The sequence below is a fragment of the Curtobacterium sp. VKM Ac-1395 genome, from assembly GCF_015350975.1.
Classification (GTDB): Bacteria; Actinomycetota; Actinomycetes; order Actinomycetales; family Microbacteriaceae; genus Curtobacterium.
Window position 1 is genome coordinate 1 of record NZ_JADKRX010000002.1, and the last position, 57,048, is coordinate 57,048.

49 protein-coding genes, 3 tRNA genes, 1 rRNA gene and 1 pseudogene (1 of these 54 only partly in view) are annotated in these 57,048 nt (G+C 71.9%); 39 read left to right on the forward strand and 15 right to left on the reverse strand.

Going from position 1 to position 57,048, the window contains the following annotated elements; translation table 11 throughout:
• The first annotated feature begins 184 nt into the window (after positions 1–184).
• The 10 genes from rrf to ITJ68_RS19495 all read left to right on the forward strand — a co-directional run bounded on the left by rrf (position 185) and on the right by ITJ68_RS19495 (position 14,812).
• Positions 185–301 (forward strand): 5S ribosomal RNA (rrf, locus tag ITJ68_RS04700).
• Positions 302–380: 79 nt separating this feature from the next.
• Positions 381–1,868, forward strand: a complete 1,488-nt coding sequence (gltX, locus tag ITJ68_RS04705) for a glutamate--tRNA ligase (RefSeq protein ID WP_194660201.1) — start codon at positions 381–383, stop codon at positions 1,866–1,868.
• Between the two features lie 15 nt (positions 1,869–1,883).
• The gene (locus tag ITJ68_RS04710; protein WP_194660202.1) at positions 1,884–2,828 is read left to right on the forward strand and encodes an NAD(P)/FAD-dependent oxidoreductase; all 945 of its coding nucleotides are present in this window, start codon (positions 1,884–1,886) and stop codon (positions 2,826–2,828) included.
• Between the two features lie 44 nt (positions 2,829–2,872).
• Positions 2,873–2,947 (forward strand) — tRNA-Gln (locus ITJ68_RS04715).
• 283 nt (positions 2,948–3,230) lie between these two features.
• Positions 3,231–6,083 carry a non-ribosomal peptide synthetase gene (locus tag ITJ68_RS04720; protein ID WP_194660203.1) on the forward strand — a complete coding sequence of 951 codons (2,853 nt, stop codon included), beginning with the start codon at positions 3,231–3,233 and terminating at the stop codon, positions 6,081–6,083.
• Positions 6,084–6,417: 334 nt separating this feature from the next.
• On the forward strand, positions 6,418–7,239 hold the full coding sequence (locus tag ITJ68_RS04725) for a glycosyltransferase family 2 protein (RefSeq protein WP_194660204.1): 822 nt from the start codon (positions 6,418–6,420) through the stop codon (positions 7,237–7,239).
• Complete coding sequence (locus ITJ68_RS04730) at positions 7,236–8,204, forward strand: glycosyltransferase family 2 protein (RefSeq protein ID WP_194660205.1); 969 nt, start codon at positions 7,236–7,238, stop codon at positions 8,202–8,204. Before ITJ68_RS04725 ends, ITJ68_RS04730 begins: the two co-directional genes overlap by 4 nt.
• Entirely contained in the window at positions 8,201–11,779 is a 3,579-nt protein-coding gene (locus tag ITJ68_RS04735) for a glycosyltransferase (protein WP_194660206.1), read from the forward strand. Before ITJ68_RS04730 ends, ITJ68_RS04735 begins: the two co-directional genes overlap by 4 nt.
• Positions 11,766–13,847 (forward strand): PIG-L family deacetylase, encoded by a 2,082-nt coding sequence (locus ITJ68_RS04740; protein WP_194660207.1) that lies wholly within the window; start codon positions 11,766–11,768, stop codon positions 13,845–13,847. The genes ITJ68_RS04735 and ITJ68_RS04740 overlap by 14 nt, the downstream gene beginning before the upstream one ends.
• A complete protein-coding gene (locus ITJ68_RS19495) occupies positions 13,844–14,812 on the forward strand; it encodes a glycoside hydrolase family 16 protein (RefSeq protein ID WP_194660208.1) in 969 nt (322 codons plus the stop codon). The genes ITJ68_RS04740 and ITJ68_RS19495 overlap by 4 nt, the downstream gene beginning before the upstream one ends.
• A gap of 208 nt (positions 14,813–15,020) precedes the next feature.
• Here ITJ68_RS19495 and ITJ68_RS04750 read toward each other — a convergent pair whose 3' ends face one another.
• The 4 genes from ITJ68_RS04750 to ITJ68_RS04765 form a co-directional block, all read right to left on the reverse strand.
• Entirely contained in the window at positions 15,021–16,280 is a 1,260-nt protein-coding gene (locus ITJ68_RS04750) for a glycosyltransferase family 4 protein (protein ID WP_194660209.1), read from the reverse strand.
• Entirely contained in the window at positions 16,277–17,887 is a 1,611-nt protein-coding gene (locus ITJ68_RS04755; protein WP_194660210.1) for a lipopolysaccharide biosynthesis protein, read from the reverse strand. Before ITJ68_RS04755 ends, ITJ68_RS04750 begins: the two co-directional genes overlap by 4 nt.
• Positions 17,884–18,792, reverse strand: coding sequence for a beta-1,6-N-acetylglucosaminyltransferase (locus ITJ68_RS04760; RefSeq protein WP_194660211.1), 909 nt, complete (start codon positions 18,790–18,792; stop codon positions 17,884–17,886). Before ITJ68_RS04760 ends, ITJ68_RS04755 begins: the two co-directional genes overlap by 4 nt.
• Positions 18,793–18,895: 103 nt before the next feature.
• Positions 18,896–19,102 carry a hypothetical protein gene (locus ITJ68_RS04765; protein ID WP_194660212.1) on the reverse strand — a complete coding sequence of 69 codons (207 nt, stop codon included), beginning with the start codon at positions 19,100–19,102 and terminating at the stop codon, positions 18,896–18,898.
• 159 nt (positions 19,103–19,261) lie between these two features.
• On the opposite strand from ITJ68_RS04765, the gene ITJ68_RS04770 reads away from it, so the two are divergent.
• Positions 19,262–20,575 carry a glycosyltransferase family 2 protein gene (locus ITJ68_RS04770; RefSeq protein ID WP_194660213.1) on the forward strand — a complete coding sequence of 438 codons (1,314 nt, stop codon included), beginning with the start codon at positions 19,262–19,264 and terminating at the stop codon, positions 20,573–20,575.
• A gap of 670 nt (positions 20,576–21,245) precedes the next feature.
• Here the strand turns inward: ITJ68_RS04770 and ITJ68_RS04775 are convergent.
• Positions 21,246–22,577: a glycosyltransferase gene (locus tag ITJ68_RS04775; protein ID WP_194660214.1), complete on the reverse strand. Its 1,332-nt coding sequence runs from the start codon at positions 22,575–22,577 to the stop codon at positions 21,246–21,248.
• A gap of 302 nt (positions 22,578–22,879) precedes the next feature.
• Here ITJ68_RS04775 and ITJ68_RS04780 point away from each other — a divergent pair, with 302 nt between their 5' ends.
• The 6 genes from ITJ68_RS04780 to ITJ68_RS04805 all read left to right on the forward strand — a co-directional run bounded on the left by ITJ68_RS04780 (position 22,880) and on the right by ITJ68_RS04805 (position 28,499).
• Complete coding sequence (locus ITJ68_RS04780; protein ID WP_194660781.1) at positions 22,880–24,139, forward strand: ABC transporter substrate-binding protein; 1,260 nt, start codon at positions 22,880–22,882, stop codon at positions 24,137–24,139.
• Positions 24,140–24,296: 157 nt separating this feature from the next.
• Positions 24,297–25,319: a carbohydrate ABC transporter permease gene (locus tag ITJ68_RS04785; RefSeq protein ID WP_416354635.1), complete on the forward strand. Its 1,023-nt coding sequence runs from the start codon at positions 24,297–24,299 to the stop codon at positions 25,317–25,319.
• Positions 25,320–25,384: 65 nt separating this feature from the next.
• Positions 25,385–26,227, forward strand: a complete 843-nt coding sequence (locus ITJ68_RS04790; RefSeq protein ID WP_071273062.1) for a carbohydrate ABC transporter permease — start codon at positions 25,385–25,387, stop codon at positions 26,225–26,227.
• A 5-nt stretch (positions 26,228–26,232) separates the two neighbouring features.
• The gene (locus ITJ68_RS04795) at positions 26,233–26,514 is read left to right on the forward strand and encodes a hypothetical protein (RefSeq protein ID WP_194660215.1); all 282 of its coding nucleotides are present in this window, start codon (positions 26,233–26,235) and stop codon (positions 26,512–26,514) included.
• Positions 26,515–26,538: 24 nt separating this feature from the next.
• Positions 26,539–27,594, forward strand: coding sequence for a LacI family DNA-binding transcriptional regulator (locus ITJ68_RS04800; RefSeq protein WP_194660216.1), 1,056 nt, complete (start codon positions 26,539–26,541; stop codon positions 27,592–27,594).
• 275 nt (positions 27,595–27,869) lie between these two features.
• On the forward strand, positions 27,870–28,499 hold the full coding sequence (locus ITJ68_RS04805; protein WP_194660217.1) for an MBL fold metallo-hydrolase: 630 nt from the start codon (positions 27,870–27,872) through the stop codon (positions 28,497–28,499).
• A 110-nt stretch (positions 28,500–28,609) separates the two neighbouring features.
• Here the strand turns inward: ITJ68_RS04805 and ITJ68_RS04810 are convergent.
• Positions 28,610–29,545: pseudogene (locus ITJ68_RS04810) on the reverse strand (DUF72 domain-containing protein); the annotation flags it as partial.
• Positions 29,546–29,565: 20 nt separating this feature from the next.
• Between ITJ68_RS04810 and ITJ68_RS04815 the strand changes: the two are divergent.
• Both ITJ68_RS04815 and ITJ68_RS04820 read left to right on the forward strand, forming a co-directional pair.
• Positions 29,566–29,641, forward strand: a tRNA-Glu gene (locus ITJ68_RS04815).
• A gap of 61 nt (positions 29,642–29,702) precedes the next feature.
• Positions 29,703–29,778: transfer RNA gene (locus ITJ68_RS04820), tRNA-Glu, on the forward strand.
• A 53-nt stretch (positions 29,779–29,831) separates the two neighbouring features.
• Here ITJ68_RS04820 and ITJ68_RS04825 read toward each other — a convergent pair.
• A complete protein-coding gene (locus ITJ68_RS04825) occupies positions 29,832–31,370 on the reverse strand; it encodes a glycoside hydrolase family 76 protein (protein ID WP_194660218.1) in 1,539 nt (512 codons plus the stop codon).
• Between the two features lie 133 nt (positions 31,371–31,503).
• Between ITJ68_RS04825 and ITJ68_RS04830 the strand changes: the two genes are divergently transcribed.
• The 5 genes from ITJ68_RS04830 to ITJ68_RS04850 all read left to right on the forward strand — a co-directional run bounded on the left by ITJ68_RS04830 (position 31,504) and on the right by ITJ68_RS04850 (position 37,097).
• The gene (locus ITJ68_RS04830; RefSeq protein ID WP_323743220.1) at positions 31,504–32,811 is read left to right on the forward strand and encodes a glycoside hydrolase family 125 protein; all 1,308 of its coding nucleotides are present in this window, start codon (positions 31,504–31,506) and stop codon (positions 32,809–32,811) included.
• Positions 32,808–33,791 carry a carbohydrate ABC transporter permease gene (locus ITJ68_RS04835; RefSeq protein WP_194660219.1) on the forward strand — a complete coding sequence of 328 codons (984 nt, stop codon included), beginning with the start codon at positions 32,808–32,810 and terminating at the stop codon, positions 33,789–33,791. Before ITJ68_RS04830 ends, ITJ68_RS04835 begins: the two co-directional genes overlap by 4 nt.
• Positions 33,788–34,726 carry a carbohydrate ABC transporter permease gene (locus ITJ68_RS04840; protein ID WP_194660220.1) on the forward strand — a complete coding sequence of 313 codons (939 nt, stop codon included), beginning with the start codon at positions 33,788–33,790 and terminating at the stop codon, positions 34,724–34,726. Before ITJ68_RS04835 ends, ITJ68_RS04840 begins: the two co-directional genes overlap by 4 nt.
• A gap of 62 nt (positions 34,727–34,788) precedes the next feature.
• On the forward strand, positions 34,789–36,045 hold the full coding sequence (locus tag ITJ68_RS04845; protein WP_194660221.1) for an ABC transporter substrate-binding protein: 1,257 nt from the start codon (positions 34,789–34,791) through the stop codon (positions 36,043–36,045).
• Positions 36,042–37,097: a glycoside hydrolase family 76 protein gene (locus ITJ68_RS04850; protein ID WP_194660222.1), complete on the forward strand. Its 1,056-nt coding sequence runs from the start codon at positions 36,042–36,044 to the stop codon at positions 37,095–37,097. Before ITJ68_RS04845 ends, ITJ68_RS04850 begins: the two co-directional genes overlap by 4 nt.
• Here the strand turns inward: ITJ68_RS04850 and ITJ68_RS04855 are convergent.
• Genes ITJ68_RS04855 through ITJ68_RS04870 form a run of 4 tightly spaced genes read right to left on the reverse strand, consistent with a single transcriptional unit; the run spans position 37,051 to position 40,672 of the window.
• A complete protein-coding gene (locus ITJ68_RS04855; RefSeq protein ID WP_194660223.1) occupies positions 37,051–38,178 on the reverse strand; it encodes a GntR family transcriptional regulator in 1,128 nt (375 codons plus the stop codon). The two genes, ITJ68_RS04850 and ITJ68_RS04855, sit on opposite strands and share 47 nt — an antisense overlap.
• 54 nt (positions 38,179–38,232) lie before the next feature.
• On the reverse strand, positions 38,233–39,168 hold the full coding sequence (locus ITJ68_RS04860; protein ID WP_194660224.1) for a sucrase ferredoxin: 936 nt from the start codon (positions 39,166–39,168) through the stop codon (positions 38,233–38,235).
• The gene (locus ITJ68_RS04865) at positions 39,165–40,412 is read right to left on the reverse strand and encodes a cupin domain-containing protein (protein WP_323743221.1); all 1,248 of its coding nucleotides are present in this window, start codon (positions 40,410–40,412) and stop codon (positions 39,165–39,167) included. The genes ITJ68_RS04860 and ITJ68_RS04865 overlap by 4 nt, the downstream gene beginning before the upstream one ends.
• On the reverse strand, positions 40,409–40,672 hold the full coding sequence (locus ITJ68_RS04870) for a BatC protein (RefSeq protein ID WP_194660225.1): 264 nt from the start codon (positions 40,670–40,672) through the stop codon (positions 40,409–40,411). Before ITJ68_RS04870 ends, ITJ68_RS04865 begins: the two co-directional genes overlap by 4 nt.
• A gap of 84 nt (positions 40,673–40,756) precedes the next feature.
• Between ITJ68_RS04870 and ITJ68_RS04875 the strand changes: the two genes are divergently transcribed.
• From ITJ68_RS04875 to ITJ68_RS04885, 3 genes are read left to right on the forward strand one after another with little or no spacing between them, the layout of a single operon-like run.
• Positions 40,757–41,185, forward strand: coding sequence for a fluoride efflux transporter FluC (locus ITJ68_RS04875; RefSeq protein ID WP_194660226.1), 429 nt, complete (start codon positions 40,757–40,759; stop codon positions 41,183–41,185).
• On the forward strand, positions 41,182–41,556 hold the full coding sequence (crcB, locus tag ITJ68_RS04880; RefSeq protein ID WP_194660227.1) for a fluoride efflux transporter CrcB: 375 nt from the start codon (positions 41,182–41,184) through the stop codon (positions 41,554–41,556). Before ITJ68_RS04875 ends, crcB begins: the two co-directional genes overlap by 4 nt.
• A complete protein-coding gene (locus tag ITJ68_RS04885; RefSeq protein WP_194660228.1) occupies positions 41,553–42,155 on the forward strand; it encodes a histidine phosphatase family protein in 603 nt (200 codons plus the stop codon). The genes crcB and ITJ68_RS04885 overlap by 4 nt, the downstream gene beginning before the upstream one ends.
• On the opposite strand, the gene ITJ68_RS04890 is transcribed toward ITJ68_RS04885, so the two are convergent.
• Positions 42,152–42,577: a GNAT family N-acetyltransferase gene (locus tag ITJ68_RS04890; protein ID WP_194660229.1), complete on the reverse strand. Its 426-nt coding sequence runs from the start codon at positions 42,575–42,577 to the stop codon at positions 42,152–42,154. The genes ITJ68_RS04885 and ITJ68_RS04890 overlap by 4 nt on opposite strands.
• A gap of 78 nt (positions 42,578–42,655) precedes the next feature.
• Entirely contained in the window at positions 42,656–43,723 is a 1,068-nt protein-coding gene (locus ITJ68_RS04895) for an FUSC family protein (RefSeq protein ID WP_194660230.1), read from the reverse strand.
• Between the two features lie 169 nt (positions 43,724–43,892).
• Between ITJ68_RS04895 and leuC the strand changes: the two genes are divergently transcribed.
• From leuC to ITJ68_RS04925, 6 genes are all read left to right on the forward strand, one after another.
• A complete protein-coding gene (gene leuC, locus ITJ68_RS04900) occupies positions 43,893–45,329 on the forward strand; it encodes a 3-isopropylmalate dehydratase large subunit (RefSeq protein WP_194660231.1) in 1,437 nt (478 codons plus the stop codon).
• Positions 45,329–45,925, forward strand: a complete 597-nt coding sequence (gene leuD, locus ITJ68_RS04905) for a 3-isopropylmalate dehydratase small subunit (RefSeq protein WP_194660232.1) — start codon at positions 45,329–45,331, stop codon at positions 45,923–45,925. Before leuC ends, leuD begins: the two co-directional genes overlap by 1 nt.
• The gene (murA, locus tag ITJ68_RS04910; RefSeq protein ID WP_071273028.1) at positions 45,925–47,292 is read left to right on the forward strand and encodes a UDP-N-acetylglucosamine 1-carboxyvinyltransferase; all 1,368 of its coding nucleotides are present in this window, start codon (positions 45,925–45,927) and stop codon (positions 47,290–47,292) included. Before leuD ends, murA begins: the two co-directional genes overlap by 1 nt.
• A gap of 1 nt (position 47,293) precedes the next feature.
• A complete protein-coding gene (locus tag ITJ68_RS04915) occupies positions 47,294–48,157 on the forward strand; it encodes a lysophospholipid acyltransferase family protein (protein WP_194660233.1) in 864 nt (287 codons plus the stop codon).
• Between the two features lie 106 nt (positions 48,158–48,263).
• Positions 48,264–49,277: an NAD(P)H-dependent glycerol-3-phosphate dehydrogenase gene (locus ITJ68_RS04920; RefSeq protein WP_194660785.1), complete on the forward strand. Its 1,014-nt coding sequence runs from the start codon at positions 48,264–48,266 to the stop codon at positions 49,275–49,277.
• A gap of 32 nt (positions 49,278–49,309) precedes the next feature.
• Positions 49,310–50,395, forward strand: coding sequence for a D-alanine--D-alanine ligase family protein (locus tag ITJ68_RS04925; RefSeq protein WP_194660234.1), 1,086 nt, complete (start codon positions 49,310–49,312; stop codon positions 50,393–50,395).
• Positions 50,396–50,680: 285 nt separating this feature from the next.
• On the opposite strand, the gene ITJ68_RS04930 is transcribed toward ITJ68_RS04925, so the two are convergent.
• Positions 50,681–51,166, reverse strand: coding sequence for a DUF3515 family protein (locus ITJ68_RS04930; RefSeq protein WP_194660235.1), 486 nt, complete (start codon positions 51,164–51,166; stop codon positions 50,681–50,683).
• A 24-nt stretch (positions 51,167–51,190) separates the two neighbouring features.
• On the opposite strand from ITJ68_RS04930, the gene thiL reads away from it, so the two are divergent.
• Entirely contained in the window at positions 51,191–52,228 is a 1,038-nt protein-coding gene (gene thiL / locus ITJ68_RS04935) for a thiamine-phosphate kinase (protein WP_194660236.1), read from the forward strand.
• Positions 52,229–52,368: 140 nt separating this feature from the next.
• On the opposite strand, the gene ITJ68_RS04940 is transcribed toward thiL, so the two are convergent.
• The gene (locus ITJ68_RS04940; protein WP_194660237.1) at positions 52,369–52,932 is read right to left on the reverse strand and encodes an RsmD family RNA methyltransferase; all 564 of its coding nucleotides are present in this window, start codon (positions 52,930–52,932) and stop codon (positions 52,369–52,371) included.
• Positions 52,933–53,143: 211 nt separating this feature from the next.
• On the opposite strand from ITJ68_RS04940, the gene ITJ68_RS04945 reads away from it, so the two are divergent.
• The 5 genes from ITJ68_RS04945 to rnc form a co-directional block, all read left to right on the forward strand.
• Positions 53,144–55,345, forward strand: a complete 2,202-nt coding sequence (locus tag ITJ68_RS04945) for an ATP-dependent DNA helicase RecG (RefSeq protein ID WP_194660786.1) — start codon at positions 53,144–53,146, stop codon at positions 55,343–55,345.
• Positions 55,346–55,423: 78 nt separating this feature from the next.
• On the forward strand, positions 55,424–55,915 hold the full coding sequence (gene coaD / locus ITJ68_RS04950; RefSeq protein WP_194660238.1) for a pantetheine-phosphate adenylyltransferase: 492 nt from the start codon (positions 55,424–55,426) through the stop codon (positions 55,913–55,915).
• Between the two features lie 98 nt (positions 55,916–56,013).
• Positions 56,014–56,601: a YceD family protein gene (locus ITJ68_RS04955; RefSeq protein WP_416354640.1), complete on the forward strand. Its 588-nt coding sequence runs from the start codon at positions 56,014–56,016 to the stop codon at positions 56,599–56,601.
• 46 nt (positions 56,602–56,647) lie between these two features.
• Positions 56,648–56,851: a 50S ribosomal protein L32 gene (rpmF, locus tag ITJ68_RS04960; protein WP_071273047.1), complete on the forward strand. Its 204-nt coding sequence runs from the start codon at positions 56,648–56,650 to the stop codon at positions 56,849–56,851.
• A gap of 14 nt (positions 56,852–56,865) precedes the next feature.
• On the forward strand, positions 56,866–57,048 hold the start of the coding sequence (gene rnc / locus ITJ68_RS04965) for a ribonuclease III (protein WP_194660239.1). The gene runs 591 nt beyond the window's last position; the window shows 183 of its 774 coding nt (coding positions 1–183); its start codon is at positions 56,866–56,868; its stop codon lies beyond the right edge, outside the window.

The following is a 57,048-nucleotide window of genomic DNA, read 5'->3' on the forward strand; positions in this document are numbered from 1 at the left end:
GGAAGCGGGGACTAACGACCCGTGGAGCTGACCGGTACTAATAAGCCGAAGACTTGACACCAACTATTTCCCCACCTCGGTGGGGGCTCGCGTCCACTTTGTGGTTCCCGACAGATGATCGGGAATCAAACTGAATAATTCGCTACGGCGGAGCAGTCTGAGACCAGGATCTGGTCGATGGTGTTCCGGTGGTCATAGCGAGAGGGAAACGCCCGGTCACATTCCGAACCCGGAAGCTAAGCCTCTCAGCGCCGATGGTACTGCAAGGGGGACCTTGTGGGAGAGTAGGACGCCGCCGGACTTACTTTGCAACACCAGGGAACCCCTGACCATTCATGGTCAGGGGTTTTCTGCGTTCGGCGGGTAGGATCGGAAGCGTCATGACTGCGCCTTTCACCACCGCCACCGGCTCCGATGTCCGCGTCCGTTTCTGCCCGTCCCCGACAGGCACCCCGCACGTCGGACTCGTGCGGACGGCCCTGTTCAACTGGGCCTACGCCCGGCACACCGGCGGCAAGCTCGTCTTCCGCATCGAGGACACCGACGCCGCGCGGGACAGCGAAGAGTCCTACGAGCAGCTCATCGACGCGCTGCGGTGGCTCCGGCTGGACTGGGACGAGGGCGTCGAGGTCGGTGGACCCCACGGGCCGTACCGGCAGTCGGAGCGCACGGACGTCTACCAGGACGTCATCGCGAAGCTCCAGGCCTCCGGGCACGTGTACGAGTCGTTCGTCACGCCCGAGGAGATGGAGGCCCGCAACGTCGCTGCCGGGCGTGACCCGAAGCAGGGGTACGACAACCACGAGCGCGACCTCACCGACGAGGAGCGTCAGGCGTTCCGCGACCAGGGCCGTGCGCCGGCGCTGCGACTCCGGGTGCCGGACCGCGACCTGAGCTTCCAGGACCTGGTCCGCGGGGAGATCACGTTCAAGCAGGGGACGTTCCCCGACTTCGTGGTGGTGCGTCCGAACGGCAAGCCGCTCTACACGTTCACGAACCCGCTCGACGACGCACTGATGGGCATCACCCACGTGCTCCGCGGCGAGGACCTGCTGTCGTCGACGCCGCGACAGATCGCCCTGTACGAGGCCCTGTACGAGATCGGCCTGACCGGCTTCATCCCGGTGTTCGGGCACCTGCCGTTCGTGATGGGGGAGGGCAACAAGAAGCTCTCCAAGCGCGACCCCGAGTCGAACCTGTTCCACCACCGCGCCGCCGGCATGATCCCCGAGGGGCTCATGAACTACCTGGCGCTGCTCGGCTGGTCGATCGGTCCCGACCGGGACGTGTTCTCCATCGACGAGATGGTGCAGGCCTTCGACGTCGCCGACGTCAACCCGAACCCGGCACGCTTCGACCACAAGAAGGCCGAGGCCATCAACGGGGACCACATCCGGCTGCTCGACCCGGCCGACTTCCGTGACCGTCTGAAGCCCTACCTGACCGACTTCCTCAGCGAGCCGGCGACGCCCGAGCAGGAGCGTGTCCTCGAGCTGGCGGCGCCGCTCGTGCAGGAGCGCATGCAGCTGTTGGGGGAGGCGCCGGGCATGCTCGGGTTCCTCTTCACCGCCGACGCCGACCTGGTCGTCGAGGACGACGCGCTCGCGAGCCTCAAGGGCGACCCGACCGAGGTCCTGCAGGCGAGCACCGCCGCGCTCGAGGGCGTCGAGGACTGGCGCACCGAGCCGATCGAGGCAGCGCTCCGCACGGCACTCATCGACGGGCTCGGGCTCAAGCCGCGCGTGGCGTTCGGACCGCTGCGCGTTGCGGTCTCCGGTCGCCGGATCAGCCCGCCGCTGTTCGAGTCGATGGAGATCCTCGGCAAGGACTCCACGCTCGCCCGTCTGCGCGCCCTCGCGGCCCGCTGAGACGACGCCCACGGCATGGACGAGGACGGGCAGACGGTCCACGACGTCGCGGTGATCGGTGCCGGTCCGGCCGGGCTCAGCGCCGCGCTGAACCTGGTCCGGGCGAAGCGGACCGTGCTGCTGGTCGACGCCAACCGGCCGCGCAACGCCGCCACGCTCCGGTCGCACGGGTTCCTGACGCGTGACGGCATCTCGCCGCTCGAGCTGCGCAAGCTCGGTCGCACCGAGGTCGAGCAGTACCCCGAGGCGACGGTCGTGCAGGCGATCGTCGACCGGGTGCACCCCGACGACGCGGGATGGCGGTTGCACGGCACGTGGCGTGGCGCCGAGGTCGACGCGGTGGCACGCACGGTGGTCGTCGCCACGGGGCTCCGCGAGGAGTTCCCGGCGCTGCCGTCCCTGCGCGCCTTCTACGGCAGCGCGATGCACAGCTGTGTCGAGTGCGACGGGTACGACAAGGCCGGGCAGCCGCTGGCCTTCATCTGCGAGACGCCCGACCTGGTGGACCGCGCCCTGCTCATCGCCTCGTGGACGGACGACCTCGTGGTGTTCACGAACGGCGTCGCGCCGCTCGACGCCGACGGCCGTGCGCGACTGGCCGCTGCGGGCGTGCGCGTCGAGGAGCGTCCCGTGGCCGACCTCGAGGGGGACCGGTCCGGGATGACGGGTGTCCGGCTCGCAGACGGGCACGTGGAGCCGCGCACGGGGGGTTTCGTGCGGCCCACGTGGCACGTCGACCTCGACTGGGTCGACGCCGCGCTCGACCGGGACGCCGAGGGCCTGGTCGTCGTCGACCGGGCAGGCCGGACCAGCGTGCCCGGGCTCTACGCGGTGGGGGACGTCACGCCGCCCGGACCCGAGCAGCTCATCGTCGCGGCCGGCCACGGCGCGACGACGGCCGCCGCGGTGCACCGCGACCTCGTCGGTGGTCTCACGGACCTCCGGGATCATGTACAGTAGATGACCGTGCCCCGGACAACGGGGCGCGAGGCCGACAGGCCTCTTGGGGTATGGTGTAATTGGCAACACAGCGGTTTCTGGTACCGTCGTTCTTGGTTCGAGTCCAGGTACCCCAGCCAGACTGATGAACAGCCCCCGGGTCTCCCCGGGGGCTGTTCGCGTTTCTGCCGCCAGATCCTCCGAGCGACCGGTCGCCTCCGTCACGGCGCCCGAGTCTGCGCGATCTCGCAGCCCGTTGTGCGCTGTTCTGAAGGCCGTTCTGGCACGACCTCAGCGATGCGCAGAACCGCAGGATGTCCGCACGGGCCTCGGTACCCCTGGAACGAGGGTGACGATCCGACCTAGTGTCCGTTGGAGTGAGCCGGAGCGACCGGTCTCCTGACGATCCCTGAGGGCACCTCCTTGACGACAACAGCACCCGAGACCCGACACCCCTGGGCGTACACCGCTGCCGTCCCCGCCGCCGCGGACCACTCCGTCGTGGACCGCTGGGCGCGGGTCGTGGCAGCACACCCGGACGCACCGGCACTCGCGGGCGAGGGTCGGCAGCTGAGCTTCGTGCAGACGGACGGGCTGGCTCGTTCGCTCGCGCTCCACCTCGGGGAACGCCTGCGCCCGGACGACCACACCGGCACCGGCACGGGCCCGACCCCGGGTGGCGCCCCGGTGCCGATCGGCGTGATGGCGGGTCAGACCACCGAGGCGGTCGTCGGGATCCTCGCGCTCGTCATGGCCGAGCGCCTCGTGGTGGTCCTCGACGACCACCTCCCCGCCGCCCGCCTGCGCCACGTCGTGGAGCTGGCCGGGGTCACCGAGGTGCTCGCCGACGGCGACCGCTCGGCTGCGGCTGCTGCCGTGCTCGGCGCCGACGGCGTGGTCCACGACCTGCACACGCTGCTGGCCGACGCCGAGGCCGGCCGACCGGAGTCCACGGGCGACACGACCGTCGCCCCGATCGCCACGACCTCGGTGAGCGACGACGGGTCCCTCACCACGACCACGACGCCGACCACGACCACCAGCACGACCACGACCACGACCACCAGCACGACCACGGCCACGGGCCGCCCCGGCGCGAGCGACCCCCTCGTGCTCGCATTCACCTCCGGCTCCACCGGGATGCCGAAGGGCGTCGCGATCACCCACCAGCAGCAGCTCGACAACGTCGAGCAGGACGCCGTCGCGATCGGCACCGCACCCGGCGACCGGCTCGCGCTCGTGATGCCGCTGTCGTTCGCCGCCGGCTTCCTGTTCGGCTTCAGCACCCTGCTCAACGGCGGCGCGGTCGTGCTCCTCGACCCCCGCGACCTCGGCACGGACCGGGTCCTCGAGCGGATGTCCGCCGAGGACGTCAACGTCCTCGTCTGCACCCCGCACCTGCTCCGCTCCATCGTGTCGAGCGTGACGCAGGACCGGGTCCTGCAGGGCCCCGGCCAGGAGACCCGCATCGCCGCCACGAAGGCGCTCCGCGTCGTCGTCACGAGCGGCGAGGCCATCAGCGGCTCCGACGTCGTGGCCGCTCGTCCCGTCCTCAGTGACACCACGACGGTGTGGAACGCGCTCGGCGCGAGCGAGATGGGCTGTGTCGCGTTCTTCCCCGTGGCCCCCGGTGACGTCGCCCCGTCCGGTGTCGTCCCCGCCGGCTACGCGCTGCCGAACAAGCACGTGACGATCGTCCGCGAGGACGGCACCCCGGCACCCGTGGGGGAGGCCGGTCAGATGCTCGTCGAGTCCGCGGGCCTGACCGCCGGCTACTGGGGTGCGCCCGAGAAGACCGCGGAGCACGCCGGCGTCAGCGCCGACGGCGTCCCGACCTGGCGGCAGGGCGACCTGGCCCGCATGGAGCCCGACGGCTGCATCGTGCTGCTCGGCCGTGCCGACGACGCCGTCAAGGTGCGCGGGTACCTCGTCGAACCGAGCGAGATCGAGGCCGCCATCCGCGGGCTCGACGACGTCCACGACGTGGCCGTCACCGCGCTCGTCGAACCGCCCGCCGTGACCCGACTGGTCGCCTACGTCGTGGGCCGTCCCGGACGTCGTACCCCGTCGCCCGCCGCGATCCGCCGAGCCCTCCGCGACGTCCTGCCCGAGTACATGGTGCCCGCGACGATCGTCCCGATGCCCGCGCTGCCCAGGACCGAGCGCGGCAAGGTCGACCGGACGGAGCTGCCGAGCGCGCCGGCGATCGAGGTCGAGATGGTGGAGGGCGAGTACGACCAGTGGGAGCTCGTCGTCGGCCAGATCTGGGCCGAGGTCCTCGGCCTCCGCGGCGTGCACCTCGACGAGGACTTCTCCGCGCTCGGCGGTGACTCGCTGTCCGCCGAGGAGATGCTCGCGATCGTGCAGCAGCGCCTCGGCGTCGACCTCCGCGCCTCGGAGCTGCTCGAGCACCCGACGCTGCGCTCGTTCGCCCGGCACGTCCGCTCCGGCGCCAGCGCCCTGCCGAGCCACCCCGACATCGTGAAGGTCGCCGGGGCCAGGAACCCCGGCCACCCGCCGGTGTTCTGCCTGTCCGGTGGCGGGGCCCTCGCGCTCACGTTCCTGCCGCTGTCCCGGTACCTGCCCGACCACGACGTCTACGCCCTGCAGCAGCACGGCATCGAGCGCCGCGGCCTGCCGGACTGGAGCATCGCCCGCGCCGCCCGTCGCTACATCGCCCTGATGCGCATCGTGCAGCCGCACGGCCCGTACCTGCTGGTCGGCCACTCCCTCGGCGGGCTCATCGCGCTCGAGGTCGCGACGATGCTGACGGAGGCGGGGGAGCAGGTCGACCACGTCGCCCTGCTCGACACCTACCTGCCGCGCACCCGCTCCGAGAGCGCTCAGCTGCACTTCGGACGGATCGAGCAGCGGGAGCCCCAGAACACGACGGTGCGGACCGTCAAGCGCGGGCTCGACCGGGTCACCAAGCGCATCATGCCGTCCGGCCTGCCGTGGGGCGGCCTGTTCGGTCGCCGCCTGCGGGCGTACGGTGCGGGCGTGCTGCGCTTCGGCGGGCAGAAGGACTTCGACGCCTTCTTCGACCAGGCGGAGCTCGTCACCCGACGGCACACGGCCACGCCGTACCACGGGCGGTCGACGTTCGTCCTGGCGGACGGCAACCCCGACGTGCAGGGCTGGTCCGCCGTCCTGCGCGGGGACACGCGCACCGTGCGCATCCAGAGCGAGCACAGCTCGCTCCTGCGCGAGCCGCACGTGGCCGAACTGGCGGCGGTGCTCCGCGAGGCGCTCGCGCCGGCTGACGCGCGGTCCTAGGGCCCACACAGCGCGGACTGGAGGCTCGTGGCGGCGCCGCCACGAGCCTCCAGTCCGGTGGTCGCGCCCCGCGCCCCGCGGGCCGTTGCGGGTTTCCGTATCCGCACTCGGTGGTCCGCAAGGGACCGCACATCGCATTGACCCTCACCTCCGCCGCCGCGATGGTGGGAATCACCAGGGAACGGCGTACCCCCGTTCCTGACCACCAGGCGGGGGCACTCGACTCCGCAGGCATCGTCGCCGACGTCTCAGCGTCTCGTCCTCCGTCACCCACGGACGACCGTTCGCTTCCCACGAACTCATCCGTATGCCCCCTGAACCCGACAGGAGCACCATGTCCGCCAGCACCTCCCGACCCCGAGACCCCCGCGTCTCAGTCGTCATCCCCGCTCGGAACGAAGCGAGGAACCTCGAGATCATCCTCCCGAAGCTCCCGCCCGTGTACGAGGTGATCCTCGTCGACGGCAACTCGGTCGACGACACGATCGCCACCGCCCAGCGCCTGATGCCGTCGATCAAGGTCGTGCAGCAGACCCGCAAGGGCAAGGGCAACGCCCTGGTCTGCGGTTTCGAAGCCGTCACCGGCGACGTCGTCGTCATGTTCGACGCCGACTGCTCCGCCGACCCCGACGAGATCCCGCGCTTCGTCGACGCCCTCGTCGCCGGCGCCGACGTCGCGAAGGGCACCCGCTACGCCCTCGGTGGCGGCAGCGACGACATCACGATCGTCCGAAGCCTGGGCAACCGTGGCCTGAACGTCGTCAGCAACGTCCTGCTCGGGGCGCGCTACACGGACCTCTGCTACGGCTACAACGCCTTCTGGGCCGACACGCTGCCGAAGATCGGCCTGCTGTCCTCGACGCTGCCGAAGCCGACCGACGGCTCGATGCTCTGGGGCGACGGCTTCGAGATCGAGACCATCCTCACCTGCCGCTGGTCCGCCGCGGACCTGGTGATCTCCGAGGTCCCGAGCCACGAGAAGCTCCGCGTGCACGGCACCAGCAACCTCAACGCCATCACGGACGGCATCCGCGTCCTGAAGTCGATCATGCACGAGCGTCGTCGGGCCACCGCTGCCCAGACCCGCGCGCGCATGGCTCCCATCACCCGCGCCGTGCCGACCGCCGTGCCGGCGCTCGACGAGGAAGCGGCGTGAGCGCCCCGACCGTCGCGGTCGTCATCTGCGCGTACACCCAGCAGCGCTGGGGCGACCTGCAGGACTCCGTCGAGTCGGCCAAGCGCCAGCCCGAGGCGACCGAGGTCGTCGTCGTGATCGACCACGAGCCCGAGCTGTACCTCCGTGCGAAGGCCCGCTGGCCCGAGCTGCGCGTCGTCGAGAACTCCGAGGACCGCGGCCTGTCCGGGGCCCGCAACACCGGTGTCGCCCTGACGGACGCCGACGTCGTCGCGTTCCTCGACGACGACGCCACGGCGGACGCCGACTGGCTGCAGCACCTCGTCGCAGCGCTCGAGCTCCCCGACGTCGTCGGCGTCGGCGGCCGTGCCACGCCGTCCTGGCCCACCACGACCGGTGCCGGCCCGTACCCCGCCGAGCTGCTCTGGATCGTCGGCTGCAGCTACGCCGGTCTTCCCACCGCGGCCGGCGACGTGCGCAACGTCATCGGGTCGAGCATGGCCTTCCGTCGCGACGTGCTGCTCGCCGCCGGTGGGTTCCGCTCCGGCATCGGCCGCGTCGGCAACCAGCCGCTCGGCTGCGAGGAGACGGAGCTCTGCATCCGCATCGCCCAGGCGAAGCCGTCCTCCCGCATCCGCTACGAACCGCGCTCCAACGTCTCGCACCGTGTGTCCCCGGACCGGGTCGAGATGCGCTACGTCCGTCGCCGCAGCTACTACGAGGGCATCTCCAAGGCCGTCCTCAGCCGTCGTGTCGGCACGGGCGACTCCCTCTCGAGCGAGTCGACGTACCTGACGAAGGTGCTCCCCGGCGCGCTGCTGCGGGAACTCGGTGGGCTCGGACGCGGCGGTGGGACCCGTGCGTTCGCGATCGCCCTGTCCGTGGCGTCGACGATCACCGGCTACGCCGTCGGTCGGGTCCTCGGTGGCGTCGTCGTGTCGCCGGCCGCCCCGGTCACGGCGCCGCAGACCGTCGGTGCACCGTGACCCGTTCCACCCTGGCGATGGTCATCTCGCCGGTCGTCCAAGGGCCGCTGTTCCCGACGTGGGACGGCGCCGTGTGGGTCGGCGAGGTCGACCGTGCCGACGTGCACGCCTCGAGCCACCGGGACGTCATCGCGCTCCGCGGGGCCGAGGGCTACCGGCGCGCACGGCTCCTCGTGCGTGACCACGGCGAGCCGCTCGGCTTCGTCGAGACGGAGGTCACCGAACGCCGACGCATCGGCGCGACGATCGACGTCCGCACGCTCCAGCGCGCGATCCGCCCGATGTCCGCACCCGTGACACGGCCGGCAGCAGACCAGGTGCTGCCGTCCGTCACCGTGGTGCTCTGCACCGATGGCGCCGCCGACCAGACGATGCGCTCGCTGCTCGCGGTGCGCCACGAGGACTTCGACGTGCTCGTCGTCTCCCACGCGGCCGAGGCCGGGGACGCCACGGTCGTCACCATCGACGGTCGCCGCGTCACCACGATCGCCGCGCCGACGGGTGGCCTCGCCGCCGCCCGCAACGCCGGACTCCTCGCCGCGACCGGTGAGGTCGTCGCGTTCCTCGACGAGGGCGCGATCGTGGACGAGGGATGGCTCTCGGCCGTCACCGCCGCCTTCGCCGCCGACGCCGACGTGGCCTGCGTCACCGGGCTCGTCCCGAGCGCCGAGCTGCGCACCCCCGCGCAGCGCTGGCACGACGACCGCACGCCGGCCGCCCGCACCGTCCGCCGCCGGGTCATCCGTCGCGACGACGAGCAGGACGACGGCACGCTCCACCCGTTCGCGGCCTCTGCCTACGGCACCGGCGGCAACCTCGCCGTGCACCGCGCGACCGTCCTCCGGATGGGTGGGTTCGACACCGCCTTCGGTCCGGGGACCCGCGTCGGCGGTGGCGACGACCTCGACCTCTTCACCCGACTGCTGTTCGCGGGCTCCGCGATCGCCGTCGAACCGGCCGCCATCGTCTGGCAGCGCTCAGCGGACGACGTCGCGTCGCTCCGTGCGGCAGCTGCGGCGCACGGCCACGGACTCGGAGCATGGATGACCAAGAACGCCTTCGACCGTGAGACGCTCACCGCGTCGGTCGACGCCGCGCCCGGGGCCGTCAGCGCCTTCGCGCGGCTCGGTCTCGAGCAGGGTGACCACGCCTCCGACCTCGGCGCGCTCGCACGCCGTGCGACGGGTGTCGAGCCGGATGCCGACACCGGTGCCGTGCCGGCGGACGCCGTCGACGCGGAGTTCCGCGCGACGAAGCACCGCCTGCGCGGTGTCGAGCGACGCTCCGTGCTCACCGCACCGTTCCTCGCGCTCCGCGAACGCCTCGGAGGCGCCGGCACGATCGACCGCACCGCCCGCGGTCGTCACGAGCTGGAGCGCGGCCTGAGCACGGCCGGTCCCGCACGGACCACCGAGAACGGTGCCATGGGCCCCGTCGCGCGCCTCGTCGCCGCCGGCATCGTCCTGGCGACGCTGCTCCTCGCCGCGATCGGCACCCTCGCCGGGCTGCCGGTGCTGCGCGCCAGCGCCATCGCCGTCTACCTCTTCGCACTGCTCGGGGTCGCCCCGCTGCTGCTCGTCCGTCCGATGCCGCTGGCCCGGTTCGCGGCGTTCGCCGTCACCGCGTCGCTCGTCGGCACGATCGGCATCGGGTACACGATGGCGACGTTCCACATCTGGGCACCCGTCGTGCCGTTCGTCGGCGTCACGGTGCTGACGGCCCTCGCCCTCGCGATCGCCGTCCCGCGCGACGTCGCCGACCTCCGCCGCAGTCGCCTCGCCACTCCCGAGGGCACCCTCCGCGCCCGGTGGGGCACCACGGCGACGGTCACCACGCTGACGCTCGTCGGCCTGGCGATCGTGGTCGTCTCCGCACTCACGCACGTCGGCGACCCCGTCCCGGCCGGCCTGTTCGGCTCGCTCGGCCCGGGACTGGCCATAGGGCTGCTCGTCATCGTCGCGGCGGCCGTCGTGGCGCTCGTCCGTGGGCGTGGCGTGGCCGTGCCCGTCGTGGTCCTCGGCGGCGTCGTCCAGCTCGCCCAGGCGATCACGTACGGCATGCCGACCGTGACCGCGGCAGCACGCCACATCGGCGTCCTCGAGTACATCCGTCGGTTCGGCGGCACGAACCCGACCGCCGACATCTTCCAGACCTGGTCGGGGCTCTTCGCCGCCGGTGCCTGGGTCGCCGACGTCGGCGGCATCGTCAACACGATGCTCATCGCCGCGTGGTTCCCCGTGCTCCTGGCGTTCACCACCACGATCGCCGTCGGCGTCCTCGCGGCCAGCTGGCTGCCCGGTGCCCGTCGCCCGTGGATCGCCGCGTTCCTGACCGCGATGACCGGTTCGCTGAACACGACGTACTTCTCCCCGCAGTCCACCGGCATCCTGATGTCGGTCGTGATCCTGGTGCTCGCCACCGGCCAGCTCCGCACCGCGGTCCTGACCGGACCCGACGGCGAGCCCGTGGAGACGCTGCGTGCCCGCAAGGTCGGGCTGTCCCGGCTCATCGCGATCGGCGGCATCGCGATCGTCCTCGCCGTGACGCACCAGATCTCGCCGTACCTGACGGTCGCGGCGCTCGTCACCCTGGTCGTCTTCCGCCTGCTCCGTCCGTGGTGGCTGCCGGTCGTGGTCCTCGTCCCCGCCGTGGTGTTCGCGCTGCTCAACGACGACGTCCTCGGCAAGTTCCTGTCGCTCGCCGCCGTCGGTCGGGTGCTCGACAACGTGCAGCCCCCGTCGCACGACATGACGGTCCTCCCGAAGCCGCTCGTCACCCGCCTGGCGTTCGACATCCCGGCCGCCGCGCTCATCGTGCTCGGGCTGATCGCGCTCCTCACCGTCCTGCTCCGTCGGGACCGGCTGCACTGGGGCCTGCTGGCCGCAGCGGCGAGCCCGATCTCCCTGCTCGTCGCCACGAACTACGGCCAGGAGGGCATCTTCCGCGTCGTCCTGTTCGCCACCCCGTGGATCGCGATCCTCGCCGCGGCGCTCCCGGCTCCGGCCGGCCGCCTCGCCTGGTCGGGACGTCTGGTGGAACGCTCGATGCGTCCGACCGCCGTCAAGTACGCGGTGGCGGCCGCCGGGGTCGCGGCGCTCGTCGCGGTCGGGGCGTTCGGCCAGACCGCGCTCGACTGGAACCGCGTCCCGACGCGCAGCCAGTCCGAGGCGACGCAGCTCTACGACCGGACGGCACCGAAGGGCTCCCTGATGCTCCTGACGGGCTCCGCGAACGCCGTGCCGAGCAACACCGGCTCCCGGTACTTCGACGTCAACTACCTGTCGCGTGAGGTCCTCGGGGCGTACCCGGACCCGACCGGCTCGTACGACGCCACCGCGGACGTGTCGAAGATGACCCGGGACCTCGTCAGCACCTGGCCGGCCACGAAGTACTACGCCCTGGTGGCGGAGCCCTTCGGCGCCTACGACGAGCGCTACGGGTACCAGAGCGACGCCGACTACCAGCAGCTCGGCGCGGCGATGGCGAAGTCCCCGTACTGGGAGCGCGTCTGGTCCTCCGGCACCACCGCGATGTACCAGCTGACCCCGGCGGGACTGCGTCATGGCGCCGAGTAGGGCCAGGCACCGACGGGCTCGGCGAGGGATCGCCGCGCCCGTCGCGGCCGTCCTCGTCGCCGCGGTCGCCGTCGTCGGCCTGGTGGTCGGCCCCGTGGCCGCGAACGCGTGGACCGGTGCGACCAGGACGTCGTCAGCGTCGACGACGTCCGGCTCGACCACGTACGGCACGGCAGCGGTCACCCGGGCGACCGGCACCACGGCGAGCGGCGCGGCCGACTGCAGCGCCGGCCGTGTGCTGACCGTCGTGGCCCACGCCGACGACGACCTGCTCTTCGACGGCACCGCGCTCCGCACGGACGTCGACGCCGGGCGCTGCGTGCGCTCCGTCGTCGTGACCGGCGGCGACGCCGGCAAGCCCGCCTGGTACTGGCAGGGTCGCGAGGACGGCCTGATGGCCGCGTACGCGAACCTGGCCGGCGTCGCCCCGCAGTGGGCGTCCGGCACGCTCACCGCCGGCGGCAAGACGCTCCGCACCGCGACGCTCACCACGAACCCGCGTCTGAGCCTGGTCTTCCTGGAGCTGCCCGACGGCAACGTCGACGGCTCCGGCTTCGCCGCCGACGGCAGCGAGAGCCTGCAGAAGCTGTACCAGGGCGGCATCACGACGATGCACACGCTCACCGGAGCGGCCCAGCCCACGACGTACACCCTGCCGCAGCTCAAGGCCACGCTGCTCGGGGTCATGCAGGACTTCGCCCCGACCGACGTCCACACCCTCGACCACGTGGGCGGCTACGGCGACGGGGACCACAGCGACCACCACACGATCGGCTACCTGACCGACCAGGTGCAGAAGCAGTACACCGGCACGCACGCCTTCACCGGGTACATGGGGTACCCGATCGCGAACCGTCCGTCGAACCTCACCCAGGCGCAGACCGACGCCAAGGGCGCCGTGTTCTACACGTACGCCGCCCACGACGGGGAGACCTGCGCCTCGTGGCAGGCCTGCTCCTCGAAGCCGGAGGGCTCGTGGCTGAGCCGCCAGTACACCGCCGGTTCGAGCGTCCCGACGACCCCCGGCAACCCCACGAACCCGGGCGGCACCACGCCGACCGAGCCGACGAGCCCGACCCGCGGCACCGACGTCACCGGCACGGCCACCGTCACGGCCAGCGGCGAGAACGCGGCCGACGGGCAGACGGCGAAGAAGGCCGTCGACGGCGTCTTCAGCGGCTACCCCGACGCCCCGACCGCCGAGTGGGCCGTCCCGTGGGGCGGTGTCGGCACCTGGATCCAGCTCGGCTGGTCCGGCGCGACGACCATCGGCGAGGTCGACCTGGCCGACCGTCCCAACGCCGACGACCAGGTCACCGGCGGCACCCTCACGTTCTCCGACGGCTCGAGCCTGACCGTCCCGACGCTCGACAACGGCGGCGCCGTGACCCGCCTGGCGTTCACGGCCAGGAAGGTCACGTGGGCCCGGTTCACGGTCACGGCCGTCAGCGGCAGCACCCGGAACGTCGGCCTCTCCGAGATCCGCGTCTACGGTCCGGCCACGTCGTCCACGCCGAGCCCGACGCCGACACCGACCGCCACGTCGACCCCGACCTCGACGCCCACCGCGACCCCGACGTCGACCCCCACCGCGACGCCGACGGGGACGCCCACCGCGACACCCACCCCGACGCCCACGCCGACGTCCGCCGACATCACCGGCAGCGCGACCCCGACCGCCGCGTGGGACAACCCCGCCGACGGCCAGACCGTCGCGAAGGGCGTCGACGGCATCGTGTCCGGCTACCCGAAGAACTCGGCCGCCGAGTGGGTCGCACCGTGGGGCCGCACCGGCGTCTGGTTCCAGCTCGACTGGTCGTCGTCGGTCTCCCTGCAGCGCATCGTCCTGAACGACCGGCCGAACCTGTCCGACCGGATCACGAGCGGCACCCTGACGTTCTCGGACGGCAGCCAGGTGCAGGTCGGTTCCCTGCCGGACGACGGCTCGGCCCTGACGGTCGACTTCAGCGCACGGAACGTGAAGTGGGTCCGCTTCACCACGACCGGGGTGTCGAACAGCACCACGAACGTCGGGCTCTCGGAGATCCGCGCGTGGGGAGTCCGGTGACGGACACGTCACTCGACGACCCACCGGTCGACGACGACGCCGCGGCGGCGCACGGAGCCGCACCGGCCCACGGTGAGGGGCTCGCACGCCACCGCCCGACGCACCGCCCGACACACGGTCGCGGTGCCCGGCGCCTGGCGCTCGGCGTCGGCGCCCTGGTGCTGGTCGCCGGTGTCGTCGCCGCGTCGGTGACGAGCACCGCCGACCAGGACAGCCACGACCCGAGCGGAGTGACGATGCCGACCACCGACGGTGACGGGTGGAACCGCGTGTTCTCCGAGGACTTCGCCGACACCACGCCCACGGGCGCCTTCGAGGGCACGTACGCCGACCGGTTCTCCGTGTACCACGGCTTCGCGGACACCGCGGGGACCGGCCGCTACCAGGCCGACGTGCTCACGGCCCACGACGGCATGCTCGACATGCGGCTCCGCACCACGAAGGCCGGCACACCGCTCGCCGGCGGCGTCGTCCCGCTCATCGACGGCCAGTGGGGCGGCCAGACCTCCGGCCGCTACACCGTGCGCATGCGGAGCGACGAGGTCGCCGGGTACGGCGTCGCGATGCTCCTCTGGAGCGACCAGAACGTCTGGTCGGACGGCGAGATCGACTTCCCCGAGGGTGCGCTCGGCGCGCCGGCCTGGCTGAACGTGCACTGCCTCGCCGACCCTGCCGAGAAGTGCGTCCACCTCGAGACCGGGGCGTCCCTGGCCGACTGGCACACCTACACGATCGAGTGGACCCCGACGCGGATGTCGTTCCTCATCGACGACGAGGTCGTCGGCTCCACCACGGAGAACATCCCGACGGCGCGGATGCACCTCGTCATCCAGGCGGGCTCCAACGACGGCAACCCGCCGGCCGACGCCGACGGGTCCCTGCTCATCGACTGGATGACGATCGACGTCCCGGCCGACGGTGCGGCGCCGGAGGCGACCCTGCCGACGCAGCCGGCGGCCGGCTGAGCGGTCACCGCGTCACGGACGGGAGGCTCGGTGCCAGCTGGCACCGAGCCTCCCGTCCGTCGTGTGGTGGCGACACGACGAGGTGGCCGGCCCCGACGGGACCGGCCACCTGACTGTGTCGTGCCACGAGCTCGTGTCGTGCCGCGAGCTCGCGTCGTGCGACGAGCTCGCGTCGTGCGACGAGCTCGGGTCCTGCGACGGGCTCGCGTCAGCGGCGTCCGTGGGCCCGCAGCGCGCGGAGCAGCCCGGTCAGGTGCGGCTCGGGGCCGTAGTGCTCGCGGACCCACTCGCGGCACCGTGCGCCGAGGGAGGGGTCGTGCACGGCCTCGTCGAGGACGTCGAGGACCTTCTTCGCGAGCGCCGCGGTGTCCTCGGGGTCGACGGTGAACCGTGCCCACTCGCCCGCGAGGATCTCGCCGGTCCCACCGGAGGCGGCCGCGACGACGGGGCGTCCGGCGGACATCGCCTCGACGACGACGCGGCCGAAGCCCTCCGGCTCGATCGAGGGCACGACGACCAGGTCGGCCGCGTGCAGGAGCGGGACGACGTCGTCCCGCTCGGGCAGCACGAGGACCGAGCCGTCGGGGAGCGCGTCGATCGCCCGCTGCACCGCGGGGGCGTCGGCGGGGTAGAGCGCGCCGGCGAGCACCAGGAGGGGCTCACGGCGCGGGGCGCTGGAACTGCTCGAGCTGCCCGAGCCGCTCGTGACGATCGTCACGGGCAGGCGGTCGGAGGCCGCGGCGAGGACGCGGCCCCACGCCTCGAGCAGGGCGAGCACGCCCTTGGACGGGGTGAGCCGTCCGTAGTACAGGACCGTGGGCGTGGCGTCGTCGATGCCGAGCGCCACGCGGGCGGCGTGCACCTGCGTCGGCGTCGACGCGGGGAAGGCGTCGGTGTCGACCCCGTTCGGGACGACCGTGATGCGCTGCGGCGGCACACCGGCTGCGGCCCAGGCACGCGCCATCGCGTGCGAGACCGCGAGGTACTCGGTGCGTCCGCCGGCCAGCAGCCCGAGGCGTGCGTAGTTCGGTGCGTGGTGCAGGTGGACCACGAGCGGGACGCGGGCGACCGTCGAGACCAGCCGACCCCACGGCAGGAACTCCGGCCGGTTCAGCCAGAGCACGTCGAGGCGGGCCCGGCGCAGTGCGAGGCCCTGGCGGACGAAGCGGACGGCGTCACCGAACGCGGACCGCAGCGTGAAGCGGTAGTCGCTCGCACGGTGCAGGCGGACGCCGAGCCGGTCGTAGGGTGCACGGCCGGCGTCCGCGGGGCCGGTGAGCGCGGGGCGGTGCCAGACCTCGACGTCGAGGCCGGCGGCGACGAGGTCGCGGGTGTCCTCGAGGACGCAGCGTTCCACGCCGCCCGTGATCGCGAGGCCGTTCGTCACGACGCCGACCCGTGGGGGACGCGTCGCGGTGGTCTGGTGCCGACGGCGCGGACGCCGACGGTCGATGCCGCGGTGGCTCATGCGACACCGCCGCGAGCCGCGCGCAGGCGGCGGAAGAACCAGGGCATGCAGGCGAGGACACCGGCGACCCGGACGCAGTTCCAGAACAGGTCCTGCGGCACGAACACCGAGATGCCGGCGACGAGGAGGGACCCGAGGACGACGAGGACCACGCGGAGCTGCGGGCCGCGCCACTCACGGCGGTCGGACAGCGCCCACTGCTGCATGGCGGCGAGCCCGGCGTACGCCACGACGGTGGCGACGCCTGCCCCGGCGATGCCGAGGACCGGCACCAGGAGCAGGTTGGCGCCGATGTTCACGGCGCCGGCGATGGCACCGATCACCCCGACGGCGACACCGCGGCGCTCGACCAGCAGGAGCCTGCCGGTGGCACCGCTCGCGACGACCGGGAAGGCGGTGATCGCCACGACGAACACCACGACGGTGAGGTCCTGCACGCGGTAGGAGGCCGGCGCCAGGATCGGCAACGCCACCGGTGACACCAGGGTCACGGCGAGGAGCACGGGGGCGAGGAGCTTGTACAGCTCGTCGCGGGAGTGCATCGCGAGCTGCCGACGGGCGACGCCGTCCCGGAGGGCGGCGAAGTGCGGCGCCCAGGCCTGGTTCGTGAAGGTCAGCAGGAGGATGACGGCCGACCCGACGACGTAGGCGATCTGGTAGCGGGCGACCTCGTCCGGGCCGAGCAGCCGCTGCACGACGAGGCGGTCCCCGGCGTTCAGCACGAAGTAGGACAGGCTGCCGAGGGCGATCGGGATGCCGAGGCGGAACGCCCTGGCGGTCGTCTTCCGGTCCAGGAGCCCGGCCAGGCGCGGCTTCGTCGCCGCGATGCCGATGACCATCGCCGCGCCCTGCGCGACGACACCGCCCCACGCGTACGTGGTGGCGTCGGCGCGCACGAAGGTGAGCAGCCCGAGCCCGATGATCGAGCCGCCGATGGAGGAGAGGAGGCTCGTCACGGCGAAGACCTTGATGCGGTCCTGCGCGACGAGGAGCGCGAGGGAGATCTGCACGATCGCCGCGGGGCCGGTCCACAGCACGGCGACGAGGAGCAGCGGGTGGTTGCCGATGAACCCGGCGGCGTCGCCCCAGAGCGGGATGGTCGTCAGGGCGATGACCGTGACGATGCTCGCCGTGATCATGCCGACGGCGAGCAGCCCACGGGCACGGGTGTCGGCACCGTCCTCGGCGCGCTGGAGCACCGACGCCTGGTCGATGCCCATCACCGCGAGGACGACGAGCGCCTGGTACAGGGCGATCGCGGACGCCAGCACGCCGAACTCCGCGGGCGGCATGAGGTGCGCCAGCACGGGGGAGATGAGCGAGGAGACGACGAGCTGCATCGACCAGACGACGACGTACAGCAGGCCACGGCCGAACAGGACCGACGCGCCCTTGCGGACGGCGACGCTGCCCGTGTCGAGGGACGCCGTCGCGTCCTCGGTGGGAGCGAGGTCCGGGACGGTGATGGTGCCGGTCGCGGTGGCGCCGGGGGCAGGAGCAGCGGCGGCACCGGGTGCCGGGGCAGCGGTCGGCGCAGCAGCGGTGGGGGTGCCGGCGGCGGCGTCGCGGGCGGCGCGGGCTTCGCGGCGGGTCTGGGGGGCGCTCACGGTGCGACCACCTCGCGGGCGGCCGCGGTGCGCAGGTCGAACGCGGCGTCGATGACGTCGAGCAGGTCGGAGCTGACCGCGGTGGAGAACTTCCGCGCGAACACGTGCTGGGGCTGTTCGCCCGGCTCCGTCCGACGCTCGAGCAGGCGCCCGGCGTCGGCGGTGGTCAGCCACGGCGGGCTCTTCTGCGCGGTGCCGTCCCACCCGATCCACCAGAGGGCGTGCGGGACGTGCTCGTCGGCGAAGTCCGGCACGAGGGCGGGGGAGCGCAGCACCGACGGCACGAAGGTCTCGTCCGCGATCCACACGCGCTTCCAGAACCGGACCAGGTCCGGACGGCTGTCGACGACCTCGACGACGGCCTCGGCGTGGTGCCTGGCGAGGACCTTGAGCTGCGAACCACCGGCGAAGACCACGTCACGCGGGACCCGGCGCGGCAGCGGCACGCGGAGCATGCGCTTGCGCCACGCCCAGTGCGGGAAGCGGATCCGCGAGGTCCCGCCGTCCCGACCCCACGCGGGGTGCGGCAGCGGGCGGGCGTCGACGAACGACTCCTCGGGGTGCGCAGCGAGCAGGTCCTGGATCTCCGACGCGTTCGCCAGCGGGTAGTCGCTCCCGGTCAGGAGCGCGACGTGCGAGGCGTCCGTCTCGGCGAGTGCCGCGCGGTACCCGGCGACCTCGGCGGCGACGTTCTCCCACTTCGCCCACCCGGTGCGGATCCGGGGCAGCACCCGGACACGGTCGGGCAGGCCGTCCGTCATCTCCCGGAAGACGGACTCCGGGGTGCGCGCGTCGCAGTGCAGGAACACCGGGAACGGATCGAGCGCCTCGACGAGTCGGCGCACGTGCCGTGGGTCCTCATGGGCGAGGACGATGCACGCGAGAGCGGCTGGGGAGATGGCCATGGACGCGACGCTAACGGCGGCGTTCCCGCGCCGACAAGGCGATCAGGGGCCGACTGCGGGGAAGCGGCGGTTTCCCGCACCCACCCGCCGATCCGGGGTGTGATCAGCGTTTCTTGCGGAACCGGGGGCAGTCGCACAGCGCGCAGTCACTCCCGCGTCGGTAGTGCTCGTGCGCCGCCTGCTGGTGGCCGCAGACGCAGGTCGCGGTGTCGGCCGCCAGGTCCAGCACGACGGGGGCGTCGTCGGGCGCGCGGTCGGTGCCGTCGGTCGTGCTGATGACGCCGAGCTCGGTCGTTGGGCCCAGCGGCATGCGTCCTCCTCGTGCCCGACGTGCTGCCGTCGGGTCGTACGCTGATTCTAGGGGGAACACGCCGCTCACGTAGCGGCAAACCGCAAGAGCCGCGACCGTCGCCGCAACCGCCCGCCAGCGGCGTTGACCCCGCCCCCCGGCCACCGGAGCATCGACGACATGACCGACCCCCAGGCGACCACGACCCGTGTGCTCACGATCACGCCCGCCATGCCCTCGCCCGACGCCCCGGCGTGGGCCGGTGCGGCCTGGGTCGGCGCCGTCGACCGGCAGGAGGCGCTCGCGGCGTCCGCCGTCGAGCTCGCCGGTGCCGCCGGCTTCCGCCGCGCCCGCCTGCTCGTCCGTGACGGCCGCGAGGTCGCCGGCTTCGTCGACGTGGCCGTCGACGCCAGCGGCGACGTGGACCTGGCCGAGCTGGGACCGGCCCTCGACGCGCTCCGCACCACGAGCCTCCCGTCCGGCCCCGCCGGCACGCCGGTCGGCCGCGTCTCCGTCGTCATCGGCACCCGCGACCGTCCCGACGACGTCCGCACCTGCGTGCAGTCCGTCCTGGCGTCGGCGTACGACGACTTCGAGGTCTTCGTCGTCGACAACGCCCCGTCCACCACCGCGACCCGCGACGTGGTCGCGTCGTTCGCGGACCCGCGCGTCCACTACGTCCTGGAGGCCCGACCCGGCGTCTCCCGCGCACGGAACGCCGGTCTCGCCCTCGCCTCCGGCAGCGTGGTCGCCTTCGTCGACGACGACGTCGTCGTCGACCGGTCCTGGCTCGCCGGCGTCGCCGACGCCTTCGCCCGCGACGCGGACGTCGTCTGCGTGACCGGACTCGTGCCGAGCGGCGAGCTGCGGACCCCCACGCAGCGGTACTTCGACGAGCGGGTGACCTGGGCGCGGAACCTCGAGCGCCGGGTGTTCCGCACCGCGACGCCGCCCGCCGACCTGCCGCTGTTCCCGTTCTCCGTCGGTGCGTTCGGCACCGGCGCGAACATGTCGCTCCGACGCGAGCCCGCACTCGCCCTCGGCGGGTTCGACGTCGCCCTCGGCCCGGGGACCCCGTCCCGCGCGGGCGAGGACCCCGACCTGTTCACCCGCGTGCTGCTCTCGGGCGGGGCGCTCGCCGTGGAGCCCTCCGCCTTCGTGTGGCACCGGCACCGTTCCGACCGGGCGGCCCTGCGGTCGCAGGCGCTCGGGTACGGCACCGGGCTCGGCGCCTGGGTCACGAAGCTGATGTTCCGCCCCGCGACGGCCCTCGCCGTGTTCCGCCGGGCGACCGGTGCGCTGAAGCAGCTCGGGGCGCTCGGCCAGGGTGCCGGGACCGACCAGGTGTCGGCCGCCGTTGACGCCGTGGGCGGGTGGCCCGTGGACGAGGAGTTCCGCGCTGCCACCGCCGGGCTCAAGCGCGTCGAGCTCGTCGCGGCGCTCGGCGGGCCGTGGCGGTACCTGCTCGGCCGGCTGCGGTCGCGGCGGGGCTGAGGCGCGGGGCGGTCCGTCCGCCCGTCCGTCCGTCCGCTGACGGTCTGACTCGCTGATCGGCTCCGCTGGTCCGCTTCGCTCCGCTCCGCTCCGCTCCGCTGATCGGACTCGGAACGACATCGTGGTCGTCGTACGACAGCGATGGTGTCGTCTGATGCGGGCGCATGTGGTGCGTGTGCATGGTCCGACAGCTCATGCGTCGTTCGACTCGTGCGATGTCGTCTGATGCGGGCGCATGTCGTGCGTGTGCATCGTCCGACACCGCACGCGTCGTTCGACTCGCGCGACGTCGGAGCATGCGCCCGGATCGACTCCACGCGACATCGTGGACGTCGTACGACAGCGGTGGTGTCGCTGGCGGCTGGGGCCGCAGCGTGATCCCGCGCCGAGCGACATCGTGGTCGTCGTACGACAGCGGTGGTGTCGCTGGCGGCTGGGGCCGCAGCGCGATCCCGCGCCGCGCGACATCGTCGACGTCGCACGACAGCGATGATGTCGCACGCGCGCGGCGCCCGCCGTCACGCCCGTGCCGGTCTCGACTCGGACCGACAGCGTCGTCGTCGAACGACAGCGCAGCGCCACCGCCCGCCCCACGCACGACGACGCCGGGGTCACGAGGACCCCGGCGTCGGCCGGTCTACGCAGGGGCAGCAGCAGCGCTGCACGCGCCCTACGCGCGGAAGCGCCCGGCCTCCACGTCACGCCAGCGGCGACGGCTGCGGTACCAGGCGGCGGGACCGGCCGGGAAGCCGCGGAGCTCGTGGTACGCCAGGGACCGCGGGATGCGCGTGGTCGAGGCCTCGTTCGTGGTCTCGGCGGCCGCGTCACGACGACCGGCGAGCCGCGACGCCATCTGCTTCGCCTTGACCTTCGCGGCGAGCGGCATCAGGCGCGCGAGCACCGTCAGGTGGCGCTTGTCCTTCGCGGCGAGCGCGCACATGAGCGCGGTGAACCCGACGCCGTTGCCGTGGAGCTGCTTGTGCAGGTCCTCGACGGTCTGGCGGTGCCGGTGGTGCACGACGGCCTTCGGCTCGAAGCCGATGCGGCCACCGCGCCAGAGCGTCTCGATGAACATCGCCAGGTCCTCGCCGCCGCGGGCGGGGGAGCCGGCGCCGAGCGTGGTGTCGAACCCGCCGACGGTGTCGATGAGGGAGCGGCGGTACGCCATGTTCGCGCCGGCACCGTACGCACCGATGCCGTACACGGCGAAGGTCTTCCGGACGGTCCCGTCGGGACGCACGGCGGAGACACGGGCGTGCCGCATCGCGCCCTTGACGTCGTCGGGGACGATCGTGACGGGGGCGAAGGTGCGCTCGGCGCTGAAGCCGCCGTAGTACGCCTCGTACCAGATCTGCGCCGGGGTGGTCAGCTCGACGGGCAGGATGACACCGGTGACCGCGTCGAGGCCGGGCTCGCGGACGAACCGGGTGCCGATCGCGCGGAGCCACTGCGGGTCGACGCGGACGTCGTCGTCGGTGAACGCGATGACCTCACCGGTCGCGGCGGCCACACCGGCGTTGCGCCCGGCGGAGAGCCCCGGGCGTCGCTCGGTGACCAGCCGGACGTTGCGGCCCTCGAGCATGCCGGGCAGCGCGTCGATGTCGGGGAGCTTCACGCGGTTGTCGACGAGGACGACCTCGTGGCGCGGGTAGTCGAGGTGCTCGAGCACGTCGAGCAGCTTCCCGAGGTCCTCGACGCGGTCGACGACGGTGGAGACCACGACGGAGATCGTCGGCAGGTCGTCGTCGGACACGGGGGCGTGGTCGTCGAAGGCGCCCTCCTCGACCATGGAGGAGACCAGCGGCGCGAGCGCACGGGAGGCGTCGGCCGGGTCGGCGGTGAGCAGGAGGTCGAGGGTGGTGACCGGGTACCCGTCGCGGTAGCCGATGACCAGCGCGGAGGCACCGGTCTCGTCCGCGACGAGCTCGGGCAGGGGAGCGTCGAGGTTGATGCCGATGACACGGCGCGGGCCGGGCACGTTGACGGCTGGGAGGGAGACCATGAGGGGGACGCTACGGTTCCCCCATCCTGCGGACAACGGAAGGCGGAGTCCGTGGCGGGGTTCATGCGGGGTTCCGCAGGCCCCTCGTGGAGTGAGCGCTCACCGGCGAACTCCCCGCCGATCCGAAGGTCACACTCAGGTCACGGACCCGGTGCAACCGGTTGCGCAGGCTGTGGACCGGGCGTAGCGTCACCGCCCAGCAGGCAGCGTCGCCTGCTCCAGGCCGGTGCCGTCGCGACTCGACGGGCGCTGCCTGGTGATCTCGATGAGGAGACAACGCCGTGAAGAACACACGCGAGAAGATGCGTCTTGCATCGGTGGCCGGGATCGCCGTGATCGGCCTGGCACTGGCCGGCTGCTCGAGCGGGAGCTCGGCCTCGGACGACGCGAAGAGCGGTCAGGACAGCCGCGGTCCGATCACCTACGTGCAGGGCAAGGACAACTCGAACGTGGTCCGTCCGCTGATCGCCAAGTGGAACAAGGCCCACCCCGACGAGAAGGTCACCTTCAAGGAGCAGTCCGACCAGGCCGACCAGCAGCACGACGACCTCGTGCAGCACTTCCAGGCGAAGGACGACGGCTACGACGTGGTGGACGTCGACGTGGTGTGGACGGCGGAGTTCGCCGCGAAGAGCTGGCTCACGCCGCTCACCGGCGACATGGCGATCGACACGTCGAAGCTGCTGCCGTCGACCGTGAAGACGGCGACGTACAACGACACCCTCTACGCGGCCCCGCAGACCTCCGACGGTGCGCTGCTCTACTACCGCAAGGACCTCGTCAAGACCCCGCCCACCACCTGGGCGGAGATGATGAAGGACTGCTCGATCGCGAAGGACGCCGGCATCGGCTGCTACGCCGGCCAGTTCGCCAAGTACGAGGGCCTGACGGTGAACGCCTCGGAGGCCGTGAACGGCTCCGGCGGCTCGATCCTGAACGCGAAGGGCGCCCCGGACGTCGACACGTCGAAGGCCAAGGCCGGCCTGCAGAACCTGGTCGACGCGTTCAAGGACGGCAACATCCCGGCCGAGGCGATCACGTACCAGGAGGAGCAGGGCCGCACCGCGTTCGAGGACGGCAAGCTCCTGTTCCTGCGCAACTGGCCCTACGTCTACAACCTCGCCAAGACCGACGGCTCCTCGAAGGTCAAGGACACCTTCGGCATCGCCCCGATCCCGGGTGCGGACGGCGTCGGTGCGTCGACCCTCGGCGGGCACAACGCGGCGATCAGCGTCTACTCGAAGCACAAGGCGACGGCGCACGACTTCCTCGAGTTCCTGATCTCGAACGACACGCAGAAGTTCTTCGCGACGCAGGGCTCGCTCGCCCCGGTCGTCGGTGACCTCTACACGGACTCCGAGCTGACGGCGAAGCTGCCGTACCTGCCCACGCTGCTGGAGTCGATCAAGAGCGCCGAGCCCCGCCCGGTGACGCCCTTCTACCCGGCGGTGACCAAGGCGATCCAGGACAACACGTACGCCGCGCTCAAGGGCTCGAAGAGCGTGGACGAGGCCACGAAGGACATGGACGCCGCCCTGAAGTCGGCGACCAGCAGCAACTAGCGGCTCACGCCGCATCGGACTGGAGGCTCGTGGCGACGCCGCCACGAGCCTCCCCCCACCGGCACGGCCCGGCCGTCGCTGGCGCGACGGCCGGGAACCGGCGGCGTGGGCCCAGTCCGTTCCTCAAGGAGTTCCGACACCGGCAAGGAGGCCGTCAGTGTCAGCAGCAACCGAGATCCCCGCAGCCATCCCGAACCCCCAGGGGATGGAGCCGCGGAAGCGGCGGAAGGGCGGGCTCAACGCGGAGCACGGCCGATGGGCCGTGTACCTCATCGGCCCGACGATCCTGCTCCTCGCCATCGTCATCGGCTACCCCGTCGTCAGCGCGGTCATCCAGTCGTTCCAGCTCGACGCCGGCCTCGACAAGGCGACCGGCCTGTTCGTCGCCGGCGGCTTCGCGGGCGTCACCAACTACGTGCACTGGCTCGGACAGCGGTGCGGCGACGTCACCTGCCCACCCGGCAGCCTCGGCTCGCAGTTCTGGGTGGCGTTCGGCAACACGTTCTTCTTCACCGTCGTCACGGTCGTGCTCGAGACCGTGATCGGGCTGTGGATGGCCATCATCATGAACCGGAACTTCAAGGGCCGAGCACTCGTCCGTGCCGCGATCCTGGTGCCGTGGGCCATCCCGACCGCCGTCACCGCGAAGCTCTGGTACTTCATCTTCGACGCGAACGGCGTGCTCAACCACGTCATCGGACACCAGGTGCTCTGGTTCTCCGACGAGTGGGCGTCCCGGTTCGCGATCGTCATCGCGGACACCTGGAAGACGACGCCGTTCATGGCGCTGCTCATCCTGGCCGGGCTGCAGCTCATCCCGGACGAGGTCTACGAGGCGAGCAAGATGGACGGCGCCTCGACGATGCAGCGCTTCCTGCTCATCACGCTCCCGCTCGTCCGACCCGCGCTCATGGTGGCCGTGCTGTTCCGCGTGCTCGACGCACTCCGCATCTACGACCTCATCGCCATCATGACCGGCGGCGGCGGTGGTTCCGGCAACGCCACGGTCTCCCTCTCGGTGCTCGTCGTGGACCAAATCCGGCAGGGCTTCAACGCCGCGTCGGCACTGTCCACGATCACCTTCGTCATCGTCTTCCTCGTCGCGTTCGTGTTCGTCCGGTTCCTCGGGGCGAACGTCGTGCAGACCCAGGCAGCCCAGCAGAAGGGTGAACTCAAGTGACCCTCGCAGCAGACCGACCCCGCGCCTCCGCCCGGTCCCGCGACCGCGCCGTCGACACCAGTGACGTGCGCGTCAAGCGGCACACCGGCCCCCGGGTCCGCACGGCGATCCAGGCGCTCGTCATCGCCGTGTGGTGCCTCCTGCCCTTCTACTGGATGATCGTCACGAGCTTCCGGGACGTCGGGTACACGTTCGACCCGACGCCGTGGTTCACGCACGTGACGCTCGACAACTACGCGACGGCGTTCTCGACGGCCCTCGGCAACCACCTGGGCCGCGCGCTGCTCAACAGCGTGTTCATCGGCGCGGTCGTGACGGTCATCGCGCTGCTCGTCGGCACCACGGCCGCCTACGCCCTGGCCCGGCTCGAGTTCCGCGGCAAGTCCCTCATCGCCGGCGCGATCCTGGCCGCGTCGATGTTCCCGGGCGTCGCGCTGATCTCGCCGCTGTTCCAGCTCTTCACCGACATCGGGTGGATGGGCTCGTACCAGGCGCTGATCCTGCCGAGCATCTCGTTCGTGCTGCCGCTGACGGTCTACACGCTGGCGTCGTTCTTCCGCGAGATGCCGTGGGACCTCGAGGAGGCCGCCCGGATCGACGGCTGCACCCGCGTGCAGGCGTTCCGCCGGATCATCCTGCCGCTGGCCGCCCCCGCGGTGTTCACGACGGCGATCCTGGCGTTCATCTCGTCCTGGAACGAGTACCTCATCTCGTCCCAGCTCTCGAGCGACGCCACCCAGCCGGTCACCGTCGCGATCGCGTCCTTCGCCGGGTCCCAGCCGCACCAGGAGCCGTACACCGCGGTGATGGCCGCGGGGACGATCGTCACGATCCCGCTCGTCATCCTCGTGCTCGTGTTCCAGCGGCGCATCGTGGCGGGGCTCACCGCCGGCGGCGTGAAGGGCTGACGGCCGTGGCGCTGAAGGCACCCCGTCGCCCGACGGCAGCGATCGAGGAGGCCATGGGCTTCGTCGGCTTCTTCGGAGTCGTGTTCCTCGTCGTCACCGTCGCCTGCGAGCTGACCGGTCGGCCGGCGCTCGGTTGGGCGCTGACGCTCCTCGTGCTGGTCCTCGTCGTCGTCGTGCTCGACCGCTGGCGGGTCCGGGTGCTCCGGCGGACGGTGGTGACGTCGGACCCGTCGCCGGCGGCCGTGAGCCGGGTCGCCGCGGGCGCGACGCGCGCGTCGGACGGCTGACGAGCCTCCCGGTCGGGGCACCGCGTGGGGATCCAGGAGATCGCGACCGTCACCGGACTGTCGAAGGCGACGGTGTCCCGCGCACTGCGCGGGCTGCCGTCGGTGGCGGACACGACCGTCGACCACGTGCGGCGGGTCGCCGACGAGCTCGGGTACGTGCCGAGCTCCGCGGCGGCCGGCCTGGCCACCGGACGGCAGCGCGCGGTCGGCGTCGTCGTGCCGGTCATCGACCGGTGGTTCTACGCCAAGGCCATCGGCGGCGTCGACGCGGAGCTGCGCCGGGCCGGGTACGACCTGGTGCTCTACAACCTCGGCGGCCCGGGCGGTGACCGGGACCGGGCGTTCCGACGGTCCATGCTGCGGCACCGGGTCGACGCGCTCGTGCTGCTGTCGCTCGTGCTCGACGAGACGGAGCGTTCCGAACTGGAGCTCACCCGGCACCCGATGATCGTGATCGGGGGACCAACTCCCGGACTCCGGAACGTCGGGGTCGACGACGTCGCGGTCGCGGCCACCGCGGTCGGGCACCTGCTCGGGCTCGGACACCGGCGCATCGCGTACGTCGGCGGGCAGGACGAGGCCGGCATGAACGTCGCCGTGCCGTTCCGACGGCGGGACGGGTTCCTCGACGCCATGGCCGGCGCCGGCGTGCACGTGCCGCCGTCGTGGCTGGTGGACGGACGGTTCTCGTTCGCCGGGGGAGCGGCAGCCGGCGGGCTGCTGCTCGCCGGGTCCGGGTCCGGGTCCGGGGCCAGGGCCGGGGCCGGGGCCGGGTCCGCGTCCGCGTCGGAGCGTCCCACCGCGGTGTTCTGCGCCTCGGACGAGATGGCGCTCGGGGTGCTGCTCGCGGCGCGGCGGCTCGGGATCGCGGTGCCCGGTGAGCTGTCCGTGATCGGCATCGACGGACACGAGTACGGCGCTGCCGTGGGTCTGACGACCATCGCGCAGGACCCCGAGGCGCAGGGGCGGACGGCTGCGTGCGCGGTGCTCGCCGAGGTCGACGGGGCTCGGCCCGGAGTCGTGCCGCCCGCGCTCGCGACGCTGGTGGTGCGGGGGACGACCGGGCCGCCGCCGCGGTAGGGCGTGGGCGTGGGGTGCCGGGGCCGTGGCGGGGGTTCCAGGGTCGGGGCCGTGGCCGTGGCCGTGGCGCGGGACGGCGTCGCACAACCGAGGTCGGCTCGCGCCACCGAAGACCGTGGTTCGAGCCGACGCTCGTGGTGCGGGGCCAGCCAGCGCCACGGAGGCCGCAGGCAGCCCCGCGGCCGCCCGCCGCGCGCACGCTCGCCAGCCGCAGGCCGTCCCGCGGCCGCCCGCCGCGCGTCCGCCCCGCGTCCGCCCCGCGTACGCTCGCCCGCATGGAGGTCACCAAGCTCGAGCACGCCTGCCAGGTCGTCACCATCGGCGACGCCCGCCTGGTGATCGACCCCGGCGGCTTCACCCGCCCGGTCGAGGCCACCGGAGTCGTCGCCGTCGTCGTCACCCACGAGCACCCCGACCACGTCACGCCCGAACAGGTCGCCGGGATCCTCGGGCGCAACCCCGGCGCCGTCGTCCTCGGCCCGGCCGGGGTCGCCCGGGTGCTGCCCGACGTCGCCGTCGAGGTCGTCACCGACGGCGACCACCGCACGGTCGGCCCGTTCGAGCTCACCTTCCACGGCACCCGCCACAACGTCATCCACAGCTCGGTCCCCGTCGTCGACAACACCGGGGTGCTGGTCAACGAGCGCCTCTTCCACCCCGGCGACGCCTACACGGTCCCCGACGTACCCGTGGAGGTCCTCGCCGCACCCGTCGGCGCCCCGTGGCTCAAGGTCGCCGAGATGATGGACTTCGTCGCCGCCGTCGCACCCCGCCGCGCGTACCCGGTGCACGAGGCCACCCTCTCCGACGTCGGCTTCGCCATGCACCTCGGCCGGCTCCGCGAGGCGGTGGCCCCGACCGGCTCGGTCGTCGTGCTCGCGCCCGGCGAGTCGCTCACGATCTGACGCTGGTCACCACCAGGACAGCCGGGAGGCGCGGCCCAGCACCGCCAGTCGGCCCGGCTCCGTCGGTCGGCCCGGCTCCGCAGGCGCTCGCCGACGATCCGGTCGAGGGCGAGCGCGTCCCAGGGGGCGTGGCGCTCGGCGTCGTTGTCGAAGAAGACGTAGGTGTCCCGTCCGGCGTCGAGGTGCTCGAGGACCGTCGTCGCCCACGTGCCGAGCGCCTGCGCGAAGTAGCCGTCGTGGTACGTCCTGGGCGCTCCGTGCAGCCGGAGGTACGCGATCGGTGCACCGGTGTCGTGCCGGTGCCGCGGGAAGTCGCCGGCGTGTGAGTCCACGAGTGCGACGCGGTGACGACGGAGGACCTCGAGGTGCTCGTCGGTGACGGCGTCCGCCGCGGCTGACCGGATCTCGAGCGCGTGCTGGATGGTCGTCTGCGGGGCGACGACCGGGTCCACCGAGGCCGTCGGCACCTTGTCGTCGTGCTGTGCGGCGAGCGCCGCGGCGGCAGCGTGGGTCGTCGGGAGCTCCGCGAGGAAGGTGTCGAGGAGCTCGGGGCTCGGCGCCAGACGCTCGGGCAGCTGCCAGAGCACGGGGCCGAGCGTGTCGCCGAGCTCGAGCGGCCCCGAGGCGAAGAAGTTCGCCAGCGCCGTGTGCACGTGCCGGAGCCGGAGCATGTGGGTCACGTACCGTCCGCCCTTGACCGCGAACCGGAAGGGCTGGGCGCCCGTCACCGTCCGCCAGGCGCGGTACCGCTCCGGCCGTTGCAGGGAGTAGAAGGAGCCGTTCAGCTCGACCGTCGGGAAGCGCTCCGCGACGTGCTCCAGCCACCGGCGCTTCGCGAGGCGCTCCGGGTAGAAGTCGCCGCGCCAGCCGTCGTACTGCCAGCCGGACAGCCCGATGCGGAGCATGGCCGGACGGACGCCGTCGACGCGGACCGCGTGTGCGCGGGCGTCCCGGTCCACCGTCATCGATCCACCGTAGGCGCTCGCCGCACCGTGGCGCACCCGGGCGACACACCGCGTTTTGGCAGGCTGCGCCGCTTGTGCCATACTTGTCGAGTTGTCGGAACGGCCCCATCGTATAGCGGCCTAGTACGCTGCCCTCTCACGGCGGTAACGCGGGTTCGAATCCCGCTGGGGTCACCACAGGTGACTTGCTCCGAGTCCGACAACAGGCATGGGAACACTGTTCCTCCGTGCCAGCCGCGGCCCCATCGTATAGCGGCCTAGTACGCTGCCCTCTCACGGCGGTAACGCGGGTTCGAATCCCGCTGGGGTCACCAGCACGAAGGCCCCCGCCGGATCCGGCGGGGGCCTTCGTCTTCTGCTCCTGCGGTCAGAGCGAGACCGTGATGCGGTCCAGGTTGAGGTAGTTCCCGCTGTCGGTGGTGTTGCTGATCGCCACCGGGTTCGAGCCGGTGCCGAGCTGCACGGGCACCGTGACCGTGGCCCATGTCGACCACGAGCCGGTCGCCGGGAAGGTGACGGTGACCGGTGTACCACCGCCGACGCTCACGGTCCGGGTCGCAGTCCCGGCCGCCGCCGCGTACCGGAGCGTGAGCGTGTGCGTCCCGGCTGCGGCGACGTTCACGTGGGCGGTCGCCGTCGTGCCTGTGGCGTTCCACCCCGCGAGGTAGCCGCGACCGGTGAACCCGGCGTTCGACGACTCGCTCCCGATGCCCGGGTGGTCGACGTTCTCGGCCTGGTACACACCGTCGCCCTGCACCACGGCGGTGGAGCCGTCGGGCGTGGCCTGCTGCAGCACCGCGACGGTCGCCGACGCCGCGAGGGACTGTTGCGGTGACGCGGCGATCGACGGCGTCGGCGCTGTCCAGTCGGGTCCCCCGATCCGCTCGGGCGAGACGTGCGCGGCCGCCTGGGACGCGTTCGCGGTCAGCACTGCTTCGTACTGCGTCTGTCCGGCGTCGTCGATCAGGTCTCGGATGTCCCGCGTGAGGATGGCTTTGAAGCCCTGCGTGTCGCTCGAGCCCTCGTTGACGAAGGTGCCGGCGACGGTCAGGTTCGCGATCGCCCAGTCCACCGACCGGGTGGCGGCGGTGAGGTACTGCTGGTCGTTCGTGAGCAGGTACATCTGCAGGGCGGCCCCGGCGTACTGCCCCTGGTTGTAGGTCCAGTCGTAGTCGGTGAACTGCCCGGTGCCGCTGACGTGGTCCCGGATGTGCCCGTTCCGGTCGAAGTCGGTCTGCAGCCATGCGAAGAGGCGTTCGGCCGTGTCCCGGTAGGTCGTGTCGCCGGTCGCCGCGTAGAGCCGGAGCGCGGTCTGCACGGCGGTGCCGTTCGTCGCGACGTTCTTCTCGTTCTTGCTCCCGTCGCCGACGTCGACGTTCTTCCACCAGATGCCGCCACCGTACGTGGAGTCCTCGTACTGAGCGATGAACCCGAAGATGTCCTCCGACTCGTCGAGGAACCGCTGCTCGCCGGTGAGCTCGTACGCGCGGACTGCGCCTCGTGCCCACCAGCCCATGTCGTCGTTCCAGTCGTTCTGCCGGAAGTCCGGGTACGCCGCCTGCCAGCCGTCGAACACGTCGTCGATCATCTGCCGGCTCGCCGCGTCGTGGGTGCGTTCGTAGCGGTCCATCACCGCCTCCCAGTTCTGGGCCTCCCACCAGTAGTCGGTGTACAGCCCGCCCTGCGGGCCGACCGCGTGCTCCTGGTGGACCTGCCGGTCGCTGTAGGTGGTGAAGTACTTCGCGTCCGCGTCCCAGTAGGTGGCGACGAACGCGTCGTACGCGTCCGTCGCCTGCGTGGTCGTCAGGGCGGAGGCTCGGCCAGGGTCGGTCGCGATGCCCACGCCGGTGAGCGTGGCCGTCGCGACGGCGCCGGTCACGAGCAGGCTGACGAGTCTGTGCTGCATGGGATCTCCTTCGATCCGAGGTCCGATCCACCCTGCCGCGTGCAGGCGCAAAAAGTATACTTGAACTACTTCTTGCGTGGATTCGACGAATCCCTATAGTTGGAGCAGTACCAGTGAAAGTCAAGGGAGCAACGTGGCTCAGATACATGCAGACCTCGTGGGCAGGGTCGCCCAGCAGGTCGAGGACCGGATGGGGGCCGACGTCGGCGCGGTGTTTGCGAACTGCTTCGCGAACACCCTGTCGACGACGATGACGGCCATGCCGGACGGAACGACCTTCATGGTCACCGGCGACATCCCGGCGATGTGGCTGCGCGACTCGACCGCTCAGCTCACGCCGTACCTGCACTTCGTCGCCGATGACGAGGCGCTCGCCGACACCGTGGCGTCGGTGTCACGGCGGCAGCTCGAGTACGTCCTCGTCGACCCCTACGCCAACGCCTTCAACCGCACGCCCGATGGTGCCGGTCATGCCGACGACGACACGGCGATGGACCCGTGGGTCTGGGAGCGCAAGTACGAGATCGACTCGCTCTGCTACCCGATCCGCCTTGCGTACGACCTCTGGGCGCGCACCGGGCGGACCGACCACCTCGACCGGTTCGCCGAGGTCGCTGCTGCGGTGATCGCGCTCTGGACCGTCGAGCAGGACCACGAGGCAGGCTCGCCGTACCGGTTCGAACGACCAGACCCACTGCTGCCGAGTGACACGCTCGTCCGCCAGGGACGCGGCCCGCGCACCGTGCGGACCGGTCTGACCTGGAGTGCGTTCCGGCCGAGCGACGACGCGACGACCCTGGGCTTCAACGTCCCGGGGAACGCGTTCGCCGTCACCGAGCTGCGACACGTCGCCGAACTCGGCGCGGCGGTGCTCGACGACGAGGACCTGGCACGGCGGGCGACAGCCCTCGCCGACGAGATCGACCACGCCATCCGGACACACGGCGTGGTCCACCACCCCGACCACGGCGCGGTCCTGGCCTACGAGGTCGACGGCACCGGGGACGCCCTGCTCATGGACGACGCGAACGTCCCGAGCCTGCTGTCCCTGCCGGTCCTCGGGTGGTGCGACCGCGACGACCCGCTGTACCGGCGCACCCGTGCCGCCGTGCTCTCGCCCACGAACCCGTACTGGTTCAGCGGGGCGGCCGGCAGCGGCATCGGCAGCCCGCACACACCCGGCCGCAACGTCTGGCCGATCGCCCTCGCCGTCCAGGGGCTCACCGCCACCGACGCCGACGAACGGGACCACGTCCTGCGGCAGCTGTGTGCGACCCACGCCGGGACACAGCTCATGCACGAGTCCTTCGACGTCGACGACCCTGCCACCTACACCCGTCCCTGGTTCTCCTGGGCCAACGCGATGTTCTGCGAGTTCGTGCTCGACCTCGCCGGCCTGCGCACCACCGCGGCACCGGTGCCCGATCGGAGCGCCCGATGAGCGTCGTCACGACCCCCGAGGAGCAGGCCGTCGTCGCGGGCGAAGCCGATGATGCCCTCGACGTCGCGTCCCCGAAGCGGCGGCGGGTAGAACGGGGGAGCGGCGTCAGCGCGACGCGCAAGCAGCAGACCCGTGCGGCCTGGGTGTTCCTCGCGCTGCCGGGTCTCCTGTTCCTGCTGTTCACGGCGTGCCCGGTCGTCATCGCCGCCGTCGTGAGCCTGAGCGACTACGCCGTCATCGGGCCGCTCACCTGGACCGGGTTCGACAACTACGTCCGCATCGCCTCCGACCCGTTCTTCTGGATCGCGCTCCGCAACACCGTGCTCTACACGGTGCTGTACGTGCCGCTCGGCCTCGTCATCGCGATGGCCACCGCGCTGCTGCTCAACCGCAGCGCCCGCAGCGCGCGCGTCTTCCGCACGCTGTTCTACATCCCGGTCGTCTCGTCCACCGTGGCGACCGCGACGATCTGGTACTGGGTGCTCAACCCGCAGCACGGCTTGCTGAACGAGGCGCTGAGCTGGTTCGGCATCAACGGACCGGCCTGGCTCTACGACTCCCACTGGGCCATGTCCGCGATCGTCATGATGAGCGTGTGGGCCGGCTTCGGCGGCAACATGATGATCTTCCTCGGCGGGCTGCAGGGCGTGTCGCCGGACCTCCGCGAAGCAGCACGCCTCGACGGCGCGAACGCCTGGCAGGTCTTCCGGTACGTCGTCGTGCCGAGCATCCGACGAACCACGTTCCTCGTCTCGACACTGCTCATCATCAACGCGTTCCAGGTCTTCGACCAGGCGTACGTGCTCACCAAGGGCGGTCCGGGCAACTCCACCGTCACGATCGTCTACTACATCTACGACCGCGGGTTCGGGTCGCTGCAGATGGGCTACGCGTCCGCGCTCTCGTTCATCCTGTTCGTGGTCATCCTCGCGTTCTCCCTCGTCAACGCCCGCCTCACGAACCGGGACACCGAACGATGACCGCGACCGCCACCCGTTCCACGCCCGGCGTGCTCACCGACCGCGACCGACAGCACCTGCGGCGCCGAGCGGCCGTCGTCCGTCGCACGAAGACGATCGCCTGGTGGGTGGGCGTCTGTCTCGTGAGCATCGTCACGGTCGCGCCGCTCGTCTGGACCCTGGCGACCTCGCTCAAGCCCGCGGGGGAGATCCTCGCGAGTTCGCTGTCGTTGATCCCGCAGAACCCGACCATCGACAACTACGTGCAGGCGGTGACGACCGTCCCGTACGGTCGCTACTTCGTCAACTCGCTCGTCCTCGGGGTCGGTGGCGCCGTGGCGAACCTGTTCTTCGGGTCCCTCGCCGGGTACGCGCTCGCCAAGCTCCGGTTCGCGGGGCGTCAGGCCGTGTTCGTCACGTTCCTGTCGTCGCTCATGGTGCCGAGCATCGTGACGATGATCCCCACCTTCCTCATCCTCCGACACTTCCCGTTGCTCGGTGGGAACGGCGTCGGCGGCAACGGCGGCCTCGGGCTCATCAACACCTACTGGGCCGTCATCGTCCCCGGGGCGGCCGGCGCGTTCGCGGTCTTCTTCATGAAGCAGTTCTTCGAGTCGCTGCCCGACGAGCTCGGCGAAGCGGCCCGCATCGACGGCGCTGGGGAGTTCCGTGTCTTCGCGGTCATCTACTTCCCGCTCACGAAAGCCGGGCTCGCCGTGCTCGGCCTGCTCAGCTTCCAGGCCGGCTGGAACAACTTCCTCTGGCCGCTCATCGTCCTCAACGACCCGAAGATGATGACTGTCCAGGTCGGGCTCGCGGGGTTCGTCAACAACTACACGACGAACTACGGCCCGCTGATGGCCGGGACGGTGATCACGATGCTCCCCGTCCTGGTCGTGTTCATCCTCGCGCAGCGCTGGATCATCGAGGGCATCGCGCACGCCGGCACCAAGTAGCTCATCCCGTCCACCTCGGGGTGCCGGTCTGTCGGCCCCCACACAGCAGAAAGCACACGACAATGACGTCACGTCGTCTCCTCGGCGCAGCCGCCGCGCTCGCCGCAGCCGCGCTCGTCCTCACGGGCTGTTACTCCGGGTCGTCCGGCGCCACCGGCGCTGACGGCCGCCAGGAGGTCACCATGTGGGGCTCCTGGTCCGGTGACCAGGTCGACCAGATCAACACCATGACCAGCGCCTTCAACAAGGCGCAGACGAAGTACACGGTCAAGTACGTCCCGCAGGAGCTCGTCGAGCAGAAGCTGCTCACGGCGATCGCTGGCGGGAAGGTGCCGGACCTCGTGCTCTGGGACCGGTACCAGACCTCGCTCTACGCACCGAAGGGGGCGCTGCAGTCCATCGACGACCGTGTCGAGGAGGACGACGTCGACACGAAGGACTTCTACCCGCAGGCCCTGTCCGAGATGCGGTACGACGGCAAGCTCTACGGTCTGCCGCTGCTCGTCGACAACCGGTCGCTCGTCTACAACGAGGACCTGTTCGCGAAGGCCGGGTTGCAGCCGCCGACGACGTGGGACGAGCTGAAGACCGACGCGAAGCAGCTGACCGTCAGCAGAGGCGGTAAGCTGCAGCAGTCCGGGTTCATGCTGAACGACCCGGGTCTGTTCTCGATGTGGCTCCAGCAGGCCGGTGGGCAGCTCCTGACGAAGGACGGCACGGCGACGGCCTTCGACAGTCCCGAGGGCATCGAGGTGCTCGACTTCTGGAAGAGCCTGATGGACGACGGCGTCTACACGAACGGCTTCGGCGACACCAACGACGTCTTCGCGGCCGGCGAGGCGGCGATGAAGTACGACGGACCGTGGGACGTGCCGAACCTCGACAAGGCGGACGGCCTGAAGTGGGGCGTGACGGAATCGGTCGCCGGACCCGGCGGGGCCCAGGGTGCCGTGATGGGCGGCTTCGGACTCGCGATCCCGACCGGCGCGCAGCAGGCGGACGGCGCCTGGGCCTTCGAGAAGTGGTGGGCAACCAAGGCCGAGAACGGCGTGGACTTCGCGAAGGTCTCCGGGTGGATCCCGGCCAACCGCTCCTCGGCCAACGACCCGTTCTTCACCGACGAGCCGCGGTACGCCGGCTTCGTGAAGACGCTCGACTACGCGTCCGTCCGTCCGGACGTCCCCGGGTACAGCGACGTCGAGGGCAAGGCCCTCACCCCCGCGCTCGAGAAGTTCATGTCCGGCCAGCTGACCGCGAAGCAGGCACTCGCCCAGGCAGCGAAGCAGGGCGACCGGATCCTCCAGGAGAACCGCACATGACCGACATCCTCACCGGCGTCTGGGCAGACCGCGCTGACCGCATGCAGGACAGCATCGAACAGCTCTACGGGGCCCCGTGGCCGCAGTACCTCCACAACGCCTGGCCGGTGGAGGACGCCGACGACGGCACGTTCAACTACTGGTGGTTGGCCCACCTCCTCGACGTCCGACTCGACGCCCACGAGCGCAGTGCCGACCCGGTCCGGCTCGAACAGGCCAGGACGGTGCACCGGAACATCGTCGAGCGGAACGGTGGCTCGTTGTTCAACGACTACTTCGACGACATGCTCTGGTTCGCCCTCGCGACCCTGCGGCTGCACGGTGCGACCGGGGAGCCGAGGTACCTCGAGGACGCCGTCGCGCTGTTCGACCACGTCGTCGAGCACGGGTGGAACGACCACGGCGGGACGAGTCTGGCCTGGCGGAAGCAGCAGCTCGCGTACAAGAACACCCCGGCGAACGGACCCCTCGTGATCTTGGGCACACGGCTGCACCGCGTGACCGGGGACGACCGGTTCCTGCGGTTCGCGGAGACGGCGTTCGACTGGCTCACCGAACACCTGGTCGACGATGCCGACGGGTTCGTCGAGGACGGCGTCAACCGCGAGGGGGACGGCCGGGTCGACACGCAGTGGCGGTTCACGTACAACCAGGGGCTCTACGTCGGTGCCGCCGTCGAGCTCGCCGACCGCCGACCGGACAACGACCTCCTCGCGGTCGCGGTCCGGACCGCCCGCACCGCCGTCACCGAGCTGTCCGACGGGGTCGTCTTCCGTCAGGAGGGCGACGGTGGCGACGAAGGGCTGTTCAAGGGCGTGTACTACCGGTACCTCGGGCTCCTCCTGGAGCGGCTGCCGGACGGGGACGCCGACGGCGTCGCCCTGACGGCGTTCGTCCGTGCCAGCACCGACGCGCTCTGGGGGGCGTTCCCGGAGGAGCTCGACCGGCCGGCCGCGAACGACTGGAGCGAGCCTCCCGTCGGTGCAGTGCCGTACTCGACCCAGCTCAGCGCCGTGATGGCGACCGAGCTGCGCGCGCGGCTCGACCGGTAGGCGGGGGCGCGGTCGACAGGCCGTCCACCAGCTGCGCAGGCACGAGGATCTTCCGGGAGCCGCTCTCGCCTCGTGCCTGTCGCAGCACCTGGGCCACGGCCTGCCGTCCGACTCCCGGCTGGTCCTGGGCGATGTGCGTGAAGCGGAAGAGTCGACGGTCGAACGTGGCGTCCGGGTGGTCGAAGCAGACGATCGAGACGTCGTCCGGCACCCGCTTGCCGACCCGTTCCAGTGCGTCCCGCAGGAGCAGTGCGATGTTGTACTCACCGGCGACGAACGCCGTCGCCTCCGGATGCGCCTCGACGAACGCGGCCAGGCGGGCGACGTCGTCCTCGGGACGGTCGGTGGCACCGGGGAGGGTCGACTCGACGTCGTGGAACGCGAGCCGGTCGTCGAGCGCCTTGTCCTTGCGGGCGTGCGCGCCGACCCAGCCGCGCCGCCGGTCGTCGTTCGACGTCACGCGGCTGTCCGAGGTCACGAGTGCGACCGTGCGGTGTCCGAGGTCGAACAGGTACTCGGTCGCCGCTGCGCCTGCCGCGATGTTGTCCGTCGAGATGTCCGTCACCGGGATGCCCTCGTAGCGACGGTCGAGGATCACCACGGGGAACCCCGTCGGCAGGAGTTCGAGCACGGCCGGTGGGATGAACTCGGAGCTGCTCGGCAGGACGACCAGGCCGTGCACGCGGCGCGCGAGCGCACGGATGGCGGCGTCCTCGGTGTCGTGGTCGCCGTGCGTGCGCTTGACGATGACGTCGGTCTCGGCGCCGGCCTCGTCGAGCATGCCCTCGAGCACCCGAGTCCCGAACGTGTCGTCGAAGTTGGTCAGGACGACGCCGATCTCCGTGTGCGCGGTCGGCTGCTGCCGCGCGGTCGGCTCGGCGCTGACGACCGTCGTGCCGACACGGGGACGGCGCGCGACGTACCCGGCTTCGCGGAGCATGTCGAGGGCACGGCGGAGGGTGATCGCGCTGACGTCGTAGTGCGCGAGCAGCTCGGCCTCCGACGGCAGTCGCTGGCCGACGGGGAACTCGCCGGCGCTGATGCGGGACCGGAGGTCCTCGAACGTGGTCTGGTACAGCATCGCCCACTCCTCAATCCGTACATTGAGAATACGGCAAGAGCAGAAGTGCGTCGATCAGGCGCCGACGGTGACGCTCCGCACGACGAAGCGCGGGACCTCCACGGCGAGCGTCGCACGGCAGGTTGTGTACGTCGCAGCGGTCCGCACCCGCTCGAGGTCGACGCGGACCGTGTGCCCGTCGGTGTCGAGGTCGACGGACCAGTCGGTGCCGTCCATCGTCGGTTCGGACACCGACACCGGTCGGAAGGCGTCGATCCGGTCGTCCCCGGTCTCGGCGACGGCCGCCGCGATCGCCGCCTGTTCGACGTGCGTGTGCGTCGACCGACCACGGAACCCGAGGGGCGCGATGCGTCCGTGGAGGTACTGGTCGGCGATGACGACGGGGTCGTGCTCGTCGACGCGGCCGTGGTTCAGCCCGTGCGGGAAGACCATGGTCGTCGCCGCGAACCGGTCCCCGCCGAGGTGGGAGCACTCCCACGTCTCGTCGGGGTACGCGGCAGCGAGCCGTTCCACCACCGAGCGCCCGCGGACCGCGCAGCACTCGTCGTGGCGGCCGTGGGCGCACACGGCGAACACCGGGCGCTCGGACAGCTCGCCCGTGCTGCCGTCGAGCGGGAGCGTCAGGAGGTCCCCGGGCCCGTCGACCTCACCCCAGCGCACCGTGGGCCGTGGTGCGTCAGAGTCGACCACGGCCCACCGCCAGCGTCCTGCACCGCGGAGGCGGCCGGTCCGACGGATTGCGAGGATGCGCATGCCGGCCCGCTGGGCACGGCGCGCCAACGCCGTCCCGATCTCGGGCGGGAGCGCCGGCGACTGGGTCCAGACGTCCCAGCCCCAGGCGCTCGCGACCTCGACGAGGAGCCACCGCCTCCCGGGGGAGGCGGTGGCGACCAGGTCCTCGTCGCTCGCACGGGAGCGCGCGCTGCACGCCGGACCGCCCTGCGACCGGGGTGGTCCGAGCGCAGGGCCCGTTCGGCGCCACTCGGTCACGGGACGGGTACCAGGACGCCTTCCCGGAGGAGCCGGCGGACCACGACGACGGCGTCGTCCTCGTCGAGCGCGGGGAGCGACCCGACCGCGAGCGTCTCGCCGCCGTGCAGCGCCTGGACGGCTGAGAGTGCCACGACGGGCAGTCGGACCGTCTTCGACGGCAGCACGATGGCGACCTGTCCGGCGTCCTCGCGGACCACGGCGTGGAGTTCGTCGCGCCAGCGGACCCGGTCGGAGCCCGCCAGCCCTGCTGCGACCTCGACCGTGTGGAGCGGACGGACCGGCTCAGCACGGGTCGACCGGCGGAACCGGGACCCGACGCGCACCGCGACCTCGTCCACCGAGGACCCGTCGGCTGCACCCTGGAGGGACGCGATGAGGTCCTCCGCGGCTGCCCGGACGTCGTCGGCGATCTGGGCCGGGTCGGCGAGGTCGATGCCGAGGGGCAACGACGCACGCAGTCGGTCCGACCGGAGCGCTCGGCCGATGAGGTCCCGCGCCAGGTCGGCCCGGGTGACGGCGGGCATGCCGATCGTCAGGTGGATCGTGGTGCCGACGAGCGCCGTCGCCGAGTGCAGCCACCCGCGCGGCAGGTACAGGGCGTCGCCGGGGGAGAGCACGGTGTCGATCGCGGGTTCGCCGGCGGCCTGTGCGGCCACCGCGTCCCGTCGGTCGCCCCACGGCTCGTCGGCGAAGGGCAGCTCGTGGACCGGCTCGTGGATGACCCAGCGCTTCTGGCCCGCGATCTGCAGCACGAACACGTCGTGCACGTCGTAGTGGGGGTCGAAGCCGCGGGACGACGCCGGGGTGATGTAGGCGTTGACCTGCGCGGGGTGCCCGAGCTCGGCGACGAGCCGTCGGGTGAACTCCTGCAGCGGCGGCCACGTTCGGTGCAGCCCCTGGAGGACGATCGTCGACCCGGCGGCGAACTCCGCGAGCACCTTCTCGGAGCTGACCTGGTCACCGACCTCGGCGCCGTAGCCGCCCGGAGCGGTGAAGGCACTCGGTGCCAGCACCGAACCCTCCTTGGCCATCCGGATGAACGGCGTGCGCAGGCCCCGGACCGAGAGCAGCTCGTCGGCGGCCTCGGTCGAGAAGAGGTCGTCGAACGTCGTCCCGAGGTCCGCGGCACTGCTCAGCAGCGCGCGCTTGCCCCAGTGGTCCGCGGCGAACTCCGCGACGGAGACGGCGATGCACCGGTCGAGGGCGCTCACCGTCTCCGTCGAGTCGGACTCTCGGCTCACGCCGAGCCGTCCGCGCCGCCGTCGTGGCCGTTCGGGTTGGCGCCGCCGTCGGCCGGGCCTTCGCCGGCGTCGGCGTCGGCCGAGCCGTCGGCGCCGCCGTCGTGGCCGTTCGGGTTGGCGCCGCCGTCCGCGGGGCCTTCGCCGGCGTCGGCCGAGCCGTCGGCGCCGCCGTCGTGCCCGTTCGGGTTGGCGCCGCCGTCAGCCGGGCCTTCGCCGGCGCTCTGGGTGTCCGTCGTGATGTCGTCGTCGTTGATGCTCATGGAGGTCCCTCTCGTCAGTCGGCCGGAGTGCCGTCTGCGCCCGAGAGTAGGACGTCCGCCTGGCCACGGTCCAGGATTGGTCGGGTGAACGACGAGCGACCACCACACCACCGCCTGGGGCGCATCGGGCTGGTCGCGCTCGGGGGCGCGCTCGGCACGGGCCTCCGTGCCGTGCTCACGGACCTGGTGCCGGCCGTCGACGGCGTGAGCTGGGCCGTCCTCGGCATCAACGTCGTCGGGGCGTTCTGCCTCGGGCTGCTCCTCGACGTCCTGGCGCGCCGTGGGCCGGACGTCGGACATCGGCGCACCGTCCGGCTGTTCGTCGGCACGGGGGTCCTCGGCGGCTTCACGACGTACAGCGCGCTCGCCGACGACACGGCGCGGCTGCTCGACGCGGGCCGGTGGGCCGCGGGGAGCGGGTACGCGCTGCTCTCCGTGCTGCTCGGGCTCGCGGCGGTCGTCGCGGGACGCTGGACGGCCGGGCGCCTGCGTGGACAGGAGCGCGCACGATGAACGCCGTCGAGCTGCTGCTCGTCGCCGTCGGGGGCGGTGTCGGTGCCGCGCTGCGCTTCGTGCTGGACGGCACGGTGAAGGCGCGCGTCGCCGGCTTCCCGCTCGGCACGATGGTCATCAACGCCTCCGGGTCGTTCGTCCTCGGCCTGCTGACCGGGCTCGGCGAGGCGGGGACGCTGCCGATCCCGGCAGTCGCCGTGCTCGGCACGGGCATGATGGGTGGGTACACGACGTTCTCGACGGCGAGCGTCGAGACCGTGCAGCTCCTCCGATCCGGCAAGACCCGGCTCGCCGTCCTGAACGGCCTCGGCATGCTCGTCGTCTCGGTCGGCGCAGCTGCGCTCGGCCTCTGGATCGGAAGGAACCCATGACCTCGGAACGCCCCGGCGAACTCGTCCTCGTCCGCCACGGCGAGACGGAGTGGTCCAAGAGCGGCCAGCACACCGGCCGCACGGACATCCCGCTCACCGACAACGGCATCGAACAGGCCGAACGGGCCGGTCGGTACCTCGCCGACCGCGAGTTCGCGCTCGCGCTGTCCAGCCCGCTGCAGCGCGCCCGGGCCACGGCGACGCTGATCGGCGTCGACCCCGAGCTCGACGACGACCTGTACGAGTGGGACTACGGCGCCTACGAGGGCCTGACCACGCCGCAGATCAAGGTGCAGCGCCACGGGCCGTGGGACCTCTGGACCGACGGGGTCCCGGCCGGGGCCACACCGGGGGAGAGCGCCGCGGAGGTCCGGGTCCGGGCGGAACGCGTGCTGAACCGAGCCCGGCCGTTCCTCGCCGAGGGGCACGACGCCGTCTTCATCGCGCACGGACACGTCCTGCGCGCGATCGGTGCCGCCTGGATCCGCCTCGCCCCGCAGGACGGTGCCGTGTTGAAGCTCGGCACGGCCTCGGTCAGCATCCTCGGCTACGAGCACGGCCGCCCGGTCATCGACGCCTGGAACCTGCAGCCGCGCTAGTCGTCCGCCCCGAGCACCATCGCCATCCCGAGGCTCGGGGCGACGTCGTCGAACCCGAGCGTGCGGTACAGCCGCTGCCCGGGGGGATCGCCGACGAGCGACAGGTACGCCCCCTCCGGCGCCCGGGTGCGCACGTCGGCGATCAGCCACTCGACGACCCGGCGCCCGAGTCCCTGCCGCTGGTGGCCGGGGTCGGTGGCGACGTCCACGAGGTGGAAATACCACCCGCCGTCGCCGATGACCCGTCCCATGGCGACCGGCACGCCGTCGGCGTCGACCACGTGGCACGCCGACCAGCTGCCGGTGACCGCGGCGGCACCCTGGTCGGCGCGCACCGGCGTCAGCCCGGAGTCGCGGCGGAGCCGGAGGTAGTGCTCGAGCGGCGGCGGCCCCTCGACGAGGCGCAGGGCGTTCGTGTCCATGGACCCGATCCTGCCCGAGACCACCGGTCGGGCGGTACCGCCGGTCAGGCGGTACCGCCGGTCAGGCGGTCCCTCCGCTCAGACGGTGCGGATCGCGCTGGTGGCCCCGAGCGCCCGACCACGCCGCCGCTCGATGCCCCGCCCGACGACGAGCAGCGCGACGCTGACCAGGGCGCCGAGGGTCGTCTGCGCGATCCGGTCGAGCGCCAGGAGCTCCGGCGCCTCGGGCAGGCTCAGCCACGACACGGCGAGCGCGAGCGGCGTCAGGAACAGCAGGCTCACGGCGTAGTGCCGCGCCACGAAGACCTCGGCGAAGAACTGCCCGACCACCGCGATCACGACGATCCACCACAGGCCCGGCTCGAGCAGCAGGATGCCCACCGCGATGACCGTGCCGCCGGCCGTCCCGACCAGGCGTTGGACCGCGCGGACGACCGTGTGGCGCTGTCGCAGGGCCGGCAGGATCGACACCACCGCGATGACCGCCCAGTACGGGTGCCCGAGCCCGGGGATCGTCTCGGCGACCGCGCCGGCGACGAGGGCGCCGACGACGTTGAGCGCGACGGTCTCCCAGAGCGCAGCGGTCCGGAGCACCGACAGGTCACGGTGCTTCCGGTCGCCGAGCGGACGGAAGGCATGCGGGGCGCGCGGGTGACCGACCCGCCGCACCACGGCGCCGGACATCGCGACGAGCCACGCCCACGCGACGGACCCGAGGATGACCACGGTCACGAGGGGCAGGTCGGACGGCCGGAGCGGCACGAGGGCCGAGACCACGAACGCGAACACCGGGAAGATCGGCTGCGCCGGGATCGCCCGCAGTGCGCTGAGCGTGCCGATCGCGACGACGAGCACGACGACGAGCCCGACCGCCTGCAGCCACAGCGGCGACCCGACGAGCGCGACCCCGATGCCTGCGAACATGCACAGCATCTGCAGTGCCCCGGCGACCCCGGTGGTGACGGCGCGCTGCCGGTAGGGCTCGGTCTGCCCGAAGACCGCCGTGAACCCGGCGAACATCGCGAAGGCCGCGTAGCCCGGCATGCCCAGGGCGATGAGCAGCGCGAGCGGTGCCCCGCCGGCGATCGCGGCGCGCGTCGCGCCCTCGAGGTTGACGGTGCGGGACGAGTGTGGCGGCTTCTGCATGACCCGGCCATCCTCTCACCGCGACACGTGTCGGCGAACGGCAGGTGAGCCTCCCGGCCGTGCGGAGCCGGCCACGGGGCGGGGTGGGCCCGTTGGTATACCAGTGGTAGCATCGCTGCACCGCACCGCGACAGCGGGGTGGACGGACACGAACCGAAGGGTCGAGAGCATGGGCAGGACGCTCGCCGAGAAGGTGTGGGACGACCACGTCGTCGTCAAGGGCGAGGACGGCAACCCCGACCTCCTCTACATCGACCTCCACCTCGTGCACGAAGTGACGAGCCCGCAGGCCTTCGACGGGCTGCGGCAGGCCGGTCGTCCGGTGCGCCGCCTCGACCTGACGATCGCGACCGAGGACCACAACACCCCGACGCTCGCCATCGACCGCCCCATCGCGGACCCGACGAGCCGCATCCAGATCGAGACGCTCCGCCGCAACTGCGAGGAGTTCGGCGTCCGCCTGCACTCGCTGGGCGACAAGGAGCAGGGCATCGTCCACGTGGTCGGCCCGCAGCTCGGGCTGACCATGCCGGGCATCACCGTCGTCTGCGGCGACTCGCACACCTCGACGCACGGGGCATTCGGCGCCATGGCGTTCGGCATCGGCACGAGCGAGGTCGAGCACGTCCTGGCGACGCAGACCCTGCCGTTGAAGCCGTTCAGGACGATGGCCGTCACGGTCGAGGGCACGCTCCGGACCGGCGTCACCGCGAAGGACATCATCCTCGCCGTGATCGCACAGATCGGGACCGGCGGCGGGCAGGGCTACGTGCTCGAGTACCGCGGCTCGGCCATCCGGGCGCTCTCGATGGAGGGCCGCATGACGATCTGCAACATGTCGATCGAAGCCGGTGCCCGGGCCGGCATGGTCGCCCCCGACCAGACCACGTACGACTACGTCCAGGGCCGCGACCACGCCCCGACCGGCGCCGACTGGGACGAGGCCGTCGCGTACTGGGACACCCTCGCCACCGACGACGACGCGGTCTTCGACGCCGAGGTGTTCATCGACGCGGACACCCTGGAGCCCTTCGTCACCTGGGGCACGAACCCCGGCCAGGGCGTCTCGCTGTCGCAGTCCGTACCGGACCCGGCCAGCTACGCGGACCCGAACGACCGCGCTGCGGCCTCCCGGGCGCTGGAGTACATGGACATCGCCGCCGGCACCCCGATGAAGGAGATCGCCGTCGACGCGGTCTTCATGGGGTCCTGCACGAACTCCCGGATCGAGGACCTCCGGGCCTTCGCGTCCGTGATCAAGGGCCGCGAGAAGGCGCCGGGCGTCCGCGTCATGGTCGTGCCCGGGTCCGCCCGTGTCCGGCTCGAGGCCGAGGCCGAGGGGCTCGACAAGGTCTTCACCGACTTCGGTGCCGAGTGGCGCTTCGCCGGGTGCTCGATGTGCCTCGGCATGAACCCGGACCAACTGGCGCCGGGGGAGCGGTGCGCGAGCACGTCGAACCGCAACTTCGAGGGACGCCAGGGCAAGGGCGGTCGCACGCACCTCGTGTCGCCGCTCGTCGCCGCGGCGACCGCGGTGCGCGGGACGCTCTCGAGCCCCTGGGACCTGACGAACGAGCACGAGGCCGCACTCGAAGGAGCCGTCTGATGGACGCCATCACCACCGTCACCGGGATCGCCGCACCGCTGAAGCGGTCGAACGTCGACACCGACCAGATCATCCCCGCCGTGTACCTGAAGCGGGTCACGAAGACGGGCTTCGAGGACGCGCTGTTCTCCGGCTGGCGGCAGGACCCCGAGTTCGTCCTGAACCAGGAGCGGTACCAGGGTGCGAAGGTGCTGGTCGCCGGACCGGACTTCGGCACCGGGTCGTCCCGCGAGCACGCCGTGTGGGCGCTCCGCGACTTCGGGTTCTCAGTCGTGGTCTCACCCCGTTTCGCGGACATCTTCAAGGGCAACGCGGGCAAGCAGGGCCTGGTCACCGCGATGGTCACCGAGCCCGACGTGGAGCGGCTCTGGGCGGAGATCGAGGCGAAGCCGGGGATCGAGGCCACGGTGGACCTCGTGACCCAGCGCGTGTCGCTGGGCGATGTGGACGTGGCTTTCGAGATCGACGCTTACACTCGTTGGCGGTTGATGGAAGGGCTCGACGACATCGGGCTCACCCTCCGTGACGAGACCTCGATCACGGAGTTCGAATCCCGCCGGGCAACTTGGCGGCCGAAAACATTGCCGGTGAAGTAGTGAACTCTCTCGTACAGGACGCAGCAGCAGCAGGAGCGCGCGTGGGACTCAAGTCGGACGAGATCGTCATCCGCGGCGGCAAGCCGCTGGTCGGACGCATCGAAGTCCGTGGGGCCAAGAACCTCGCGACCAAGGCCATGGTGGCCTCCCTGCTCGGCGACACCCCCTCGATCCTCAAGGACGTCCCGGACATCTCCGACGTCAAGGTCGTCCGGGCGCTGCTCGAGGTGCACGGTGTGCGCATCACGGACCCTGCACGAGGCGAGCTCATCCTCGACCCGTCGAACGTCGAGTCGGCCCACTTCGCCGAGATCGACGCCCACGCCGGCTCGAGCCGCATCCCGATCCTGTTCTGCGGCCCGCTGCTGCACAAGCTCGGCGAGGCGTTCATCCCCGACCTCGGCGGCTGCCGCATCGGTGACCGTCCGATCGACTTCCACCTCGACGCCCTGCGGGCCATGGGCGCGGTCGTCGACAAGCAGATCTCCGGCATCCACATCACGGCGCCGAACGGCCTCAAGGGCGCGGACATCGAGCTGCCCTACCCGAGCGTCGGCGCGACCGAGCAGGTCCTGCTCTCCGCCACGCTCGCCGACGGCACCACCGAGCTCCGCAACGCCGCGATCGAGCCCGAGATCATGGACCTCATCGCGATCCTGCAGAAGATGGGCGCGATCATCACGGTCGAGCCGAACCGCACGATCTTCATCGAGGGCGTGAAGTCGCTCCGCGGCTACACCCACCGCGCGATCAACGACCGCAACGAGGCCGCCAGCTGGGCCTCCGCCGCACTCGCGACGAACGGCGACATCTTCGTCGAGGGCGCGAAGCAGCAGGAGCTCATGACGTTCCTCAACGTCTTCCGCAAGGTCGGCGGCGGGTTCGACATCCAGGAGGACGGCATCCGGTTCTACCGGGAGCTCGAGGTCCTGAAGCCCGTCGTCATCGAGACCGACGTGCACCCCGGCTTCATGACCGACTGGCAGCAGCCGCTCGTCGTGGCGCTGACGCAGGCCGAGGGCCGCAGCGTCGTGCACGAGACCGTCTACGAGAACCGCTTCGGCTTCACCGACGCCCTCAACGAGATGGGTGCCGACATCGTCGTGCACAAGGAGGGGCTGCCCGGCCACGACCGCCGCGTCGCCCGCCGTCCGTTCGAGCAGGCCGCGGTCATCACCGGCCCGACGAAGCTGCACGGCGCGAACGTCCGCGTCCCCGACCTCCGCGGCGGCTTCAGCCACCTCATCGCGGCGCTGACCGCCGAGGGCGAGTCCCACATCACGAACGTCGGCATCATCAGCCGCGGGTACGAGCACTTCATCCCGAAGCTGCGCAAGCTCGGGGCGGACTTCGACTTCGCCGGCTGAGATGGCTGCACGATCGCACGGGGACGGTTCCGACCGCTCCGACGACGGCCGAGCGCTCAACAGCTCCGACCGCCCCGGCGGCGGCGCTCTCGACACCGTGACCACTGGCCTGCCCAACCCGGGCCGGCGGTGGAAGCGGGGCGAGCGCAACATCGCCTTCCGCATCACCTCGGTCTTCGTCATCCCGCTGTTCCGCTGGGTGTCGGCCTACCGCTGGCACGGGCCGAACCGCCTGCCCGAGCACGGGGCGTTCGTCCTCGCGCCGAACCACTACACGAACATCGACCCCCTGGTGGTCGGCACCGCGGTCTGGGTGTCCCGACGCCTGCCGCGGTTCCTCGCCAAGGCGTCGATCTTCCGCGTGCCGGTCGTCGGGCGCCTGATGACGGGCATGGGCCAGATCCCCGTCGAGCGGTCGGGGCGCACGCGCCTCAACGACCCGCTCGGCGGCGGCCGCAGCCTGGTCGAGCAGGGCGGCGCGGTGATCGTCTACCCCGAGGGCACGCTCACCCGTGACCCCGCCCTGTGGCCGATGCGCGGCAAGACCGGCGCCGCACGGATCGCGCTCGAGAACGACGTCCCGCTCATCCCGATGGCCCACTGGGGCACGCAGCGGATCATGCCGCGGTACTCCAAGAAGCTGCACCTGTTCCGGCAGGCGCACGTGGACGTCATCGTCGGTGAGCCCATGGACCTGTCGGCGTACCGCGGCAAGCCCCTCGACCAGCAGCTGCTGGCCGAGGTGACGGCGGAGCTGATGGCGCAGATCACCGCGCTCGTCGAACAGCTGCGCGGCGAACGGGCACCCGAGCAGCGCTGGGACCCGAGTGCGAACAACCAGAAGGAGACCGGCAAGTTTGAGTGACGCAGCCGACCGGACCACCGCGCCCGGCCTCCGCCCGCACGACGACCACCCGGACCCCTCCGTCGCCGCGCGCGGCGCCGTCGACACCGCGGCCATCCGCGTCGTCATGCAGTCCACCGACAAGCCGCGCGTCGCCGTCATCGGTGCCGGCAGCTGGGGCACCACGTTCGCGAAGGTCCTCGCCGAGGGCGGCGCGGAGACGGTCCTCTGGGCCCGCCGTCCGGAGATCGCCCGCGAGATCACCGAGACCAAGCGCAACTCCGAGTACCTCCCCGGCATCAACCTGCCCCGCACCCTGACCGCCAACACCTCGCTGGCCCGGGTGCTCGAGGGCGCCGAGCAGGTCTACGTCTCGGTGCCGTCGCAGACCCTCCGCTCCAACCTCGACGCGATCCGCGAGCTGCTGCCAGCCGGCGTCCCCGTCGTCAGCCTGATGAAGGGCGTCGAGAAGGGCACGGGCCTCCGGATGAGCGAGGTCCTGCTCCAGGGCCTCGGCATCGACCAGGACCGCATCGCCGTCGCGAGCGGGCCGAACCTGGCGCTCGAGATCGCCCGCCGCCAGCCGACCGCCGCCGTCATCTCGTCGTCGAGCGTGGACACCGCGACCGCCGTCGCCGCGGTCGCCACGAACCCGTACTTCCGGTCGTTCATCAACACGGACGTCATCGGCACCGAGTTCGGCGGTGTGCTGAAGAACCTGATCGCCGTGGCGATCGGCATCGTGGACGGCGTCGGCTACGGCGAGAACACCAAGGCGTCGATCATCACGCGCGGCCTCGCCGAGATGACCGAGTTCGCGGTGTCGCTCGGTGCGCAGCCCTCGACGCTGTCCGGGCTCGCGGGCCTCGGCGACCTCATCGCCACGTGCCAGTCCCCGCTCTCGCGCAACAACACCGCCGGTCGGCTGCTCGGCCAGGGGTACCGCTTCGACGAGGTCGTCCGGCAGATGAACCAGACCGCCGAGGGGCTGGCGTCCGTCGCGCCGATCCTCGAGCTCGCCGCGGCGAACGGGGTCGACATGCCCATCGTGGGCCAGGTCGCCGAGGTCCTCGCCGGTAGGCTCGATCCGCGCAACATCGCACCGCACCTCACCGAGACCGACGAGCCCCAGGGCGAGTGACCGGTCCGGCCACTCTGCAACCAGGAGCGTCCATGACCAGCACCACCACCGTCGTCGTCCTGTTCGGCGGCCGCTCCAGCGAGCACGAGATCAGCTGCGTCACCGCCGGCGGCATCATGGACGCCGTCGACCGGACCGCGTACGACGTCGTCCCCGTCGGCATCACCAAGGACGGCGACTTCACCCTCCAGCCGGACGACCCGTCGGCGTGGGCCCTCGACGGCCAGCACCTGCCGGTGGTGCCGGACAACGGCACCCGCGTGCGGTTCCCGAGCGCGGCCGAGCCCCCCGAGCTGACGGTCGAACACCCCGACGGCTCCGTCACCACCGTCGCCGTCGACATCGTCTTCCCGATCCTGCACGGACCCTTCGGCGAGGACGGCACCATCCAGGGCATGCTCGAGATCGCCGGGCTGCCGTACGTCGGGGACGGCGTGCTCGCCAGCGCCCTCGCCATGGACAAGCACGTCGCCAAGGCGGTCCTCGAACACGCGGGCCTCCGGGTCGCCCCGTGGTCGACGGTGCTCCGCCGCGAGTGGGACGCTGACCGCCTCGGCATCGCGGAGAGCATCGCGATCCACGGCTGGCCGCTGTTCGTCAAGCCCGCCCGCGCCGGGTCGAGCATGGGCGTCTCGCGCGTCGACGAGCCGTCCGAGCTCGGTGCCGCGATGGACCTGGCCTTCGAGCACGACAGCAAGGTCATCGTCGAGCCCCGGGTCCTCGGTCGCGAGGTCGAGGTCGCCGTGCTCGAGGGCCGTGACGGCGTCCCGCGCACCAGCCTGCCCGGCGAGATCGTCGTCGCCGAGGACGGCTTCTACGACTTCGCCGCCAAGTACCTCGGCGGCGACGAGCAGCTCCTCTGCCCGGCGCCCCTGACCGAGGACGAGACCGACGCGATCCGCTCCTTCGGGGCCCGCGCGTTCGAGGCCATCGGCGGCTCGGGCCTGGCCCGCGTCGACTGCTTCCTCACCGATGACGGCTTCGTCGTGAACGAGGTCAACACGATGCCCGGCTTCACGCCGTTCTCGATGTACCCGCGGTGCTGGGCGGCGACCGGGATGTCCTACCCGGAGCTCGTGGCCGAGCTCATCGAGCTGGGGCGCGCCGCCATCCGCTGACGCGCCGGTGGTCCTTCCGCGCGGAGTGAGTCCTTCCGCGCGTAGGGGGTCGGAAGTTCTGACCTGCAACGCGCGTTCCGACTCGCCGACGCCGCGTCAGCAGGTGGGAACGCGCGTTCCACCGGACTGGAGGCTCGGTGCCGGACGTCCGCCGAGCCTCCAGTCCGGCGACTGGTCGCCACGCACCGCGCGCTGTCCGCCGGGCGGTCACCCGTCGTCGCCTGCGACGCCGTCAGGCGACGGGACCTGACCGCTCAGCAGACGTGAGCGGGGTGTCCCGACCGCTCAGCCCTGCACCTGGGACGGGTCGAGGCACTCGTGGCCGTCCTTCGGCAGGGAGTCGACCGCGTTGCCGACGTCCTGCAGCACGGACGCGGTCGCCTTCGACGTGTCGATGACGACCTGCACGGCCGGGTCCCGCCCGAACGTCGTGTAGACGACCTGCTTGCCGCGGTCGTCGCGGATCCAGTCGACGGACCCCTGCGAGAAGCACGGCAGGTCGGAAACCGTCGGGACGGCCACGCCGCAGTGGTAGACCGCGGCCGAGGGGTCACCCCACGCGGCGGTCGACTGCGCGTCCGTGTTGCGGAGCGCGTACTTCGTGTCGACCGTCTCGGGGAGCCGGACCTGCGCGTTCGCGCACGCCGCGGCGTTCGCCGACGGGGCGGCCGTCATCGGGACCGCGTTCGTGCACCCGGTGAGCACACCGGCCACGGCGACGAGCAGCGCGAGTCCGGCGGTGATCCGGGTGGTGCGGCGCGCGGTGTCCATCGTCGACCAGGTTACCGTTCTCGTGTGGACGAGACGGACGAGTCGAGCGGACCCGTGGACCCCTGGACCGGACCGACCGTGGGGGAGCTGGGCGAACTCGTCGTGCTCGATCGGGTGGTCTCCCGGCTGCCGACGGGCTCGCCGCTGGTGGGCCCCGGGGACGACTGCGCGGTGGTGGCCGCGCCGGACGGACGCTTCGTCGTCACGACGGACCTCATGGTGCACGGGCCGGACTTCCGGTGGGCGTGGTCCTCGCCCGAGGACGTCGGCTGGAAGGCCGCCGCCACGAACCTCTCCGACGTCGCCGCGATGGGCGCCGTGCCGTCCGGGCTCGTCGTCGCGCTGGCTGCGCCGCAGGACACCCCCGTGGCGGTGCTCGAGGGCATCGCGGACGGCTTCCGGCTGGCGGTCGCGGCACTCGCGCCCGGCTGTGGTGTCGTGGGCGGGGACCTGTCGACCTCGTCGGCGTTCACGGTCGCGGTGACGGCGTTCGGCGACCTCGAGGGCCGGGCTCCGGTGCTCCGGTCGGGCGCCCGGGTCGGGGACGTCGTGGCGGTGTCCGGGGAGCTCGGCGCCGCGGCCCGGGGACTCGGGCGGCTGTTCCGCGACGGCGTCGACGTGCACGGGGAACCCTCGGCCGCAGCGGTACGGGCGTCGGGACTGGACACCGACCCGGACGTCGGACGGCAGCGTCGCCCGGTGCCGCCGATCGCTGACGGTCCCGCCGCCGGTGTCGCCGGAGCCACGGCGATGCTCGACCTGTCGGACGGGCTCGCGATCGACGCCGGGCGGCTCGCGCGGGCGAGTCGGGTGACGCTCGAGCTCGACGCCGGTGCCGGTGCCGCTGCTGGTGTCGATGTCGTCTCGGACGAGATCGCACTGCACGGGGGCGAGGACCACGGCCTGCTCGCGACCTTCCCCGCGGACGTCGCACTGCCCGGGGGCTTCCGGCGCATCGGCGTGGTGGTCCCGCGTGGCGAGGCAGATCTGCTGCGCGCGGGCGAGCCGGTGCCGACCACGGGGTGGGACCCCTACGCGGACTGGGACGGCGTCGCGGGCTGAGGTGGTGCGGCGTCGTGCGGCGTGGTGTCGTTCCGGGTCGGGCGCCGCGGGCACGGGCGTGCGCTGGGGCGGTGCGCGACAACGTCGAGGTCGTACGACAGCGATGGTGTCGTTCCGGGTCGGTCGCAGCCCGTCGCGGATCAGGCCGCTGCGACCACTGCCTCCCACGCGACGGTCTCGCCGTAGCTGCGCTTGCTGAAGGGTTCGAGCCCCGCGGGCCAGCTCGGCTCGGGGGAGCGCTTGCTCCGCTCCACGACGACCACGGCGTCCGCGGTCAGCCGCGGCACCAGGGCCTCGAGCACCTCGGCGATCTCGTGCTCGGTGACCTCGTACGGCGGGTCGATGAAGACCAGGTCGAACGTCCGGACGGTCCCGCGCAGGAACCCGAGCGCGGGCTGCGCGTGCACGTCGATGCGGACACCGGGCACCCGCTGCTTCACGATCCGCGCGTTCTCGCGACAGGCCGTGGCCGCGGCGGCCGCGCGGTCGACCAGGACGACCTCCACCGCGCCGCGCGACGCGGCTTCGAGCCCCAGGGCGCCGGTGCCCGCGTACAGGTCGGCCACCGCGGTGTCGTCGACGAGCCCGCGGGACTCCAGCGAGGAGAACAGCGCCTCGCGCACGCGGTCGCTCGTCGGGCGGGTACCCGACTTCGGCACCCGGAGCGTCGTGGAGCCGGCGGCGCCGGCGATGATGCGGGTCATGCAGCAACCGTAGCGGCCGCCCGCGGGCCCGCAGCGGTTGTCCACAGGCCGGATCGGAGGCTCGGTGCACGTCGGCCGTCCCGGGTACCGTTGCCGTGTGGTCACCTCACGAGCCGCTGCACGCACGAGCGCGTCGTCCGCCGCCGCCCCCGGTGCGGCGGATGCGTCCGCAGCTGACGGGTCCGCAGCCGACGCCTCCGCGGCGACGGACCTGCCCGCGGGCACCGCATGGGCGCCGGCGCCGCTTGACACCCGCCTGGCGAACGTGCTCGGCGGCCGCACCGCCAAGGCCGTCGAGAAGGCGTTCGGGCACCGCACGGTGGGCGACTTCCTCGAGCACGCGCCGCGTCGGTACGCCGAGCGCGGGGCCCTCACGGCGCTGGACTCGCTCGCGATCGGGGAGGCCGTCACCATCGTCGCCGAGGTCGTCGACGTCCGGGAACGCACGATGCGCCAGCGTCGTGGCTCCATCCTCGAAGCCAAGATCGGCGACGGCAAGGGCCTGCTCACGCTGACGTTCTTCAACCAGGGCTGGCGGACCAAGGACCTCGTGGTCGGTGCCCGCGGGATCTTCGCGGGCAAGGTCGGTGACTACCGCGGCGCTCGACAGCTGGCCCACCCGGACTACGAGCTGTTCGACGCCGACGACCCCCGCGCCTCGGCGGACCCCGAGTCCGACGAGGCGATCCGCTTCTCCCGCCAGCCGATCCCGATCTACCCGGCCACCGCGTCCCTGTCGTCATGGCAGATCGCCAAGGCCATGGCCGTGGTGCTCGACACGCTGCCGGAGATCGCCGACCCGGTGCCCGCATCGGTGCGGGCTCGACTCGACCTGGTGCCGTTCCGCCGTGCCCTCGAGCTGCTGCACCGCCCCGAGAAGGTCGCCGACTTCAAGCGGGCCCAGGACGCCCTCCGGTACCGCGAGGCCTTCGTGCTGCAGACCGCCCTGGTCCAGCGCCGCATCGCCGCCCGCGCGACCGCCTCGACCCCGCGCACGGCGGCCCCGGGCGGGGTCCTCGAGCGCTTCGACGCCACGCTCCCCTTCACCCTGACCGAGGACCAGCGCTCCGTGGGCGACGAGATCGCGCACGACCTTGCCGGGGACTGGCCGATGCACCGGCTCGTGCAGGGGGAAGTCGGCTCCGGCAAGACCCTCGTGGCGATCCGCGCGATGCTCACCGTCGCGGAGTCCGGCGGGCAGTCCGCGCTCATCGCCCCGACGGAGGTGCTCGCCGCCCAGCACCTGCGGTCCATCGTCAAGTTCCTCGGCCCCGACCTCGCCGCGGAGCTGCGCCCGGTGATCCTGACCGGGTCGCAGTCGACGGACGAACGCCGCCGCTCGCTCCTCGCAGCGGCCTCGGGCGGGTCGCGGTTGGTCGTCGGCACGCACGCGCTCCTCGGCGACCGTGTGGACTTCGCCGAGCTCGGCCTCGTCGTCGTCGACGAGCAGCACCGGTTCGGCGTCGAGCAGCGCGAGGCACTCCGGACGAAGGGCCAGGCCCCGCCGCACGTGCTCGTGCTCACGGCGACGCCGATCCCGCGCACCGTGGCGATGACGGTGTTCGGCGACCTCGACGTCTCCACCATCGCGGGCATGCCGTCCGGCCGTGCCGGCGTCGAGACATTCACGGTGGGCCTCGCCGAGCACCCGGGCTGGGAGTCGCGCATCTGGACCCGGATGGCCGAGGAGCTCGCATCCGGCCGCCAGGCCTTCGTGGTGTGCCCGGCGATCGACGACGCCCACGCCGAGGACGACGGCGAGCCCGACCCGGAGACGGACGAGGACACCCCGAAGCGCACGCCGGCGACGGTGCTGGCGACGGCGGAGCGCATGCGCACGATGCCGGTCCTGCAGGGCCGGCGGATCGAGGTCCTGCACGGCCGGATGTCCGGCGACGAGAAGGACCGCGTGATGACCGCGTTCGCCGCCGGGGACGTCGACGTCCTCGTCGCGACGACCGTGATCGAGGTCGGGGTGGACGTGCCGAACGCCTCGATGATGGCGATCCTCGACGCCGACCGCTTCGGGGTGTCGCAGCTGCACCAGCTCCGCGGACGCATCGGCCGTGGCCAGTACCCGGGCGTGTGTCTGCTCGTGACCGCCGCCGAGGACGAGACGACCTCCCGCGAACGCGTCGACGCCGTGGCGGCCACGGACGACGGCTTCGAGCTGGCCCGGGTCGACCTCGAGCTCCGGCGCGAGGGCGACGTGCTCGGCGAACGACAGTCCGGCGGGCGCTCGTCGCTCAACCTCCTGCGGGTGGTGCGGGACGCCGACGTCATCGTCGATGCGCGAGAAGAGGCCGAGCGCCTGCTCGAGCGCGACCCCGACCTCGCCGACCAGCCCGAGCTGCGCGACGCCCTGGCCCGGCGGCTGGACGAGTCCGACGCGGCGTTCCTCGGCAAGAACTGACCCGGGCTCCACGACCCGAACGCGCCCCGAACGCGCCCGGAACGCGCCCCGACGGGCACCGCCGGTATCGTCGACGACATGACGCAGATCGCGGTGGTCCCCGGCTCCTTCGACCCCGTGACCCTCGGGCACCTCGACGTGATCGGGCGTGCGGCGGGGCTGTTCGAAGAGGTCCACGTCCTCGTGGTCCACAACTTGGCGAAGTCGACGGCGATGTTCGACGCCGTCGACCGGGTCCGGCTCATCGAGGAGTCCCTCGCCGAGGTCGGTGCGCCGAGCAACATCCGGGTCGGGGAGTGGACCGCCGGGCTGCTCGTCGACTACTGCCGCCAGGTCGGAGCGACGGTCCTGGTGAAGGGCGTGCGTTCCGGGGAGGACGTCGCCTACGAGACCCCGATGGCGATCATGAACCGGCACCTCGCGGACGTCGAGACGGTGTTCCTGCTGCCGGAGGCCTCGCGGGCACACGTCTCCAGCTCGCTCATCCGTCAGGTCGCCACGCTCGGCGGTGACGTGACGCCGTACGTGCCCACCGTGGTGGAGCGTGCGCTGCACGACCGCCTGCGCTGATCCCCGCGACGCCAGCAACACGCCACGCCCCGACACGGCACGCCGCTCCTCGACGTGGGAGCGGTCCCGCGCTAGGATGGTCGATCGTGTCTTCCCCCGTGAACAGCCCCTACGCCCTGCGCGTGCGTGACCTCGCGCACCGACCGGGCGAGATGCGCGAGCACACGCTCGACCTCGTCGTTCCGGAAGGCCTCGGAGCCGGCGTCGTCGCCGTCCGTCAGGGCGACGAGATGCACATCGAGCTCCGCCTCGAAGGCCTCCACGAGGGCGTGCTCGTATCCGGGCACGCGTCAGCCGAGGCCACCGGACAGTGCTCGCGCTGCCTCATCGACATCTCCGAACCCGTCGAGGTCGATTTCGCCGAGCTGTTCGCGTATGATCCCTCGGAGGATTTCGACTTCCATGTTCACGAAGACCACGTGGATTGTGAACCGGTCGTTCGAGACGCAGTGGTGCTGTCACTGCCGTTCCAGCCGGTCTGCCGACCGGACTGCCCAGGCCTCGACCCGGTGACGGGCGAACGTCTGGCAGACCTCGGTGACCGTCCCGCTTCCGGGCCCACGGATCCCCGTTGGGCCGCGCTGGACGGGCTCCGGTTCGACGACAGCAGCACGACGCACAGCACCACCACCGCCCCCGATGCCACCGATGGCGCGGCGCGGACCGAAGCCGACTCGGCTGAGTGACCGCACCCCCACCGACTGACCACCGACCAACCGAAAGAGAACCACCATGGCCGTTCCGAAGCGCAAGCAGTCACGTTCCAACACGCACGCCCGTCGTTCGCAGTGGAAGGCCGCACCGGTCCAGCTCGTGAAGACGATCGAGAACGGTCAGGTCACCTACAGCCTCCCGCACCGCGCGAAGGTCGTCGAGGACTCGGCCGGCACGCCCCTGTACATGGAGTACAAGGGCCGCAAGGTCGCCGACGTCTGATCCGGACTGAACGCATGACAGCGACGTCCGGCTCCGCGGGGTCCAACCCGGTGGGGTCGGACGTCGTTCGTCTGCGTGCACTCCTCGGGGTGGACGTCGACCTCGACCTGCTCGAGCTCGCCCTCACCCACCGCTCGTACGCGTACGAGCACGGCGGCATCCGACACAACGAGCGCCTCGAGTTCCTCGGCGACTCG

Excerpts from the sequence above, each read along its gene's own strand:
- gltX (WP_194660201.1), top strand. The coding sequence starts at position 381 with ATGACTGCGCCTTTCACCACCGCCACCGGCTCCGATGTCCGCGTCCGT.
- ITJ68_RS04710 (WP_194660202.1), top strand. The coding sequence starts at position 1,884 with ATGGACGAGGACGGGCAGACGGTCCACGACGTCGCGGTGATCGGTGCC.
- ITJ68_RS04725 (WP_194660204.1), top strand. The coding sequence starts at position 6,418 with ATGTCCGCCAGCACCTCCCGACCCCGAGACCCCCGCGTCTCAGTCGTC.
- ITJ68_RS04740 (WP_194660207.1), top strand. The coding sequence starts at position 11,766 with ATGGCGCCGAGTAGGGCCAGGCACCGACGGGCTCGGCGAGGGATCGCC.
- ITJ68_RS04750 (WP_194660209.1), bottom strand. The coding sequence starts at position 16,280 with ATGAGCCACCGCGGCATCGACCGTCGGCGTCCGCGCCGTCGGCACCAG.
- ITJ68_RS04760 (WP_194660211.1), bottom strand. The coding sequence starts at position 18,792 with ATGGCCATCTCCCCAGCCGCTCTCGCGTGCATCGTCCTCGCCCATGAG.
- ITJ68_RS04765 (WP_194660212.1), bottom strand. The coding sequence starts at position 19,102 with ATGCCGCTGGGCCCAACGACCGAGCTCGGCGTCATCAGCACGACCGAC.
- ITJ68_RS04770 (WP_194660213.1), top strand. The coding sequence starts at position 19,262 with ATGACCGACCCCCAGGCGACCACGACCCGTGTGCTCACGATCACGCCC.
- ITJ68_RS04775 (WP_194660214.1), bottom strand. The coding sequence starts at position 22,577 with ATGGTCTCCCTCCCAGCCGTCAACGTGCCCGGCCCGCGCCGTGTCATC.
- ITJ68_RS04780 (WP_194660781.1), top strand. The coding sequence starts at position 22,880 with ATGCGTCTTGCATCGGTGGCCGGGATCGCCGTGATCGGCCTGGCACTG.
- ITJ68_RS04805 (WP_194660217.1), top strand. The coding sequence starts at position 27,870 with ATGGAGGTCACCAAGCTCGAGCACGCCTGCCAGGTCGTCACCATCGGC.
- ITJ68_RS04825 (WP_194660218.1), bottom strand. The coding sequence starts at position 31,370 with ATGCAGCACAGACTCGTCAGCCTGCTCGTGACCGGCGCCGTCGCGACG.
- ITJ68_RS04835 (WP_194660219.1), top strand. The coding sequence starts at position 32,808 with ATGAGCGTCGTCACGACCCCCGAGGAGCAGGCCGTCGTCGCGGGCGAA.
- ITJ68_RS04840 (WP_194660220.1), top strand. The coding sequence starts at position 33,788 with ATGACCGCGACCGCCACCCGTTCCACGCCCGGCGTGCTCACCGACCGC.
- ITJ68_RS04845 (WP_194660221.1), top strand. The coding sequence starts at position 34,789 with ATGACGTCACGTCGTCTCCTCGGCGCAGCCGCCGCGCTCGCCGCAGCC.
- ITJ68_RS04850 (WP_194660222.1), top strand. The coding sequence starts at position 36,042 with ATGACCGACATCCTCACCGGCGTCTGGGCAGACCGCGCTGACCGCATG.
- ITJ68_RS04855 (WP_194660223.1), bottom strand. The coding sequence starts at position 38,178 with ATGCTGTACCAGACCACGTTCGAGGACCTCCGGTCCCGCATCAGCGCC.
- ITJ68_RS04870 (WP_194660225.1), bottom strand. The coding sequence starts at position 40,672 with ATGAGCATCAACGACGACGACATCACGACGGACACCCAGAGCGCCGGC.
- crcB (WP_194660227.1), top strand. The coding sequence starts at position 41,182 with ATGAACGCCGTCGAGCTGCTGCTCGTCGCCGTCGGGGGCGGTGTCGGT.
- ITJ68_RS04885 (WP_194660228.1), top strand. The coding sequence starts at position 41,553 with ATGACCTCGGAACGCCCCGGCGAACTCGTCCTCGTCCGCCACGGCGAG.
- ITJ68_RS04890 (WP_194660229.1), bottom strand. The coding sequence starts at position 42,577 with ATGGACACGAACGCCCTGCGCCTCGTCGAGGGGCCGCCGCCGCTCGAG.
- ITJ68_RS04895 (WP_194660230.1), bottom strand. The coding sequence starts at position 43,723 with ATGCAGAAGCCGCCACACTCGTCCCGCACCGTCAACCTCGAGGGCGCG.
- leuC (WP_194660231.1), top strand. The coding sequence starts at position 43,893 with ATGGGCAGGACGCTCGCCGAGAAGGTGTGGGACGACCACGTCGTCGTC.
- leuD (WP_194660232.1), top strand. The coding sequence starts at position 45,329 with ATGGACGCCATCACCACCGTCACCGGGATCGCCGCACCGCTGAAGCGG.
- ITJ68_RS04915 (WP_194660233.1), top strand. The coding sequence starts at position 47,294 with ATGGCTGCACGATCGCACGGGGACGGTTCCGACCGCTCCGACGACGGC.
- ITJ68_RS04920 (WP_194660785.1), top strand. The coding sequence starts at position 48,264 with ATGCAGTCCACCGACAAGCCGCGCGTCGCCGTCATCGGTGCCGGCAGC.
- ITJ68_RS04925 (WP_194660234.1), top strand. The coding sequence starts at position 49,310 with ATGACCAGCACCACCACCGTCGTCGTCCTGTTCGGCGGCCGCTCCAGC.
- ITJ68_RS04930 (WP_194660235.1), bottom strand. The coding sequence starts at position 51,166 with ATGGACACCGCGCGCCGCACCACCCGGATCACCGCCGGACTCGCGCTG.
- ITJ68_RS04940 (WP_194660237.1), bottom strand. The coding sequence starts at position 52,932 with ATGACCCGCATCATCGCCGGCGCCGCCGGCTCCACGACGCTCCGGGTG.
- coaD (WP_194660238.1), top strand. The coding sequence starts at position 55,424 with ATGACGCAGATCGCGGTGGTCCCCGGCTCCTTCGACCCCGTGACCCTC.
- rpmF (WP_071273047.1), top strand. The coding sequence starts at position 56,648 with ATGGCCGTTCCGAAGCGCAAGCAGTCACGTTCCAACACGCACGCCCGT.